A 48,190-nucleotide genomic window follows, 5' to 3' on the forward strand; every position below is an offset into this window, starting at 1 on the left:
CCCACGAGGTACGGCTCGGGGAGCTCGTACCGGCGGCCGGCAAGTTCAGGGTTCACAGACACGCCAGCCAGTGTACGCGCGGGGAGACCCACGCCCCAGAGAGGCGGCCAGCGGAGGCGGTGCGTCGCGGGCCTAGACGGCGACGAGACGCGGGGGTGTGGGAGCGGCGACGCCAGCTGCACGGCCCGCTGCTCCGCGTGCTTCCGCGGCGCTCGAGAAGAGCGCGCGCTGCGTGAAGTCGAGCGACGCGAGGTCGATGCGGGAGATCGTGTCCTCGGGCACCGAGGTCCAGCCGGCCGTGTCGATGCCGGTCGACGAGAAGACGGTGGTTCCGTCGGCGGCGCGGAGCATGCTCAACCGGTAGTACTCGTCGGTGTGCCCGTTGGGGAGGGTGGATGCGTCGATGCCGTAGCGCGCGAACGTCGCTTCCGTGACGTGTGCCGTGCTCGAGGCGTGGACGACCACGAGCTCGTCTGCGGAGAGGATGGTCGCGTTGAGGCTCGACTCGGGGAACTCGTCGCGCAGCACGCGGACGGCGGCGGTGGCCGCCTCCTCGAGGGAGAGGCCGTCGCGCACGTTCTGCCGGACGAGGCCGAAGTACAGCTCGCTGTCGGTGTCGCCGGCCACCGTGGCGCGGATCTCGGGGCGGAGCAGGTCGTCGAAGCGCCAGGTGGGGACGATCGAGCCGTTGTGCGCGAAGGCGAGGCCCTCGGCGACGAACGGGTGCGTGTTCACCTTGGTCCGCTTGAAGTCGTCGGTCGCGAGGCGCAGGTGCACGATCCGGGCGTTGGAGGGGGCGTCCGAGAGGAGCGTCGACAGCAGCGGGTCGTTCTGGCCGGGCGTGGAGATGCGCAGGGATTCGATCTCGCGCTGCGTCTCGCCGAAGCCGGCGGCGAGCCAGGCGGTGCCCCAGCCGTCGTTGTGCACGCTGGTCATGCGCTGGAAGGCGTCGCTGTTCATGTCTCCGATCACCTTCGTGACGGTGGTGTCACGTGGGGCTGCGTAAGCGAGCAGACGGCACATGTGCGAACTCCTTCCAGGTTGTCGAGCTTGCTGTCGGGTGTTGTTCGGAGCCGAGCGGCTCACGAGCATCTGACTATCCTGTGACAGCCCTCACGTGCGGTCCACCTTCGCGACGCTGTGTGACGGACGGTTGCGCTGCCCGACGCGGGTGTATCGGCGGCGGCTGTCCGAAATGAGTGCGATCTGCGGCCAGATAGGGCCCGCGACGCCGAAACAGGCTGATCCTGCACTGATGCTGGTCAGCCCGACGCGCGCCGCCTCTCAGCGTGGCGTCGCATCCGCTCGCTACGTTTGGCCGCATGTCAGAACGCGGAATCCTCGTCGAGAACGTCAGGCGCTCCTTCGGCGCAGCGCACGCGGTCCGCGATGTGAGCTTCACGGCGCGCGCTGGAGCGGTCACGGGGCTCGTCGGCCCGAACGGCTCCGGCAAGACGACGCTGCTGCTGATGCTGGCCTCGCTGCTGCGACCGGATGCGGGGACGATCCGCATCAACGGCCTCGACCCGTCGACGGCGACAGCCGAGGTGCGGGCGCAGCTCGGCTGGATGCCGGACGCGCTCGGCGCCTGGCCGTCGCTGTCGGTGCACGACACGCTCGTGACGACGGCCCGCCTCTACGACCTGCCGCGCGCCGCGGCAGATGCCCGCGCCACCGAGCTCCTCGCCCGGGTCGGCCTCAGCGACCTCGCGAAGGTGCAGGCTCGCGTGCTGTCCCGCGGGCAGAAGCAGCTCCTCGGGCTTGCGCGCTCTCTGGTGCACGCCCCGAGCGTGCTGCTCCTCGACGAGCCCGCTTCCGGCCTGGATGCGCGAGCGAGGGTCGGCCTGCGCGAGCACCTGCGGGAGCTTGCGGCGGCCGGTTCCACGATCCTCATCTCGAGCCATGTGCTGTCCGAGCTCGACGAGATCGTCGACGATGCCGTCTTCATCGAGGCGGGCGTGACGGTGCGGGCCGACCGGCTCGCGCAGGCGTCGGCGCGGGAGCGACAGTGGCGGGTGCGCGTGCTGACGGAGGGCGTCGGGCCTGATCAGCTGGCGGCGGTGCTGGGGACCGGAGCTCCGGGCATCCGCGCCGAACGGACCGGGTTCCTCGTCCCGTTTTCCTCTGACGCCGCGGCCGCGGCCGGCCTGCGCGCGATCCTCACCGCCGGCATCGACGTCGCGGAGTTCGCCCCAGCATTGGGCGACATCGAGCACACCTACCTCGACCTCGGAGAGCAGTCATGAGCCCCGTCCGTGTCACGACGCTTGTCACCCTCGAACTGCGCCAGCGCCTCCGCAACGTCGCCTGGTACGTGCTGCTCGGCGTCTTCGCCGTGCTGCTCCTCGGCATGACCGCGCTCTCGCTGGTGGTCTTCGGCGACCTGCAGGAGTCGGGGTCGTGGATGTACTCGATCGTCGTGTACTTCGTGCTGCTGCTCGCTCTGCTGGTCTCGCCGACGCTCAGCGGCAACGCGATCAACGGCGACCGGGACGCGGCGACGCTCGCGCCCATCCAGGTGACGCTCGCGACGACAGCCGAGATCGTGGCGGCGAAGTTCCTGGCCGCCTGGGCGACCGGGCTCGCGTTCCTGGCGGTCGCGGCGCCGTTCCTGATCTTCGCCGGGCTCGTGGGGGCCGTCGCTCCCGTGCAGGTGGTCGTCTCGCTGCTGGTGCTGCTCGTCGAGGTGGGCGTCGTGGCCGCTATCGGCGTCGGCTTCAGCGGCATCCTGGCCAGGCCGCTCTTCTCTGTGGCGGCGAGCTATCTGACGATCGCCGCGCTCACGGTGGGCACGGGCATCGCGTTCGGCCTGGGTGGTGCTGCGGTGACGGCAGAGGTGACGAACACCTCCCGGTACCCCGTCTATGCGGAGTTCGGCGAGGAGCAGCCCTTCGACGAGAACAGCTTCACGTGCGGCGACTGGGAGACGTACACCTACGAGATTCCGCGATACGACCTCGTCTGGGGCGTGCTGGCCGCGAATCCGTTCGCGGTGCTGACGGACGCGACGCCGGTTTCCTTCGGCGCGAGCGATCAGCCAGACGATTTCTTCTCCGGCGCGAAGCTGCTGCTGCGTCAGTCGCAGATTCCCCCGGAGATGGGCGAGCAGCGCTACGACGGCTGCGCTGACCCGACTGGCTCGAACTTCGAGCCCGGCCCGACGTCGCAGGAGGTGCTCGATTCGACGGTCCCCACCTGGTTCGTCGGTCTGGCGCTCCAGCTGGTGCTCGCCGGGGGCCTGCTCTTCGGCGCCTGGGCGCGCACGCGGACACCCGCGAAGCGGCTGCCGCCGGGCACCCGCGTCGCCTGATCGCGCCCGCTCCGCCCGGACGCGTCAGCGCGAGACGGCGCGCGTGAACGCGCGTCGCAGGGCGCTCGCCTTGAGCTCGACCTCGAGGGTCTCGGATTCCGGGTCGCTCGCGAGCACGATCGCGCCTCCCGCGCCGATCGACCAGCCGCGCGCATCCCGGACGGCGGTGCGGATGACGATGCTCAGCTCGGTCGATCCGTCGGCGCCCAGCACGCCGAGCGCACCGGCGTAGACGCCACGGTCGCGGCCTTCGATGTCGCGCAGCAGCTCGACGCTGCGCAGCTTCGGCGCCCCGGTCATGGATCCGCCCGGGAACAGCGCCCGCACGACGTCGAGCGGCGGCACGCCGGGGGCCGAACCGCGAACGGTCGTGACCAGCTGGTGCACGGTCGTATACGACTCGACGGCCATGAGGCTCGGCACGTGCACCGAGCCGGGGGTGCAGACGCGGCCCAGGTCGTTGCGCAGCAAGTCGACGATCATGAGGTTCTCGGCGAAGACCTTCGGGTCGTTGGCCAGGTCTCTGGCCGCGGCGGCGTCGGCGAGGGGGTCTGAGGCGCGAGCCGCGGTGCCCTTGATGGGCTTCGTCTCGTACTCCCCGTCCGGGGTGCCGCGCAGGAGCCGCTCGGGGGACGCGGTCACGACCGCGCCGCCGTCGAACTCGAGCAGTGCGGCGTAGGGCGCCGGGTCGGCGGCGCGCACCTCCAGGAACAGGCTGAGCGGGTCGGGGTCGTCGTGCGGCCGGAACTCGTTGGTCAGGCACAGTTCGTACGAGTCCCCCGCGAGGAGATGCTCGCGGCAGCGTTCGATGTCGGCGGCGTACTGCTCTCTCGACGTATGCCAGGCGCCGGCGGCGAGGGCGTCGGGGCCCAGGGACATCGCCGGGGCGCGTCCCGCGCCGGGGAGAGCCTGCCGCCGCTCGCCGCCTGACGCCTCGAGGGCCTCGCCGACTTCGGCGCTGAAGCGCTCGGCGCCGGCCTCCGCGAGCGCGCCGCTCGACGCGGTCGCGACGACGGTGACTGCGCCAGTTGCGCGGTCGACGAGCACCGCGCGCCGCGGGTCGAGCCACCACGCGTCGGGGAGGGGGGACGCGGTCTCCTCCGCCTCCCGGGGCAGCACGCCGAGCATCCGCACCCCGAGCTCGTACCCGAAGTAGCCGAGCAGCCCGCCGCGAAACGCGAGCCCGTCGCCCCCGACGGCGCGCATGGCATCGAGCTCCCGCTGCACGGTCTCGAAGCTCCCGTCGCCGTCCAAGCGCAGCACCCGGGCGGGCTCGCACGTCTCGCAGCCCGGCTCGGTCTCGTGCGCTGCCTCATCTGAGCCGTCGAGGCGAGCGGCGTGCGCGGGGCAGGTCCCGGTACCGATTGGGGCGTCGTCGGCGAGGATACTGAACCGCGCCTGCCTGCCGGTGTCGTCGGGCACATCCACCCAGACGCTGGCAGAGCCTCGGCGGAGCACCTCGCGGTAGATCACCGCTGCGGCGGCCTCGGCTGCGGCCGTGCCCTCCGGCTGCGGGCCGCGCACCACACGGCTCGCGACGAACAGCTCGCGAGCTGCGGGCCGCGGGAACGCCCCGATCTCCTCGGGGCGACGGCTCGCCTCGCGCTGACCGCGAGCGCGACGAGCGCCGAGAGCCCAGCGAGCGGGCGCGACGAGCCCCGCCGCATCCACGGCGTCGACGAAGTTCGCGACCATCTGCCGGCCATGCTCGCTCGCGATCGACTCCGGGTGGAACTGCACACCCCAGACCGGCCGGCCCTCGACCTCGAGGCCCTGCACGACGCCGTCCTCGCTGCGCGCCGTGACGCGCAGCCCGGACGGCAGGGGCTCGCTGACGACCAGGGAGTGGTACCTCGTGACGAGGGAGCCCTGGGGCACGCCGGCGAACGGGCCAGACCCGTCGTGTGAGAGGGGGCTGCGCCACCCGTGCTTCGCCTCGGGGGCCGGCACGACCTCCCCGCCGTACCGCACGGCGATGCCCTCGTGGCCGAGGCACACCCCGAGAACGGGCAGTCGCTCCTCGGCGAGTGCGGCGTCGAGCACGACGGCCGAGCCCGCGAAGTCGGCCGGTTCGGCAGGATGCCCGGGGCCGGGCGAGATGACGACCCCGGCGACGAGCCCCTCGGAGACCCAGCCGCGGCACGCATCCACCGCCTGCATGTCACCGGCGTCGACGACCCGCACCTCCTGATCGCTGAGCTCCAGGAGCAGCTGGACGAGGTTGTAGGTGTACGAATCGCGGTTGTCGACGACGACGATCACGCCGAGCGCCCATCCTGCCGGGGCACGGCGCTCGTCTCGTGCAGGCGAGGCCGCCACCTGCGCACGCGGGCGACGTCGAGGCCGAGGCGTGTGCCGTCGAGCATGGACACGGGGCTGATGCCGTGGAGCGTGTTGAGGTACCAGAGCTCATCCCAGCCGCGCTCAGCGGATGAGGCGAGCGGGTCGGCGAGCAGCTCCCCCTCGACGCGCGTGACGCCCGCTGTGGCGAGGAGTCTCTCGAGCACGCCGAGGGTCGTCCCCGCCACTCGGCGGCTCGCGGCGGGGACCACGAGGGTCTCGCCGAGCCAGCCGACGACAGTGCCGTAGGCGGCCTCGGTGATCGCGCCGCGTTCGTCGACGAGCAGGGCATCGGCCGCACCCTCCTCGTGCACGCTCGCCCTGAGCTCTGCGAGGGACGGGAAGTCGGGGCCCTTGAGCGTCGGCCAGCGCCGCTCGTCGAGGCGGGTGCTGAGCTTCGTGAGGGGCCGCGCCTCCGGAGCCGGCCGCAGGGTGAGCTCGACGAGCAGGCGGCCGTCGTCGAGGCGGGCGGAGAGTCGCGGGAACCAGGCGTCGGTGAGGGGCGTGCTCTCGAAGACGTCGCCCCAGATTCGAGGCCAGTCAGCCTCGACCGGGGTGAGTCCAGCGGGGCTGCCAGCCCAGAGCGGGGGACGCTCTGCTGCCGCCTCCCCGAAGAGCTCGGCGACGGAGCGCTCGAAACGCTGCCGGTGCGCGGCGGCGGCGATGACGCGCCCCGACTCGACCCGCCACGACTCGACGACGCACACCGCCGCGCTCGTGTCTCCCGCGGGACCTTCGTCGCGTCCCGCTGCACCGTGATCCTGCATCGCCCCATTCTGCCTCAAGGGACGAGCGGGGTGAGCGGGGCGCCCGTGGCCCTCGGACGGCGTTCATCCGTATCGTCGACGATGAGCTGCATGGCCACCCTCGACGAACGGATCAGCATGAACCCCACTCCCACGAGCGTCGTCTTCGTCTGCAAGAAGAACGGCGGCAAGTCGCAGCTCGCGGCTGCCCTCCTGCGGGCGATCGCCGACGAGACGGTCGAGGTCTCCTCGGCCGGCACCTCCCCAGGCGGGGCGCTCAACGTCGAGTCGGTCGAGTCGCTTGCCGAGCTCGGGATCGACGTCGGCGACGAGCATCCGAAGCCGCTCACGCCGGTGATGCTCGCCGGCGCCGACCTCGTGGTGATCCTCGGCGACGAGGCGCAGCTGCCCGAGGACACGAGCGTGCCGGTCGAGCGGTGGATCACCGACGAGCCATCCACGCGCGGGATCGTCGGCATGGAGCGGATGCGCCTCGTGCGAGACGACATCCGCGCCCGCGTCGCGGAGCTGCACGAGCGGCTCCGCGACGCCTGAGGGGGCGCACCATCCCGGCCCGGAGACGGGACTACGCCGCCCAACATCGGGATTCCGGGTTCCTCAGCCCTGGCCCGCACCCTCGAGCTCGCCAACGGCCACGGTGACAAGCGCAGCTTGCCCTGTCGTGAGCGAGGCGCTCACCGGACCCCCTCCGAGGAGAACGAGGTGCGATGCCACGTGCTGCCCATCGTTCGCGAACACCTCGAGAAGCGGCCCGTCGAGACAGATGAGGAGGCGCAGAGGCGCCGAGGCATCAAGGGGCATGCAGATCGAGGACGGGAAGTCCGGATGCACAGCCTCTGACGATCGCCCACCTCGAGCGATGATGAGCTCACCCGAGTCGACATCGTGCGCCATCTCGACGAAGTCATCCTCTCCTTGCAGCACAAGCTTCGCGTTGCCGGTACGACACGGTTCCCAAGCGAGGTCGATCACTGAGTGGGCGCCCATAGTCCACGAAGTGCTCTTAGCGGGGGCAAGCCCACTGACCTGGTCCGACCGCAACAGCGCCTCATCAAGCCCCAGCGGGCGCTGGACCAGCTGCGCATGTCCGCGCAGTTCGCGAAGCGAAAGCTCTCGAGGCAACGACATGGCTCCTCGCCAAGGCGCTGACGGGAACTGATCGGCGTATCGCCAGTTGCTCATCCAACCGAGCATGATCGGCCCGTCGCTCGGCGCATCGGCGAAGGTGACGCCGGCATAGAAATCGCGCCCGTGGTCGAGGCGGCGGAGCCCTGGGGCCTCCGCCGTGAACGTGTGCCCGTCGAAGTCACCGACGACGTAGCTCATCGACGACCCATCCCTGTCGGGCTGGTCACCGACGGGGTTGGTGCTCAGGGTCAGCACCCAGCGAGCACGTTCCGGGTCGCCGTCGAGCGGAAGCTGAACAAGATCCGGACACTCCCACACCACGCCGGTCGGCCCGATAGGCCCGAACGAACTCAGGTAGTCCCAGGTCTCCAGGTCGTCGGAGCCGTAGAACAGCACCTGCCGGTCCTCTGCTTCGACGGCGAGGAGCACCCATCGTCTTCGACCTTCGGCATCGGCGTACCTGATGACCTTCGGATCCCGGAAGTTCGATGTGCCTCGATCGAGAATCGGGTTCTGCGGATTCTGCGTCCACGTCAACCCTCCGTCTGTGCTCGTGGCCTCGGACTGGGCTTGCTTGCCGTTGGAGTAGGCGCTCGTGTAGATCGCTCGCAGTCGGTTGCCATCGCTGGTGGGGTCGCGCACGATCGACCCTGAGTAGATCTGCTCGGTTGGGCTGTGACGAAGGGCAAGAGGATGCTCGGTCCAGGAGAGCAGATCGCTGCTGCTGGCGTGGCCCCAGCTCATGTTTCCCCAGTCGTTGCCTTCCGGGTTGCACTGGAAGTACACGTGCCAGAGGCCACCGTGGTGGATGAGTCCATTCGGGTCGTTCATCCAGTGACGCTCAGGGGCGAAGTGGACGATCGGGCGCGGCACGGTGGGGTCTGCTGCACGGCGAGAGCTGCCAGCCATCAGACGGAGCTCCGCGCGATCGGTGGGCAGTCGATGAGCTGCGGAGAATCCGGAGTGGAGCTCTCGAGTCCGAGCAGCAGCCGAACGCCTTGCGCTCCAAGCTCGTAGTGCGGGAGCGCAACCGTCGAGAGGGGCGGCCTGAGGTGGGCAGCGATCACGTCCTGATTGTCGAAGCCCATGACGGCGATGTCCTCGGGGATGCGCAGGCCACGTTCGCGGAGTCCGTCGTAGAGGCCCATCGCGACGCGGTCGTTGTGGCAGAACACTCCGGTGGCACCGGTTCTCAGCACGCCATCGGTACTCGCATAACCACCTTCCTGCTGCGGTGACGCGGGAAAGACCAGCGAGTCGTCGAATGGCACCCCGGAAGCCTCGAGCGCTGCCCGGTACCCCGCGAGGCGACCGGACTGGGCGGGCGATTCGGTCGTCGTGTTGATGAACGCGATGCGTTGATGCCCTGCTGCCAGCAGCGCTGCAGTTGCGGCTCGTCCGCCCTGGTACTCGTCGGGAACGACCGCGGGGTAGCCGCCATCGAGGGCGTAGCAGTTCACCAGCACGGTCTCGGTCTTCTCGAGGCCCTCCGGGGGCGTGATTCCTCGGTGATACCAGGTGGAGTAGAGGATGCCGTGCACCTGATGCTCCAGCATCATGGCGATCGCCTCACTCTCCGCCGCCGCGTTGCTCTCCGTGTTGGCGACGAGCAGGATGTAGCCGTGTTTCCATGCTTCGTCCTGGGCTCCGTGGATGATCTGGCCGGCGAACGGGGTCGTCGCGATGGCATCGGCGACCAGCCCGATGAAGCGAGATGTCCCCCGTGAGAGGGTTTTGGCCAGTGCATTCGGACGGTATCCGAGTTCAGCGACAACGTGCTGCACTCGGCGGCGCGCATCCTCGCCGATGCGCGCGCCCTTCTTGTTGTTGACGACATGGGAGACCGTGGCGACGGACACTCCCGCCGCCTTGGCTACCTCGCGCATGGTCACGGGGGGCCCGTTCTTTGGGTGCTCGGACGAGTTCATCCCTTGGTCGCTCCACTCTCGAGGCCGCTGATCATTGCCTTGTTCAGCACAAGGAAGACGAGAAGCAGTGGCGTCACGGTGACGCAGACGGCAGCGAACGTTGCCGTCCAGTCGGTGTTGCCCATCGCGCCAATATAGTTCTGCAGTCCGAGTGGGATCGTCTTGAGCCCATCCGACAGCACGAAGGTGTTCGCGAAGATGAAGTCGTTCCAGATGAAGATGCTGTTCACGAGGACAACCGTGATGATCGTGTTCACGGAAAGCGGGAACGTGATCTGGGTGAAGATACGGTACGGTCCAGCCCCGTCGAGGGATGCGGCCTCGTACATCTCGCGTGGAATGTACTCGTAGAACGAGGAGAACAGGTAGACCGCCATCGGCATCGCGAAAGCGGCGAGAGGGATGATCATCGACAGGTGCGTGTCGAGCAGCCCGATCTGCGAGTAGTCGATGAACAGCGGCACAAGCGCAATCTGCACGGGCACGATGATGCCCAGCAGGAAGAGCCCTCGAACAAGTCCGCTGAGTCGGAACCCGAGCACCTGGAGAGCGAACGCAGCCATCATTCCCGCGATCACGATGAGCGCACTCGAACCGAGCGTGACGATGAAGCTATTCGCGATGTTGAGCCAGAGGTTGCCGGTGGCGAACGCTCGCGAGTAGTTCTCGAGCGTGAACTCCGCCGGAAGCGCGAAGGGATTTCCGCCGGCGAAATCCGCAGCCGTGCGGAAGCTCGTGACGAAGAGCCACGCCAGGGGATACACCTGCGCCAGCACGATAAGCACGACGGTCACGGTGAGGAGCGTTCGCTGGACCCGCACTCGCGGCGGTCGGGGTGAACGCGAGCGACGCGGCCCTGGTATTGGCGCTGGCTGGGGTTCCACTGGCGACGTGGCGGGGGTGAGAACACGTGTCGCGGTCATGAGGCGTCCCTTCTACGGAGAAGCAGGAAGATGAGACCAACAGCGACGAGGCACTCGACAACGATGAACACGGAGATCGCGCTGGCGTAGCCGTAGTCGGTGTGCACGAAAGCTGTCTTGTACATGTAGGTGGTCAGGAGCTCCGACGACTGTCCTGGCCCACCGTTGGTCAGGAGGTACGGGATATCGAAACCACGCAGCGCGAAGGTGGTCGCCATGATCGTGGTTGTGATCCAGACGGGCCGAATGTAGGGGAATCGGATTCGCCAGAAGACCTGCCACCAGGACGCCCCATCGAGACGAGCAGCCTCTTCGAGCTCTTTCGGAACCGCGATGAGGGCTGCATAGATGATGAGCATGTACAGGCCCGTGAACCTCCACCCCTCTGGAATCGAGACCGCAAGAAGCACTGTCTGCACGTTGGAAAGCCAGGCAGTCTGCCATGCCCCGAGACCAAACCATTCGAGGAGCTGGTTGATCAGACCGATTGGCTCCAGCGAGTAGATGCGCTGGAAGAGGAACGCGATCGCCACCGTTGAGATGACGGCAGGCAGGAGGTAGAGCGTCTTCACGAGCTCCCGTGCTCTCGGCATCGCAGTGAGAAGCCCCGCGACCGCGAGTGCGCCGCCGAGCTGCAGCACAAGACAGATGACCAGATACCCGAGGGCGTTCACGAACGACGTCCAGAAGACATCATCGCGCGTGAACATCTTCACGTAGTTGTCGAGACCCACGAAGACCATGTTCGTGATGCCGTCCCAGCGGTAGAAGCTCAGGATCAGTGACTGCACGATCGGCAGCAGGACCGCAGCGCTGTAGAGGAGCAGCGGCGGGAGGAGGAAGACCAGCACCGAGAGACGAGATCGGAGTGGGAGCATCGAGGCGAACGGCTTCTTCTGACGACGCGGGCGAGGACCGTGATTCTCTGCGGGGGCTGCGTTACTCAACGCGGTTCTCCGAGATCGCGGCGTCCATGGTCTCCACGAACTGGTCCGGAGTGATGTCCCCCTGCACCAGCAAGGTCAACTCCTGCTGAAGCCGCGTGTTGGTGGCTGGGTCGAGCTGGGTGTCCCACGGCATGGCGATCGCGCCTCCGGTGTCGTCGGCCTGGGAGACTGCCTGCTCATAGAGCGGGGTGGCGCCTCCCGGGATAACCGTCTCTGCGGAGACCGTCGGGGAGATCGCACCTGTCGCGGCGTAGAGCGTCGGGTATCGCTCGAGTGCGAACGCGAGGAAGTCGCGAACCAGTGGGTCATAGGTTTTGGTGTTCACGGCCATCCCGATTCCCGATGGCGTGACGTACTCGTTGTCGGCGGTGACGGCTCCGTCGATGGTGGGGAGAGTGAAGTAGTCGACGTCGTCCCGCACGCCTGAATCCAGCGATTCGGTGGCCAGGTTGCCGAGCTCCCAGGTGCCGGTGTTGTAGATGGCCGCTTTACCCGAGGTGAACAATGCTTGCGCATCCGCGTACCCCGTGGACGAGAAGCCTTCCTGGAAGCAGCCGGCCTGCCCAAGCGAGGAGAGCCATTCTGCAGCTGCGCGTCCCGCCGGGTCAGAGAAGTTCGCGTCTCCGTTCTTCAGGTCCTGGACGTATTCGGGACCAACCATGCGGAACGGGTAGTAGGCCATGTAGCGTTCAAGCGGCCATTGGTCCTGTCCGTTGAGGGCGATCGGGGTGATCCCTGCCGCCCGCAGACCCTCGCACACCTTTGGGAAGTCATCGAGCGTCGCGGGCAGCTGCACGCCTGCTTGGTCGAGAAGAGCCTGGTTGTACCAGAAGAACTCGAGCTGGAACTCGAACGGCACCATGCGGAGCGTCCCGTCATCGAACCGTTGGTAGTTGAGCGCCGTCTCGCGGTAGTCGTCGGCAAGCCCGAGATCTTCCAGGAGCGCATCGATATCGAGCATCCGCCCCTGACCGGCGAGCTTCTGGGCGAACGGAGTCGCGTCCGTGTCGAAGAGCTCAGGAAGCTGGTTGGCCGCGGCCAGCGTCTCGTACTTTTGAATGTAGGAAGGACGATCGGGGGTCGTGATGAGGTTGAGCGCAAAGCCGGGATGTTCAGCGGCGTACTCTTCGGCGATCTGCTGCATTGCCGTGATGACACCCCCGTCAGCCGGCCTGGACAGGAGCCACGAGATCTCCCTGGGGACGATCTCACCCTCCGGATTTACGTTGCTCGGGTCGACGCTCTGAGCGCCACCGGCGCAGGCCGTGAGTGCAAGCGCCGCGGCCGCGACGGTCGCGACGATGGCGGTCTTCCTGGATGTTCTGAACATGATCGAGATCTCCGTTGATTGATCGGGACAGTGGGTGAAGGTCAGCTCGCCGTAGTGACGAGGTGCTGATGGCGCGGGGAAGGCGAATGGGGCGCTGAGTCGCGGCTCTGGATGATGAAGCTGTCGACGGTGACGGTGCCCTCAGCGACGAAGACGCCCAGACGGCCGGCGGGCAGGTCGTAGAGCCGAGTGCTCAGGACCACGGCATTGTCGACGGTCGCGACGCAGAGTTCACCGTCGAGGATGACCTCGATCTCGTGCACGCCCGCGTCGAGGGAGCAGGGTCGTTCGAGTTCCACGATGTGGGGAACATCCCCGGAGATGTGCCACTGCTCGGTGCCGGTCGATGCCCGCGGCCAGCGATCGAAGACGAGGCGATTCCTCTTCGGTTCGAGGCGCAGTCGGTATCCCGTGTCGCCGTCTGCGCTTGCCCGCAGCAGGACGCCGCATTCAGTGGTGTCCTGCGTGATGTCGAATCGCGCGCGCACGCGGGCAGAGCTCGGCGCGTCTCGGTCGGTCAGCACCTCGGCGTAGCCGTCCGACGCAGCAAGCACCGTCCCTGGTGTGATGCCCCCTGAACCGGCAAGCGTGTCGAACGTCTCTCGGAGCTCGGCCGCCGGATGGAACGCGAGTGTCCCATCGGACGCTTGTTCCGCTTCGAGCACGGACAGGGTGCCCGCCCACTGCCAGGGGCCGTCGTCGCGTGACCCCTCCCGCGTTGCGATCCAACCGAAGAAGAAGCGTCGGCCTTCTCGTTCTGCAGATTTCGCCGCGTAGTAGGCCCGCCCGTCAAGGGTGTCATGTTCCGGGACCTGCCAGGGACCTTCGAGGCTGCGCGACATCCGGTAGCGGGTGGCGAAAGCATCGCTGAACTCCGAGTACACGAGGTACCACCAGTCGCCCCACTGAAACACCTCTGGGCACTCGTGCGCGACGTACTGCCGCGGGTCCCAGAACGGCGCAGCAGCATGCCAAGTCGTGAGGTCCTTCGAGGTGCACTGCGCGATGACACCGCGGCGTCGATCGGGACCGTGCTCGTGGCGAGCAGTGATGAGCATCCGCCAGAGCTGCTGATCGGCATCCCACAACACGAACGGATCGCGCCAGTCACCGGTTTCGTAGCCGGGTGTAGCGCCGAATGTGTGTGCGGGGTGACGCTCCCAGGTGCGCATACCGTCCGAGCTTGTTGCGTGCATGACCACCTGAAGCGCCCGACCATCCTGGCCGGTGATGGCTGGGTTCTGCCCCGTGTAGAACAGGTGGTGGTGGCCGTTCTGGTCGAGCACGACGCTGCCCGTGTAGACGTTGAAGTCGGCGGCCTCTGGACCACCCGATGCGAGCGCGACCCGGGTCTCGGAGAAGTCGACGACGTTGTCCGACTCGATGCGGTGCCAGGGCATGCCAGCCTTCGGGGCTTCACGGGTCTCGTGGAGGTAGAAGAGGTGGAAGCGTCCACCTTCCTGCCACGGGATCACGTCGCCTACCCAAGCTCCGTCTGGCTTGTAGAACCCTCGTTGGTCCATGTCACCTCATTGTTCGTGGTTAATCGGTTACGCAGACTATAACCACACGTCGCGGCCTTGATCAAGCGGTTAATCAAGATCGAGGTGGTCCGCTGAGATTCGCTGAGCTGCATGGTGCCGGTTTCCCGCCGAGCAGACGGAGCGAAGAGCTCGCCCCGCCTGCCCCTCGCTCACGCCTGGTGACTCGCGAGCCGCGCCACGTGGCGTGCGAGGATGTCGGTCTCGACGTTCACCCGGTCCCCGACGCCAAGGTCGCCGAGGGTCGTCGCGGCGAGCGTCTCGGGGATGAGCGACACCTCGAACCAGGGCGAGCCATCTGCGCCGGCTCGCCCGACGCCGTTGACGGCACTGACCGCGCTGACCGCGCTGACCGTCAGCGAGACACCCGACACAGCGACCGATCCCTTGTCGACGAGCAGCCTCGCGTGCGCTGGGTCGATGGCGAAGCGGATGCGCCGCCACGCGTCGAAGCGCTCCACCTCCAGCACCTCGCTGGTCGTGTCGATGTGCCCCTGCACGATGTGGCCACCGAGGCGATCCCCGAGGCGCATGGCGCGTTCGAGGTTCACCGGATCGCCCTCGGCCCGGTCGCCGAGCGCGGAGGCGCGCAGCGTCTCCCCCATGACGTCCGCGGTGAAGCCGTCGTCGAGCAGCTCGGCGACGGTGAGGCAGACGCCGTCCACCGAGATGGAGTCGCCGATCCTCGCGTCGCTGACGCTGAGCGGGGCGCGCAGCGTGAGGCGCGCGTCCGTGTCATGCCGTTCGATGCTCGAGATCCGACCGAGCTCTTCGATGATGCCCGTGAACACGGTCAGCCCCGTCCGCTCGTGGGCAGGCTTGCCGGCTGGCTCGCGGGCCATTCCCGGAGCGCGCTCGCGGTGGCGATGGCGGCGAGTGCCGCATCCGCCCCCTTGTCCTCGAAGCTCCCCGGCAGGCCGATGCGGGCCTGCACCTGGGCTTCGTCGTCGCACGTGAGCACCCCGAAGCCGACCGGGATGCCCGTGCGCACGGCCACGTCGGTGAGGCCGTTGGTCGCGGCCGTGCACACGTAGTCGAAGTGCGGGGTGCCGCCACGGATGACCACGCCGAGCGCGACGATCGCGTCCGGCCTGCTCATGGCGATGCGGCTCGCCGCGACGGGCAGCTCGAACGAGCCGGGAACCCGCACGACCTGGACGTCGGTGACGCCGGCATCGGCGAGTGCGCGCTGGGCGCCGTCGAGCAGCGCGTCCATCGCCGTCTCGTGCCACTCGGCCGCGACGACGACGACTCGCATGCCGCGCCCGTCTGCCTGCACTGTCGGTGCTCCGTGTCCGCTCATCGTCGCGCTCCTCTCACGTGCGCCTGGGCGGCGCGCTGCTGGCTGTGGTCCTGCGGTTCTTCCTGCGTGGGCACTGCGGGGAAGCCTGGGTGCTCCCTGCGGTGGCGCACGAGGTCGTCGACGTGCAGCAGCACCAGGTCGGTGGCTGCCGCGAGCTCGAGCGCCTCGCCGAACGACAGCATCTCGCCGTCGTCCCGCACGAGCTCGGCGATGACGCCCACCTCGCCGGTTCCAGCGAGGCGCACGAGGTCGACGGCCGCCTCGGTGTGCCCCGGGCGCTCGAGCACTCCGCCATCCACGGCGCGCAGCGGCAGCACGTGGCCCGGCCGGATGAGATCGCTCGCGCGCGCATCCGCTGCGGCGAGGGCGCGGACGGTCGTTGCCCGGTCGGTTGCCGAGATGCCCGTCGTCACTCCCTCGGCCGCGTCGACCGTGACCGTGTAGGCGGTGCCGCGCGCGTCCTCGCTGCGCTCCACCATGATGGGCAGGCTGAGCCGGTCGGCGAGCGCCGCCGGGAGGGGCGCGCAGAGGAGCCCGGAGGAATGGCGGATGATCCAGCCCATCCACTCGGGGGTGGCGGTGTTCGCCGCGAGGATCGCGTCGACCTCGTTCTCGCGTGAAGAGGCGTCGGCGACGAGCACGGGGCGTCCCGCGCGCAGTGCCTCGAGGGCCCGGAGCAGTTCAGCGTTCATGCTGCGACTCCCACGGGTGCAGCGCCGGGGACGTGAACGGCGGGTGATTCGGGGCCCCGGACGAGCCGGATGAGCGTGTCGACGCCCAGCGGATGCACGGAGTCGGTGGTCCACCTGTTCGCGTCCCGCAGGCTCCCGATGTCGAGCGACGCGACGGAGCTCGCCCCATCGCCCAGCAGGATGGGCGCGACGTAGGCGTCGATCTCGTCGACGAGTCCGGCGCGGAGGAAGGCCGCCGCGATGGTCGGGCCGCCTTCGACGATGACGTGGCGGACGCCCCTCGCGTGCAGGACCTCCAGGGCGTCGACCGGGTCGTGCGTCCGGAGGTGCACGAACAGCGCCGGCTCCGCGCGCACGGCGGCGCCCTCCTCGACCTCGCGCAGCCCCATCACGACGCGCAGGGGCTGCGACGCGTCAGTCGCGGCGATTCCCCGCACCGACAGCGATGGGTCGTCGGCGCGCTGCGTTCCGGTGCCGACGAGGATCGCGCAGGCCTCGGCCCGCCGACCGTGCGCGTGCGCCCTGGCGGCCTCGGAGGTGATCCACTGGCTCGACCCGTCGGCGGCGGCGACCCTCCCGTCGAGCGTGGATGCGAGCTTGAGCGTCACGAACGGCCGCCGCTCGGTGACATTGACGAGCCAGACCCGCAGGAGTGACTCGGCCTCGACCTGCCGGGTGCCCATCGACACGCTCACCCCGTGCGCGCGAAGGCGCGCCGCTCCCCCGGATGCGATCGGGTTCGGGTCCGCGACCGCGTAGACGACCTCCGCGACACCTGCGTGCAGGAGGGCGTCGGCGCACGACGGCGTCCTGCCGCTGTGGGCGCAGGGCTCGAGGGTCACGACGGCGGTCGCACCCCGCACGTCCGCCCCGGCTGCGCGCGCGGCGTCGAGCGCGGCGGCCTCCGCGTGCGGCGTGCCCGCTCCGCGGTGGTGGCCGCTTCCCAGGATGCGGCGCGGGCCGCCCGCGCCGGAGGGCGGCGCGAGCAGGACGCACCCGACCTGTGGGTTCGGATCTCGGGCTGGCCCTCGGGCCGCCAGGGAGAGCGCCAATTGCATGGCGGCGTCGACAGTGTCGACGCGTGTGGGTTCTTGGATCGGCATGGCCGGACCTCCGCGTTTCGCGTACCACGGGGCCATGTCCCGGTGCCGGCGCAGCCGGAGAGTCCGGCAGCCGACGCCTCGGAGGCCCTCGCCGAGACGAGCGCCTCCCATGCACCTACCATCCGGACTTTAACCGTCGGTCCCGGAATTCCACCAGGTCAACCGCTCGCGGACGAGCGGGTCGCGGACTCTCACCGCCGGTTCGGACTTTCACCGACCCCGGAGCATGTTGCACGGCGAGCATAAGCCCGCAAGCTTGGCGTGTGACGTCGTGGGACAGCTCGCACCCAGGTGGGTGCCCGCGCGGACGGCCGCGCTACGCCACCACTTCGCGCAGACCGATCGCGAGGTGCACGTCCTGCCGCTGCCCGCCCGAGTGCACGAGCGACGCGCCGTCGTCGTCGACCGTGAGCTGGGTGCGGTGGCTGCGGAGGGCGGCGACGACCGCGGCCCGGTGCTGTTCGAGGTCGAACCACTCGAGGTCGCCGATCTCGGCCGCGAGGGCACGCTCGCTCTGCTCGACGAGCTCCGCGAATCGCACACCGGCTGCCCGCGATGCCGCGAGGCTCGCTTCCCGCGCCCGAACATGGTCGGGGTGCCCGTACCCGCCGGTCGCGTCGTAGCTGATGACGAGGTCCGGCCCGTCATGGGCGATCGCGGCGGCGAGATCAGCGGTGACCTCCTCGAGCGGGGCGACGCTCAGCGACCGCAGGTCGGTCTCGTCGGCGGGGCCAGCGAGGCCCGGCCGCAGCCAGCGCATCCCCGAATCACGGTAGTCGCGGGGTGCGAGGCCCTCGGCGCGTGCGGGGGCGGTGCCGAGCCAGCGGTGCTCGTCGATGCCGAGGGCGTCGAGCGAGCCGCGCAGCTCCCGCTCCCGCACGGCCGCGAGCTCCCCGACGGAGGTGGCATCTGGCAGCGCGCCGTCGACGATCTCGCCGAGCTCGCCGCGCGTGCACGTCACGAGCGTGACTCGTGCGCCACGTTCGTGGAGCTCGCGGAGCAGGGCGCCGCCGGCAAGCACCTCGTCGTCGGGATGCGCGTGCACGACCAGCGCGTGGCGCACCGAGTCGAGCAGGCTGTGGCCGCCCTCAGGCACGCGCGGAACCCGGCCGGGCCTGTGCGACGAGGTCGCGGAACACCGAGAGGAGGCCTTCCGCGCTGAGGTCCCACGAGTGGGTGAGCGCGTGCTCGCGTGCGGCGCGGCTCATGCGCTCGGCGACCTCGGGCTGCCGGAGGATGCCCGCGATGGCGGCCGCCCAGTCGGCGGGGTCGCGCGTCTCGAGCAGGATGCCGGTGACGCCGTCGACGACAGCCTCGCGGAGTCCGCCGGCTGCGGAGGCGACGACGGGCACGCCGGATGCCGCGGCCTCGAGCGCGACGAGACCGTACGTCTCGGAGTGGGAGGGGATCAGCACGAGGTCCACGAAGCGCAGCTGGGCTGCGAGCGCGTGCCGGCTGAGCGAGCCGATGTACTGCACATGGTCGGCGAGCCCGTGCTGCTCGACGGCGTCATGCAGGCGAGCCTCGTATTCGCGGCCGTCGGCATCCGGCGGTGCGGCGCCCACGAGCACGTAGTCGGGGCGGACGTCGGCGTCGACCTCGGCGATCGCGTCGAGGGCCAGGTCGAAGCCCTTGAGCGGATGCAGGCGCCCGGCAGACAGGGCACGCCTGGGTCGCTGCTCGTGCGCAGCCGGCTCGGCCCGCGCATCCCACGCGGGGAGGAAGAGGTCGGCGTCGACGCCAGGCGGCACGATGTGCGTGATCGCGGGGTCGCCGCCGAGCCTCGAGAGGACGGTGTCGCGTTCGGCCCTGCTGACGACGACGATCGCGTCGACGGACTTCGCGAGCATCGCCTCGCCGGCGAGCCGTCCAGGCGATTCGGCGCGTTCCCCGTCGGCGAGCGGCGTGGAGCTGTCTGCGGCGATGGAGTGGAAGCTCTGCGCGATCGGGATCCCGAGCTCGCGGGCGACGGGCAGGGCGGCGACGCCGGAGAACCAGTGCTGGGCGTGCAGCACGTCGACGGGCAGTTCTCCGAGGAGCGCGGCGAGGGCATCCTGGAATTCGCGGATGACGTGCTCGTGCTCCCCCTTCGCGATGAGGCGGGCCGGCCCGGCGTCAAGGTTGTGGAGGCGCAGGTTCTCACCGAGCTGCACGGTGGGTGCGGAGTCTGGGTCGCTGCGTCGCGTGATGAGCTCGACCTGGTGGCCGCGGGCGGCGAGCGCCTCGGCCTGGGCGAGCACGACGACGTTCATGCCACCTGCATCCTTGGTGCCCGGCTCGTCGAGCGGGGAGGTGTGGAGCACGACAAACGCGATACGAAGTGGGCGCTCATCGGAGAGGACGTCAGGCATGCCTCCGACCGTAGGCCCCGCGGCCCCACTTTTCCATTCGGGATGCCCTCGGTTACGCACCGGGGTGGCGTCCGGCCGTTCCGATGGGCCGCCGTCATCCGTCAGCCCGTCGCCGAGATCGGCGGTCGTGCAGGGCCAACGGTGCGCAGATGAGGATCAGCGTGCCGATTGCGGAGATCGCGAGGGCGGGGCCCGGGCCGACGCGGTCGGTGAGCGCCCCGAATGCTGCTGCGCCGAGCGCTGCGCCGAGGTTGACGGCGGTGTTGATCCAGCTGCTCGCCTCGGTTCGCGCTCGCGGGTCGGTGCGAGCGTCCGCGGCGAGGTAGCCGACGATGAGGGTCGGCGCCAGGAAGAGGCCGCTGAGGGCGAAGCCGACGATCGCGACGCCGACGCCCCCGAGGAGCCCGGTCGCAGTGATGATCGCAAGAAGGGCCAGGGTGAGCGCGAGCAGCTGACGCTCCGGCCTCGCGCGGAGGTCCCATCGGCCGTAGAGCAAGCCGCCGATCGCGCTGGCGCCCGCGAACACCGCGAGCAGCGCACCTGCCAGCACCGTGCTGGATGCGGCGGCGGCCACTGCGGGGGCTGCGACTTCGACGCAGCCGAGCATCACTCCCGGGGCCGTCATCGCCAGCACGATGGGCAGGAAGCCCTTGGAGCGCATTGGGCCAAGCGCCGGCCGGGCGCCGGGGACCTCCACCTGACGTGAGCCGCGCTGCGCTCGTGACCGTGGGCTCGTCACGAAGAGTGCCGTCCCGAGGGCGACGCAGCCTGCCGAGACGAAGAGCGACGAGAGCGGATCCGCGACGACGGCGAGGACGGCAGCCGCCAAGGGGCCGACGGCGAACGTCGCCTCCTCTGCGACGGCGTCGAGACTGAATCCGCGAGTGCGCTGGGGGCCAGCCGGGAGCGCTGCGGCCCAGAGCACGCGCATGACCGCGCCGAATGGCGGGGCGCTCACCCCCGCGAGCGCGCTGAGGAGCAGGAGTGTCGGCAGGCCTGCGCTCGACAACACCCCGAAGGCGAGCAGGGACGCGGCGTGGACGAGCCCGAGGGACGTCACCACGAGACGCTGTCCGTGTCGATCGATGAGTCGCGCACGCCATGGTGTCGCGACGACGTTGGCGACGCCGAGCGTCGCGGTTGCGATGCCGGCCACCGCGAACGAGCCCGTCGACTGTTCCAGGAGGAGGATCAGCGCGAGCCCGGAGGTTGCCAGCGAGAGGCGGCCGATGATGCTGGCGAGGAAGGAGCGTGTGAGGTGCGGCGTTCGCAGCACGGAAGCGTATGAGGGTCGTTCAGGGGACAACGGAGACTCCGATGAGATCTCGCTCAGCACTCATCCCCAGAGATGAGCGAAGCGGCCTGCGTCAGGGAAGCACGCGGAAGAAGGCGCGCTGAAACCCACCCGGGTCGGTGCTGGGAACTGCGAGGGGCGGGTCGCAGGACCGTCAGGCGAAGGCGACGATGAAGCCGATCATCCACGCAGACTACCCACCCTGTCGACGCGGCGCAGAGTTCGCTCGACGGCGTCACGTCGCGGTACCGACCCCATCGCTGCAGCGTCGCCCCGCTCGAGGGCACGGCGACGCGCGGTCAGAGTCGCTTGATCGGAACGGTGAGGCCGTGCAGGGCAGGCGGGTGCGTTCCGCCCGCGACCTCCGGCAGTTCTTGTCCGCCTGGCTGGGCGGGGCCGTCGGTGCGCTTCCGGGAGCTGCCGCCGTCGTCGACTCGGGACGCTCGTCGCCGGCTGACCGAGTCCAGGACTCGCTCACGCGTGAGCTCCGACTCCATCCGCTCGAGCCCCGCCATGACCGTGAACATCATCGACCCCGTGGGCGTCGACGTGTCCACCTCTGCCCCGTCGAGGTCGAGCACCCGCAGCGAGACGCCCTCCGCGCGCAGCTCGGCGGCCAGCCGCAGCAGGTCGCCGGTGGACCGCCCGAGCCGGTCGAGCGTCGGCACGACCAAGGTGTCTCCGCCGCTCAGCGCGCGCAGGGCGGCGTCGAGGGCCGAGGAGGTGTCGCGAGCGGTGGCCTCTGCACGGTCGACGTAGAGGTCGTCCATTCGGACGCCGGCGGCTCGAAGGTCCGCCTCCTGCCGGTCGGCGCCCTGTTGTCGGGTCGAGACTCGGGCGTAGCCGATGAGTTTGGGCACGCTTCTCCTGTCGCGGAACCAACGTCGAAGACGCGACTTTACCGATCGACCCGAGACGCCGGGGCATGACGACGGCGAGCCACGAACTTCTACCGCCCTGGGGACTCGCCTGCGGCTCCACTCCCGAGCCCGTGACCGTCGTCTTCAGCCGCGGAAGCGAGAAGCGGCAGCCGCCCCGAAGGGACGGCTGCCGCTTCTCGCGCTGGTGAGCTCTACTTCTTGAAGGCGTCCTTGACGTCTTCGCCCGCCTGCTTCACGTTGGCCTTGGCCTGGTCGGCCTGGCCCTCTGCGACGAGCTTGTCGTTGTCGGTGGCCTTGCCGAGGGCTTCCTTGGCCTTGCCGCCGAACTCTTCTGCTGCGTTCTTGATCTTGTCTCCTGCGCTCATGGCAGTTCCTTTCTGTTGGGGGTGCGGTTCCTCGGAATCGGGGTGCCGCGGTGGGGAGTCGTGGTTACTGGAGGCGCGTCGACTGCTGCACCTTGGCGCGGAATCCGCCGCTCAGCTGCAGCAGGACCGGCACCTCCTGGCCCAGGAGCGCATCGAGCGCCTCGAGGTTCTGCTCGACGATCGCGGTCGCGTCCCTGGGCGAGACGCCGCGTCGGCAGGTCGCCGAGACCTTGAGCATGGGGGCCCGCTTCACCGAGTACGCCGAGACGCTGGTCGAGAGGAACTCGTCACGTTCGCCGAGTGCGTCAGCGAGGGCGTCGCGTGCGACGGACACGTCGACGACGGTGCGTCCCGTGTCCGAGCTGCGGTCGTGGATGAGTGTTCCCGTCCGACCCTGCCCCTGTCGGAGGCTGAAGGCGAGGAGCAGGATGATGCCCACCACGAGGACGGCGACGACGGCGATCATCAGCCAGCTGAAGTCGGCGCCCGGGAACGGCGTCTGCTGGAGCCAGCTCCCGACCTGCGTGGTGACCGTTTCAGAGATCGGGGTCCAGGTGTCCTTGGCTCCGGGCAGCCACGCGCCGATCGCGGCGGCTGCGCCCACGATGAGCAGAAGGAGCCCCGTGGCGACGATGAGGAGGCGGTTCAGGCCTCGGTTCGTGCTGTTCATGCGCCGACCTTCCCGTTCTCTGCGACGCGCACCTTGGCGGTGACACGTGGGGTGAGCTCGTACTGCTCGAGCTGCCGAGTGACGGCGGCTTCGATGGAGGCGGCGTCGACGGGCACCCCGGAGGCGGGCACGAGGCGGACGTCGGCGCGACGGTGAGAGACCGAGACGGTGACGTTGTCGGGGCTGACGTGGCCAGCTCGAGCCGCGTGGCGGGCGAGCGCCGAGGCGATGACCGCGTTGTCCGCGACGGTCGCGGTCCGCGAGGAGCGCAACGCGTGGCGCGCTCGCCGTCCGGGGGCAAGCCCGGCAATGAGCAGGACCAGACCCAGGATGGCAACCACGACGCCCGCGATCCCGACGTACTGGGCGGGCTGCTCGAGGACGCCGAGGGTCGACGTGAACATGTCGACCGGCGCGACGAGCAGCGCGGGGAGCGCCAGGAGCGCCAGGACGATCTCCGTGCCGACCCAGGCCGCGACGACGATGAGCAGCACGGCGAGGACGATCGCGAGCGCCGACCGTGGCGAGTGCGTCTCGCGTCGAGTGACGCGGGAGTAGAGCGACGTGTGGCTGCTCATCTGACTCGCTCCTCTGGTTTGATCTCGAGTCCGGTCAGGCGGATGGTGACCGCGCTGATGCTCGAACCGCTGAGGCTCTGCACGCGGTCACGGATGGTGGTCTTCGCCGTCTCGACTCGCTCGAGGAGCGGGCCGCCGCTGCGGGAGATGGAGCTCGGCTGTTCGCGGATGCGACCCAGCGAGGGCACGCGGATGGGGGTGCTGAGTCGCAGTGCGAGCTTGCCGTTGTGGTCGTCGAGGTCGACGCTGACGCTGCCAGCGTCGACCCCGAGGGCGTCACCGGCGACAGCTGACACGAGCCTGTTCAGCGCCTTCGCGGTGAGCCGTGTCGTGCCTCGCTGCGCCGCGCCGCCCGGAGCCGTCGCGGCGATGCTCATGAGGACGTGTTCCGTCCGCGAAGAACGTCGACAAGTGCACTGGCGTTGAGCTTGCCGTCGAGGATCCGACCGATCAGTCCGCCGATCAGCATCGCGATGACGACGAAGAAGAACGCCCAGAAGCCGAGGATGATCCAGGTGAGCGCGAGGACTGCGCCGATGAGGATGCCGGTTCGGGTGAGGGATGCGGTGCTCACTGGACTCGCGCCTCTTCCTTCTCATCCTTCTCCTCGTTCTTGTCGTCGGAGGGGAGGTGGACGTCGTTGACGGTCACGTTGACTTCGGTGACCTCGAGGCCGACGATCGTCTCGATCGCGCGGATCACGTCGGCGCGCACACCGTCTGCGACGTCCTGCAGCGCGACGGGGTAGTCGGCGACGATGGTCACGTCGACGGCGACCTGCTTCTCGCCGACCTCGACGCTGATGCCCTGGCCCTGGTCGGTGGCGTTCAGGGCGTTGCGGATGGCGCCGAGTGCGCGGGCGGCGCCGCCGCCGAGGTCGTAGACGCCGTGTGCTTCACGGGCCGCGATACCGGCGACCTTCGCGACGACGCCGTCATCGATCGTGGTCTTGCCGTGTCCGTCGACCTGTGCGGACTGGAGGTCCTTGCGGCTGGTGGCCGGGGTTCCGGTGGCGGGGGTGGTGTTCGACATGAGGTTCTCCTTGTGATCTCTGGCCGGTTCTGGTGCATCGGCCTGGCTGTATGGGTATGACGCATCAGGTGCGTGATTCGTCACGAAATTGTTCGAACTCGTCTCGGCAGGAAGTGAAGCGGTCGACGCGAGCAGGATCATAGGAAGCCCCGCTGGGCGCGCAACTGAACAAGGCACCCCCGCCGCGGCGCGAGCCACGCGTGAAAGAATGACGTGATCGGGCATTTTCATCTGATTGAGCTTGCTCGCATCCTCGTTGGACCAGTTTGATTCCGGCTGTCGACGGAAATGTCTCCGAAGCCGCAGATCCGATATTCAGAACCACGATTCCCCGGTTCTCGATATGGGTCACCCGGGGAATTCTCAAGCGGCCAGCGCCCGGAGGTCGACCGCGGACTCCCGCCAGCAGGCCCGTACACATGCCGTTCGCATTGGCGGCGCATCATGGCGCCGCATCCGCTCCCCTGCACGCCGGCGGACGCGCCGCACCTGACCCCGGAGGAACGCATGGCTATCGACCAACCCCAGGACCTGCGCGAGTACATCGAGCACCTGCGCTCGCTCGGCTACTCGGTGCGCGACGGCCACACCAACGACCCCGACCTGATCGACCCGCAGGGCAACCCCGTCTACACGTGGCAGGAGGGGTACCCCTACGAGGAGCGCCTCAGCCGCGACGAGTACGAGAGCGAGAAGTACCGCCTCCAGGTGGAGCTGCTGAAGTGCCAGTACTGGATGGAGGACAACGACAAGCGCGCCGTGATCCTCTTCGAGGGGCGCGACGCGGCCGGCAAGGGCGGCACCATCAAGCGCTTCACGGAGCACCTCAACCCGCGCAAGGCGCGCGTCGTCGCCCTTGCGAAGCCCAGCGACCGCGAGCGCGGGCAGTGGTTCTTCCAGCGCTACATCCAGCACCTCCCCACGGACGGCGAGCTCGTCATGTTCGACCGCTCCTGGTACAACCGCTCCGGTGTGGAACGGGTCATGGGGTTCTGCAGCGATGACGAGCACACGCAGTTCATGCAGCAGGCGCCGGCGTTCGAGAAGATGCTCGTCGACTCCGGCATCCACGTGACGAAGTTCTGGTTCTCGGTGTCGCGCACCGAGCAGCGCACGCGCTTCGCCATCCGCCAGCTCGACCCCGTGCGTCGGTGGAAGCTCTCCCCCATGGACCTCGCCTCGCTCGACCGCTGGGAGGACTACACGGCGGCGAAGGAGGAGACGTTCCGCCTCACCGACAAGAAGCACGCGCCGTGGACGATCATCCGCTCCAACGACAAGAAGCGTGCGCGCCTGAATGCGATGCGCTTCTGGCTCGGCCAGTTCGACTACGAGGGCAAGGACCACGACGTGGTCACGAAGCCGGACCCGCTGCTCGTGATGCGCGGCAAGCAGGAGACAGCCGACGAGTAGGGCCGGCGTCGCGCGGCTTGGCCGGGCCTGATCAGTTCGAGAGCTGGCCTCGCATGAGCTCGCGAAACACGGGCACGAGCGGGTTGTCGCTCGAGCGCAGCGTGCACATCATCACGGTGACGGGCTCGATGTCGTCGATCGGCACGAACACGACGTCGTCGCGCTGGTAGTGGCGGGCGGCGGAGCTCCCGGCGATATTCACGCCAGCCCCCGCGGCGACGAGCTCGAGCAGGCCCTCCATGCTGTCGGCGGATGCGCCCGGCACGATCCTCGTCCCGTCGGCCCGCGGGCTCACCACCCACCAGTCGAGGATCTCCTGCGGTCCGGCAGAGGCCGCGACGAACACCTCATCGTTCGTCTCCAGGATCGAGACCGACGAGCGGGCCGCCAGACGGTGCCCCGCCGGAACCACGAGCATGCGCCCCTCGGACCAGAGGGGCTCACAGGTGACCTCGTCGGACGCGCTGACGGGCGACGGCGCCAGCACGACGTCGACACGGTCGCTGACGAGGTCATCGACGACCTCGAAGAAGCCGGTGCGGCGCATCTCGAGCCGCGCATCCGGAACCCGCTGCAGCATCGAGGCGATCGCCGACGCCGCAAGGGAGCCTGTTGCGGAGGCTACGACGCCGAGCCGAAGCTGCGGCACCGCCTGCTCGCTCGCGAGGCGCTGGGCCCACTCGAGGATCTCCCGGTGGTCGTCGCGGAGCCGCCTGGCGAGCGGCAGGAACTCGACCCCGAACGAGGTGAGCGTCAGCGGGCGCGATTCGCGGTCGAACAGCCTGACCCCCAACTGCCGCTCGAGGCGGCCGATCTGCTGGCTCAGGGAGGGGGTGGCGATGCGGATCCGCTCGGCGGCTCGACCGAAATGCAGCTCCTCGGCGAGCACGCAGAAGTACTGCACGGCGTGGATCGGGATGTCCATGTTCAGAGACTAGACGGGCGTGCGTCACCGGATGCGGCGGCAGCAGCGGGCCCCCTGGGAGGCACTGTCAGCTCGCGCTCTCCGGCGGCCCCGCGTGCAGTGCAAGGAACCGCAAGGCCGGAGCCACGACGGTCTCGAGGTCGTCGAGTCCACGCCACATGTGGTCGGCTCCTGCCACGAGCTGCAGTTCGACGTGCGCGCCCACCGAGTGGAGTGCATCCCGCAGCAGCAGGCTCTGCTCGCTCGGCACCATGCTGTCGTCGGTTCCGTGCGCCAGGAGGAAGGGCGGCACCCCGGCGTGCACGGCGCGCACCGGGCTCGCCACTTCAGTGAGCTCGCGGTGCTCCGCGAGGGGTCCGCCGATGAGCAGCTCCTCGCGGCTCGGCTGGACTGGCGCACCGGGCGCGCCGATGGGCTTCGGGACCGCCGCGAGCTCGCTCGGTCCGTACCAGTCGACAACCGCCCGCACGGGTGTGCCGGGCACAGCGGCCGCGAGCGCTGCGAGGTGCCCGCCAGCGGATTCGCCCCAGAGGGCGACGCGCGTGGCATCCAGGCCGAACGTCGCGGCGCCCTCGTCGAGCACCCAGCCGATCGCTGCTTCGACATCGGCGAGCTGCGCCGGGAACCTCGCCTCGCCGCTCAGCCGGTAGTCGACCGACGCGACGGCCCACCCCGCACGGGTCAGGCGCCCGAACGTCTCCGCCTCGGCGCGCCCCGGGCAGAACACGCGGCGACTCCCCCGGAACCACCCGCCGCCATGCACGAACACGATGACGGGTGGGCGTTCCGCCCCCGGCAGGTGCAGGTCGAGGGTGAGCGGCCGGAATCCGGGAGGCTCGGAGAAGATGATGTCGCGCACGACGCGAGCGCGCGCCGGTGTCCGCTGCTCGCCGGACTCTGCCGCCGTGATCAATCGAACAGCTCGTATCCCTGCACGAAGTGCACGTCGTGCTTCGCACCCTGCGCGCCGAACACGGCGGGCTCCGGGATGTGGAATTCCGCTTCCTCCGGAATGCCGGGCTTCGACGTGGGCCGCGCCACGGCCCGGAAGAAGTCCGTGAATCCCGCGCTCGTGACGCCGAAGATCTTCCCCGTCCGCTCGATGCGGTACGAGTGGATGGTGTCCTTCGGCACGAATCCGAAGCCCCCGGCCTCGAGGACGCGCGTCTCGCGGTTGCCCTGCCGGTCGTCGATCCACAGCCGGATGGCCCCCTCGAGCACGAAGAACGTCTCGTGCGTCTCAGCGTGGAAGTGCGGCGGGACGGGCCTGCCTGGGCGCCCCTCCGTGACGAACGCGTCGAACTGGCCCGTGGTCTGCGGCGAGGTCGTGAGCAGCGTGAAGAGCTGGTCGAAGAGCACGAGCTTGTCGCCTTCGGCGGCGTCCATCAGATACGGCAGCGGAGCCGCGGGGAGCTGGCTCTCGATCGGGGTGAATGCTGACATCGGCAACCTCCTTGTTGCGGGCCGGTCGGCCCTCGTCGTCAACCCTCGCAAGTCCTGGCGCCTTGCGCGACGGGGTCCTGCCTAACGGACGTGAGCCAGCTCCTAACGGGCACGTGCCCCTCTGGAGCGGAACGCGCCGGCGTAGGCAACTACCATCGGCTTCCATGAGTCGCGAAGCAGCAGCATGACGGGGCCGACCGCACCTGCCCCAGGCGTCGGCGACCCCGACGGGCAGGGGCCGAACGGGTCGCCCGCCTCGCCGCCGCCCTCCATTCACGTGCGCGCCGTGCTCACGTGGCTGGCGATCTTCCCGCTCGTCGCCATCACGTCGATGCTCGCGGAGCCCCTCGTCGGGTCCTGGCACCCCATCGCCCGGGCCTGCGTCGTGACGCTCGTCGTCGTCCCGCTGGCGGTATACCTCGTCGTGCCGTCCTTCGTGAAGCTCTACGGGCGCATCCGCCGCCGGTGACCGGTCGAGCCACCGGCGCGGGAGGTCGACTCTCTAGGATCTGAGCATGCACCACGCACAGTTCATCGACGTGACCGCCGATGCGGCAAGCGCGTTCGCGACGCTCCTCGGCTCGGCAGACCTCGCGACACCCGTCCCCTCCTGCCCCGGCTGGTCGCTCGCCGAGCTGACCGAGCACCTCGGTGGCGTGCACCGGTGGGCGCGCGCGCAGCTGCTCGGCGGTGGCCAGCAGGTCGAACGGCTGACCCCAAAGGCGCCGATGGATGACCGGGGCGCGCTGGTCGCCTGGTTCCGCGAGGGCGCCGCGGAGCTCGTGGCAACGCTGCGCGAGCTGCCGGAGGACGCGCCCTGCTGGGCCCTCTACCCGCCGGCCCGCGCATCCACCTGGGCGAGGCGGCAGGCCCTCGAGACGACCCTGCACCTCTGGGACGCGACCGACAGCCTCGACATCGCGGCACCCATTCCGGTCACGATCGCGGCGGCCGGCGTCGCCGAGGTCGCGCACGACATGTACCCGAGGCAGGTGTCGCTCGGGCGGATGCCGTCGCTCGTCGAGCGCGTCGAGCTCGTGCTGCGGGGCCTCGGCGCGAGCGCACCTTTGCGGGTCCGGCTCGGCCCGATCGGCGAGGTGGTGGCCGATGGGTCCCGGCCGGCCGAGAGCACCGCCCCAGCCGACGCGACGCTCGAGCTGAGCGCGGAGGACGCGCTGCTGCTCCTCTGGAAGCGACGCGAGCTCACGACGGTGGACGCCCGGCTCACGGGCTCGGCCGCGGCACTCGAGCGGGTGCTCGCGCACCCGCTCGCCCCGTGAGACCCGCGAGCGCCGCGACAGCGTCAGGCGCTCGCTAGCTGCTGAGCGTCGCCGCGAACGGGTCTCGCTGGTGATCGACGAGCGGAACCCGCTCGAGCGTGCTCTCGACGACGACCACCTCGCCGGCCGCCGCCGACTCCTCGATGGCGAGCATGGTGTCGAGCACGTGCAGGGCGAGCTCGCCGGTCGCGACGTGCGGAAGCCCCTCGCGGATGCCGCGGGCCATGTCGAGCGTGCCGTACCCGCGCCCAGTGACCGTGCCCTCATCCGGGTACTCCTCCCAGCTCGGCTCGAGCGTCTCCGAGTACTCCTGCGGATGGCGAGCCACTCGTGTGCCCCCATCGGCGTGGTTCGGGTCGGGGGTGATGAGCATGCCGCCCGGGCCGATGATCTCGACGGTGCCCGTCTCGGCGAGCGGGGAGTCGTTGCTGAAGGTGAGCTGCGCGCTGGCGCCGCTTTCGAAGGTGACGAGCGCATCCACGTGCGTGAGCACCTCGACGGGGAACGACTGGCCCGCGTTCGGGCCGAGCTTCACGGTGCGGGCCTCCTTGGCCGTCGAGCCCGTCGCGTACACCTTCCTGACGGGGCCGAACGCGCTCACGAGCGTCGTCACGTAGTACGGCCCCATGTCGAGCAGTGGGCCGCCGCCGCGGGCGAACAGGAACGCCGGGTTGGGGTGGAACAGGTCGGGCCCCGAGTAGCGCATCATGGTGCGGGCCGTGAGCGGGGTGCCGATGATGCCGCTCGCGAGGTGTCGGAGGGCGGTCTGGATGCCCGGGTTCAGCACCGTGTCGGGTGCGACTCCCACGCGCAGGCCGGCCGCGTCGGCCGCCTCGAGCAGGGCCTTGGCCTCCTGGCGGTCGATGCCGATGGGCTTCTCGATCCACACGTGCTTGCCCGCCGCGATGGCGTCGAGCGCGACCGGGACGTGGGCGGCCGGGATGGTCAGGTTGATGACGATCTCGACGTCGTCGTTCGCCAGCACCGAGGCGGGCGAGCCGGAGAACGGCACGCCGTAGCTCGCGGCCTTCTCCGCGGCGAGGGCCTCGTTGAGGTCGCCAAGCGCCACGACTCGCACGTCGGGGAAGCGCGTCAGGTTGTCGAGGTAGGCGTTGCTGATCATGCCGGTGCCGACGATGCCGACGCCGACGGGGCCTCGCCTGGCCGACTCGCGGCGCACGTGCTCGCTGCCGAGCTGCTCGCTGCTCATACGCGGTTCTCCAGGTAGTCGAAGCTGGCGGCGATCGCGGCGAAGATGTCGCCGTCGAAGTGGTCGAACTCGATGACGGCGAACTCCGCCGACGGGGTGGCCGCGAGGGCAGCCTCGAGCGGGATGGCACCTTGGCCGGCCGGGACCTGGCCGAGCCCCGACGGGTCGAAGGGAGCATCCGCGACGAACGGGTTCTCGACCTGCGGACCGTCCTTGATGTGGAGGGCCCTCACGCGGTCGCCGAGGCGTTCGAGCAGGGCTGGCGCGTCCACTCCCCCGATGTGCGCCCAGTACACGTCGACCTCGAGCACCACCTCGTCGTCGAGGAGCCCCGCGAAGTACTCGAGTGCGGGGACGCCCTCGATGAGGGTGCTGAGCTCCCACGCGTGATTGTGGTACCCGACGCGGAGGCCGTGCTCGGCGGCTGACCTGGCTGCCTCGTTGAGGGCGGACGCCGTCGCCTCGACGGCTTCGCGGGTCGACCAGTCGAAGACTGCAGGGTCGATGACGAGCTCGATGCCGAGCTTCTTCGCCGCCTCGAAGGTGGCGGCGTGGCTCGGCACCGGCGTCGTCACGCCCTCGCGAGTGACCTCCTTGGCGACGAGCATCGCGTGCCCCGTCGGGGCCGCGATGCCGTGCCTGGCGAAGGCCGCCGCGAGCTCGTCGGCGCGGTCGACGAAGGCGAAGGCTTCGACGTTGCGCAGGCCGATCTCGCCGAGGCGCGCGAGCGTGCCGTCGAGGTCGGCTTCGAGGTGCGAGTTGACGCTGTACAGCTGCAGCGAGGTCGCTGGCCGCTGCGCTCCCGTTCGAGTGGGGGACGCTTCTGGTCGAGTGGTGGGCACGGTGACTCCTGTGTCGGTGGGCGTCCGCCCCGTCGCGGTTCGCTCTCCTGGAGACGCTACTAGAAAATTGCCAGTTGGCAACTTTGAGTCTGCCTGGCCAGTCTCAGCGGTCCTGACCGAGACGCTCGAGCAGCCCGAGCGTGGCCGCGACGTCGACGTCGGGCTCGAGGAGCCACCGCACCTGGAGCCCGTCGGAGGCCGCCATGATCAGGTCGACGAGCATGGACGCCTCTGCGCGGCGCCCCTCGGGAAGGGCAGCGAGCTGCCCGTCGATCTCGCCCGCCAAGCGGGTCCTCGCCCGCGCGAACCGCTCCGTGAAGAAGACCTTCGCAGGCCCATCCCCCGGTTCGACCGACTTGGCGAGCATCTCCGTGAAGAGCGAGACCATTCCGGGGAACTGCACGTTGAACTCGGCGCTGAGCCGCATCCGCTGCACGAGCGACACCGAGGCGGGCATGCGCCCCTCGTTGACGTGGTCATGCTCGCGGATCACCGCGACCAGCAGCCCCTCACGAGAACCGAAGTAGTGGGTCAGCATGCCGTGAGAGACGCCGATGGACTCGCCGATCGCGCGCAGGGAAGCACCGCTCGCTCCGGTCACGCGGAGGGTCTCGTAGGCCTGCGCCAGGATCTCGCGCTTCCGCTCGACACCCTTCGCGTACTGCCCCCGCGCTCCATCTGCTGCCACGCCAAGCATCGTAGCCGGGGCCGGGGCCGTCGCGGACCCTCTGCGAACCCCTTCGCTAGGCTCCGCCGCTTGGCCTCGCCTCGTGGTGGCGCGCCCCGTGCGTCCGGCGGTCCTCCTTCATCGCCGCTTCCGCCAGGTGCCGCCTGCCAGCCACGAGCTGCTCGCGGGTGGCCCGCTCGGCTGCTCGGAACGGCTCCCAGTAGGTGTCGTCGTAATCCTCGACGATCTGGAACGTCCATCGCCCCTCGATCACATTCCGGCCCACCAGCTCGGCTTCGAGGCGATCCGCGACCTCCGCGTGTCCGGCGTCGCGCAACGCGTCGGACGCCTCACCGAGGGCGAGGTCGGCGGCGCCGGTCAGCCGGTGGAACCCGTAGAGAAGCCCACGCGCCTGGTCGACCATCTCGAGGGCCTCGGTGAGCTTCCCGACGGCCGCGATCGTCGCCTCATCGACGCCCTCGGGCGGAAGGTGCTCAGCACCTCGACGCCCCCTCGGGTCAGCATCGGTTCCTGGAACGCTCTGGTCATCGCTCATGCCGTGATTCTGTCGACCGCGCCTGGACGGCACGTGGGTTCCCTCGGGGCTCGTGGATCGCAAGTCCAGCGGGGCCGGATTGGCACGAGCGCTCCGAGTGGACCCGTCGTACGGTTGCGGCACACGCACCTTCCTCGCTCCTCCCTCACCCGTCGTGGCACCTCTTCCGTGCCACCTCAACCCCGAAAGGCCCACCTCGTGCCCACCTCGCGCCCCTTCGCCCAAGTCGACGTCTTCTCGGAGTCCCCGTACCTCGGCAACCCGGTCGCCGTCATCCTCGATGGCGCAGGCCTCACGGACGACGAGATGCGGCACATCGCACGGTGGACGAACCTCTCCGAGACCACGTTCGTGCTGCCGACGACCGACCCAGGAGCCGACTACCGACTACGCATCTTCACCCCTGGCGGGGAGCTCCCCTTCGCCGGCCATCCGACCCTCGGTTCGGCACACGCATGGCTCGAGCGGGGCGGCACTCCGAAGAACGCGGGGCGTGTGGTCCAGGAGTGCGGCGCCGGCCTCGTCGAGGTGCGCATCGACGAGGGACGCCTGGCGTTCGCCGCTCCGCCCACGCTGCGGAGCGGCCCGTTGGAGCCCGAGCTCCTGGCTCGCATCGTCACGGCGTACGGCATCAGCGCAGACCAGGTCACCGCCCACCAGTGGATCGACAACGGACCGGGGTGGGCCGTCGTGCAGCTCGCATCCGCGCAGGAGGTGCTCGACCTCGACCCCGACCTCTCCCTCCTGCCTGATGCCATGGTCGGAGCCGTCGGCGCCTACCCTCCAGGGGCGCCGCACGCCTTCGAGCTGCGCAGCTTCGCGCCCGCCATCGGCGTGGAGGAGGATCCGGTCTGCGGCAGCATGAACGCGTCGACGGCCCAGTGGATGCACCGCACGGGCACCGCTCCGGGTTCGAGCTGGCGAGTCTCCCAGGGCACGCGCCTCGGCCGTGCCGGTGACATCACCGTGACCGTCGACGACTCCGGGGCCGTCTGGGTCGGTGGCGCCACGACGACGCTCTTCTCGGGCACGGCACTCGCCTAGCAGCGGCTCGCGCCGACCAAGCCGGCAGACGCTGCCCCTACCCCCAGTGGCGGGGTCGCGTGAGCGATTCGGGCAGCTGCGTGGCGTCGTCGCCGAAGGCGGCCGCGAGCTGCGGCTGCGTCAGGTGCAGCACGTGGCGCAGGTCGGCCCCGTGCAGCTCGGCGTCCCTCAGGTCGGCGCCGAGGAGGTCAGCCCAGCGGAGGTCGGCACCGCGAAGCTTCGCGGCGATGAGCAGGGCACCCCGCAGCTCGACCGCCCGCAGGTCGCTGCCAGAGAAGTCCGTGCCGAGGTACACGCCGCGAGGTTCGATCCGTGACCAGGCACCGGATGCACGGCGCCGCGGGACGTGCATCCGTCGCACCTCGTGGCTCACCGCGCCGAGCAGCTCGCCGGCGGCCGGCCGGCTCGTCTCGACGGCGGCGCGCAGCGAGGCCAGGTCGGGCGAGGCGGCCTGCGCGTCGACCTGATCGAAGAGCGTGTCGATGCGTCGGAGCAGCGCGCGATCGGCAGTGCGACGCCTCGCCTCGGCCAGCAGCCACAGCACTTCGTGCAGCTGGCGCACGAGGGGGAACACGGCGAACATGGCTTCCCGCAGGCCCTCGCCCTCCCGCCAGTCGCCGCCGCCGAACGTCTCCTGCGTGACCCGTTGCCCGGCGCCGTGGCACTCGAAGACGGTGCAGCCGCGGTACCCGCGCTCGAGGAGCGCCGAGTGGATGCCGCAGCCGAGGTTCTCGTCGAGGTTCCGGCACGGCTTTCCGGCGGGCTTCTCGTGCGCGAAGTCGTCACCGCGCGAGAAGGCGAGCGCCGAGCAGCAGAGGGCGACGCAGTTGGCGCAGTCGCTCCGGAATCGCGCGGTGTCGGCGCTCGCACCGCGCCCGTTGCGCGCGGCTCCACCGGGCATCGGCACCGTGGGCCGGTGCCGCAGCGGTTCGCTGAATTCACCTGGAGACATCGTGGCGTCAGCCTACGTTTCCGCGCACGCGTGCAGCTGTGCACGGCCGGGTCACGACTCCCCGATCGCCGAGCGTCGCTGGTTCGAGCAGCGGATCGTCCACGAGCAGCGGCCAAATGTTCGGCGCACCAAACATTGATCTTCTGGCCACCGTAGCGCTATGCTCTGGTCATGCTGACCCCCGCGCTGCGCGCAGCCCGACGGAAGGCCAGCCGCATCGTCGCGGCGGGTCTCGCCCTCGTCACGCTCGCGTCCCTCACCGCCTGCGGCCCCTCCGCTGAGGGCGAGGACAACCGGCCCGTCGTCCTCACGACCTTCACTGTGCTCGCCGACATCGCGAGGCAGGTCGCCGGCGACGAGCTCCGCGTCGAGTCGATCACGAAGGTCGGTGCCGAGATCCACGGCTACGAGCCGACCCCCCTCGACATCGCGAAGGCGTCGGAAGCCGACCTGATCCTCGACAACGGCATGAACCTCGAGGCATGGTTCGAGCAGTTCGTCTCCGGCATGGAGGTCCCCCACGCCGTGGTCAGCGAGGGTGTCGAGGAAGTGCCCATCGCGGGCGACGCCTACGCCGGCCTCCCGAACCCCCACGCGTGGATGTCGCCCCTCAACGTGCAGCTGTACGTCGACAACATGGTCACCGCCTTCTCCGACCTCGCCCCCGCGAGCGCGAGCGTCTTCGAAGAGAACGGCGCCGCCTACAAGGCAGAGCTGCAGGCCGTGCACGACGAGCTCGTCGCGGCGATCGAGCCTCTCCCCGCATCGCAACGGGCCCTCGTCACCTGCGAGGGGGCCTTCTCGTACCTCACGAGAGACGCCGGGCTCGAGGAGGTCTACATCTGGCCCGTCAACGCCGAGCAGCAGGCCACCCCGCAGCAGATCGCCGGGGTCATCGATCATGTGCGAGACAACGACGTTCCAGCCGTGTTCTGCGAGTCGACCGTGTCGGATGCGCCGATGCGGCAGGTCGTCGACGCCACGGATGCGGAGTTCGGCGGCACCCTCTACGTCGACTCGCTGAGCGAGGAAGACGGCCCCGTGCCGAGCTATCTCGACCTCATCCGGCACGACGTCGACACCATCGTGGCCGGACTGACCGGCAAGACGGGAAGCGAATCGTGAGCGCAGCATCCAGCCCAGCATCCACTCCTCGGGCCGACGCGGGGCCATCGGCGGGCGGGGCCGCGCCCGCCATCGAGGTCGATGCCCTCACCGTGCACTACGGGGAGGTGCTCGCCCTCGACCGGGCGAGCCTCTCCATCGCCCCAGGCAGGGTCTGCGGGCTCATCGGCATGAACGGCTCTGGCAAGTCCACGCTGTTCAAGTCGATCATGGGCGTCGTGCGCCCCGATGCGGGCACCGTCCGTATCCTCGGGGGCTCCTCGGCGGATGCGCGCAAGCGGGGCAGCGTCAGCTACGTTCCCCAGAGCGAGCAGGTCGACTGGGACTTCCCCCTCTCGGTGCGCGATGTCGTGATGACGGGGCGCTACGGGCACCTCGGCATCACCCGGAGGCCGCGGGCGCGCGACCATTCGGCGGTCGATGCCGCCCTCGAGCGCGTCGAGCTCTCCGAGCTGGCGGGTCGGCAGATCGGCCAGCTCTCGGGCGGTCAGCGCAAGCGCGCCTTCGTGGCCCGCGGCATCGCCCAGGAGGCCGAGGTGCTGCTCCTCGACGAGCCCTTCGCGGGCGTCGACACCCGCTCCCAGGCCACCATGACGAGTCTCCTTCGGGAGCTGGCGGCGCAGGGGGTGTGCATCCTCATCGCCACCCACGACCTGGGCTCCCTCCCAGAGCTGGCCGACGAGGCCGTGCTCTTCAACCGGCGGGTGCTGCTGCACGCGAGCCCCGAGGAGATCATCCGTCCCGAGCACCTCGCCCTCGCGTTCGGCATCGAGACCGGAACGGGGGCGGCAGCATGAGCCTCGTCGATCTCCTCCTCGAACCCCTCGGCTACGAGTTCATGGTGCGGGCCCTCATCACGACCGTCATCACGGCCGTCGTCTGCGCCCTCCTCAGCTGCTGGCTCGTGCTCATCGGGTGGTCGCTCATGGGAGATGCCGTCTCACACGCCGTCCTTCCCGGGGTGGTGCTCGCCTACATCGTCGGGGCTCCCTTCGCGCTCGGGGCGCTCGCCTTCGGGCTGCTCGCCGTCGGCCTCATCGGCGTGATCCGCGACACCAGCAGGGTGAAAGAGGACGCGGCGATCGGCATCGTCTTCACTACCCTCTTCGCGTTCGGTCTCGTACTCATCTCGGTGACGCCGAGCCAGACCGACCTCAGCCACATCCTCTTCGGCAACCTCCTCGGCGTCAGCCCCACCGACCTCGTGCAGATCGGCATCCTCGCCGCAATCGTCGCCGTCGTGCTCCTCGTGAAGCGGCGAGACTTCACCCTCGTCGCGTTCGACGCCACCCACGCCCACGCGATCGGCCTCAACCCGCGTGTCCTCCGCGGCGCCCTCCTCGGGCTGCTCGCCCTCACCGCCGTGGTCGCCCTGCAGACGGTCGGCGTGATCCTCGTCGTGGCGATGCTCATCATCCCCGGGGCAACCGCGACGGTGCTCACGCGCAGCTTCACGCGGATGCTCGTCATCGCCCCCATCGTCTCCGTCGTCTGCTCGGCGGCGGGCCTCTACGCCAGCTACTACCTCGACGCCGCCTCCGGCGGGATGATCGTGCTCGCGCAGGGCCTCGCCTTCCTGCTCGCCTACCTGCTCTCCCCCACGCAGGGCCTCGTCACGTCGCGGATCCTCGCGAGGCGTCGCTCGAGGGGCAAGAGCGCCGAGGCGAGGGGTGCCACAGGGACGGATATCGAAGGGGCGGCTGCCGAGATGAGGACCGCCTGGCGTCCCGACGCTCTAGCTTCCCGACGTTCCAGATCTCCGAAGCTCTAGATCTCCGAAGCTCTAGGCCTCCGTCACCCAGACGGCTCGAGCGGCGACGGGCCCGAGGGCGAACGGAGTCGCGACGGGACCCGCTGAATCGGCCGTGCCGGCAGCACCTGCGGCGGTGTCGCCTTCGCCGTGATCAGCGACCGAGTCCACGTCCGCCACCGTGAGCAGCATCGACTCGGAGTACGGGTCGCTCTCGCCGATCTCGAGGCGCGCCCCGACCGTGAGGCCCTTCGCCGCGAAGTACTTGAGGAGTTCGGCGTCCGAGTCCGAGATGCGCTCGACGACAACCTGCTTCCCTGCCTCGAGGCTGCTGAGCAGGACGGCCTGCGGGATGCTCACCTCGCCAGCGGCGGACGGGATCGGGTCGCCGTGCGGGTCGCGTTCGGGATGCCCGAGCATCGCGTCGATGCGCTCGACCATGAGGTCGGAGACGGAGTGCTCGAGGTTCTCCGCCTCGTCGTGCACCTCATCCCAGCCGTACTGGAGCACCTCCACGAGGAACGTCTCGAGGAGCCGGTGCCTGCGGATCATGGTCAGCGCGTGGGCGCGACCCTCGGTCGTGAGGGAGATGCTGCCGTAGCGGGCATGCTTGAGGAGCCCCTGATCGGCGAGCTTGCGGATGCCCTCCGACACCGTCGAGAGCCGCAGCTGCAGGCGCTCGGCGACGATCGTCGCCGTGACGGGCGCATCCGACCACTCCTGGAGGCTCCAGACCACCTTGAGGTAGTTCTGCGCGCTCACCGAGAGTTCTGACACCGACATGCCCACAAGCCTACGGGCAGGGGAAGCTCCGGAGCCGCCGACCGAGCCTGCCGCAACGGGCAGAGCCTCGGCGCACGGCATCCAGGCCCAGCGCCCAGCGCCCAGGCCCAGGCCCAGCAGCCTCAGACGGTTCGGGCGTTCCAGCGGTCGCCGAAGCGGCTCCTTCCGGCGAGCATGGTCCACACGGTGGGCCCGAGCGGCGGGTACTCGGTCGCGATGCGACGCATGAGCTGCGCGTCATGCTCACCGCTGGAGGGGGCTTCGTCTCCGCCCCGCTCGAGGGCTTCCGCGCGCATGAGCAGCACGACGAGCTCGTCGACCGTCGGCAGCTCCTGCATGAAGCGCCACGGGTCCTCGCCGCGGCGAGCGCGAGCGTAGATCATGGTCTCGCGCTCGTCCTGCGCTTCGGCGCGCAGGACCTCGAGGCTTGCTCGCCTGGTCAGTTCGTAGCGCTCGGTTTCCACTCGACGAGCCTACGCGCCATGCCACCTTCCCGCTGGGGCTTGTGGAGCGGGACCGGGCGGACGAGTGGGGGCGGCACGGGGGCACGGCTGCGTGAGAGTCTTCTCACCTGCCAGGCTCTGGACTCGTGCGCCCCAGATAATCAGTGGATGCAGGTGACAGCGGCGGGCCAGGGACAGCAGGAGGTGCGGCCCCGCGCTTCAGTGCGGGTTCGCATCCTCGCGTCGATCCTGCTCGTCACGATGCTCGGCATGATCGTCGCCGGCGCGACGAGCTACTTCGCGGCCCGCGAACGCGACCTGAGCGGAGTCGATGAACGCCTCGTCGCCCTCGCGGAGAACGTCAGCGGCCTCGTGAGCGGCACGGACGCCGCCGCGCCCACGACGTCGGACCCGGCGGCCCCGGCCGCCCCTGCCCCCGATCCGGCCCGTTCCTTCTCGAGCAGCACCGAAGCCCTCGAGCTGGTCATGCAGCGCTTCGTCCCGGAACGCAACGAGGGCGCCCTCGGGCTGGTCGACGGCGTGCCGACGTTCATCCCGGCGACGCCGACGCCGTTCTCCCTCGCCGAGGTGCCCGGCCTCGTCAAACGAGCCGTGGCGGAGACCGCCGACGGTTCGGTGCGCATGGGCACCTTCGTCGACGGCGCTCTCGCCCTCCGCTACATCGCCGTCCCCTTCACGGTCGGCGACGGCTCGAGCGACGCACTGTACCTCGCGGCGTACGACCTCCGGGCCGAGCTCGCCGACACCAACAGCACCTTCCAGACGTATGCAATGGTCACCGTCGCTGCCCTCGCCGCCGTCGGTCTCGTGGGCTGGTCCGTCGCCGGCCGCCTCCTCAGGCCACTCAGGGAGCTGCGAGAGACGGCGGCGTCGATCACGGGCAGCAACAGGTCTGCGCGCATCCCGGTCGTCGGCAACGACGACGTCTCCGCCCTGACCGCGACGATCAACGGCATGCTCGACCGCCTCGACGGCTCCCTCACCTCCCAGCGGCAGCTGCTCGACGACGTGCGTCACGAGCTGAAGACCCCCATCACGATCGTGCGTGGGCACTTCGAGCTCCTCGACCCGAACGACCCTGCCGACACCAGGGAGACGGTCGCCCTGGCCCTCGACGAGCTCGACCGCATGAGCGAGCTCATCGACGACATCGAAGCGCTCGCCGTCAGCGAGCAGCAGGGGCTCCTGAGCATCGCCCCCTGCGACGTGCTCGAGCTGACCGAGCAGGTCCAGGCGAAGGCCAGCGCCCTCTCGAACCACGAGTGGGTACTCGGCCAGACGGCGCCGGTGGTCGTCGACGTCGACGCGCGCCGCATCACGCAGGCCTGGCTGCAGCTCGCCGACAACGCCGCCAAATACTCGCCGGCAGGCTCCAGGATCGAGCTCGGCAGTCTCGTGGATGCGCGCGGCGAGCTCCGACTCTGGGTCCGGGACGAGGGGGTCGGTATCCCCGTCTCCGCGCAGGAGCGCATCTTCGATCGCTTCGGGCGTGCCGAGACGGGCCGCAGCCAGACCGGCTCAGGCCTCGGACTCGCCATCGTGGCGTCGATCGCCCGCGGCCACGGTGGAAGAGTCGAGCTCTCGAGCCGGCCGGGTCTCGGGTCGACCTTCACGATCGTCGTGCCTGCGGACGGCTCACCTGGCTACGACAGCCCCGACAGCCCCGGGGCCAGCGGCTCCGCCGCGTCAGGCGGCGACGCACGGCCCCATCACCCCGAGGAAGAGGACACCGCATGAGCAGAATCCTGGTCGTCGAAGACGAGGCGCGCATCGCCTCGTTCGTCGAGAAGGGCCTGAAATCGGCCGGGTACGCGGTGGCGGTCGCGGCCTCGGGCACCGATGGGTTCGAGCTCGCCCGCGGCGGGGACTTCGACCTCGTGCTCCTCGATGTCGGCCTCCCTGGAATGGACGGCTTCGAGGTCCTTGACCGGCTGCGCGCCGAAGGGCACACGATCCCGGTCATCATGCTCACGGCCCGCACCTCGGTCGAGTCCACCGTGCGGGGCCTCGACGGGGGCGCCAACGACTACCTCGCGAAGCCGTTCAAGTTCGACGAGCTCCTCGCACGCATCCGGCTTCGGCTCCGGGATTCGGGGCAGGCCGCCAGCACGGAGCTCACCCACGAAGACCTGCTGCTCGACCTCCGCACGCGCCGCGTGCGGGTCGCGGGCACCGACATCGACCTGTCGGCACGCGAGTTCGGGCTCGCCGAGCAGTTCTTCGCCAACCCCGGGCAGGTCCTCAGCCGCGAGCAGCTGCTCAGCAGGGTCTGGGGGTTCGACTTCGACCCGGGCTCGAACGTCGTCGACGTGTACGTGCGCTACCTGCGCGGCAAGATCGGCTCCGAGCGCATCGAGACGGTGCGGGGCATGGGATACCGGCTGCGCTGAAGCGGGCCCCGGCGACCGTCACATCTCCGCGTCGGCGGCGTGCCCAAGCGCAAGGTCCTGCCGCCGTCAGTCCTCGACCTCGCCGTCAATCGTCAGCGTCGTCGTCAGCCCTCAGCCTCGTCGTCAATCCTCGCCGTCGTCGTCGTCATCATCGTCTTCATCGTCGTCGACTTGGGAGGGGGCCACCGGTTCCACGGGCACCGGCGCCTGGATGCCACCCGTCGGCAGCGACGGCTGGAGCGGGCCCGACGACGGGCTCGGTGTCGGCGAACCGGTCGGCGTCGGCCCCGAGGAGGAGGCCGGCGATGGAGTCACGCTGATCGTCGTCGCCGGCGACTGCTCGCCGACGATCGGTCCGAGGTTGACGACCTCGCCCGGCGAGGAGCGCAACGACGTGGCCTGCGCGAAGGTGACCCCCGCGAGCACGATGGCGAGCGCACCGGCCCCGGCGAGGGCCACGACGAGCCAGCGAGGTCGGGGCTTCTCGGCGCTCATCGTCTCGGTTCCTTCGAGAGGGCACTCGCGAAATCGAGGATGCGATCAGGCAGCGCATCGAGCCCGGTCCCTCCTCGCACGGCAGCCCCGAACGCGTGCGAGAGCAAATGCGTGAGGGCGACCGCGCTGGATCGGATACTCAGGTCGGGGTCGTCCGTGATGAGCCCGGATCCGCCCGGCTGGGTCCAGGTGCTGGCGAACTCGCCCCAGGCGAGCCTGACGAGTTCCGCGAGCTCGAACGTGGCCGTGCGCAGCTCCGCTCTCCCGCCGAGATCGTGGGTGAGGGCCGTCACGATGGCGTGCGCGTAGAGCCCGCCGAGGTCGTCGGCGAGGTCGCCCACGCCAGCCGTGTCGATGTCGACGACCCCCGTGATCGAAGTGCCGCCCCCGGGGCGGGCACTCGGCTCGACGAAGATCTGCCCAAGGTGCAGGTCGCCGTGCACCGTGCGCGCTGGCCCCGGCCGCGCTTCGGCGAGCGCTTGGCGGATGCTCACCGCGATCCCATCGATGTCGGCCCGTCGCGCGGGGAGCAGGTCGTGGAGCCGCAGCAGGTACCAGTCGAGCCCCGTCGTGAGGCTCGCACGGGCTCCTCGTGAGACGGGCGCCGCCCCGATCGACGCGACCAGCGACTGCAGTTCCCCCAGGAACTCGAGCCGAGCCTCAGGAGTGTGGGGCACGTGTGCGTCGGCAGGCAGCCCAGGCATTCGCTCCAGTGCGACGAGACCCGCCTCGCTCCATCCGCGGCTGCGTGGAACGGCGACCCCGCCACCCCCGAGCTCCTCGTGGATGCGGTGCAGCGGCTCTGCATGCCCCGGCCGGACCACCTTGAAGAACAGCGTGCCGTCCGGGCCGGCAAGACGCAGCACTGCTCGGCGCCCTGGCCGGTAGGCGAGCATCTCGAGCTGGCCTTCTCCGACGGCTCCGAAGCGGGCCGCGGTCTCGCGCGCGGAGTCGGGGAACGCCGTCGCGGGAAGGGCAGGCAGGGCCGGGTCGTGCGGGTATCGCCACACCCTCACCTGCTCGCGAGTCACGGGGTTCTGCACCGTGGTCCAGTTCTGCGCTTCGCCCACCGTCGACGCAGCCGCCGGGTTGGTGGCCGTGTCGATGAAGAGACGGATGCGCTCGTCTGGGCCCTGCTGCGAGGCGAGTTCCACGTCGTAACCGGCGAGCACGCCGTCGCCGCTCGGCTCAGCGCAGGCGAGCGTCACCGACGCCACCTCGCGGCCGGTGCCTGTGGCCACGGCCTCGATCACCTGCCTGGCTGCTGCGAACATGCGCTCCCCCTTGCGGGCCCTGTCGTCGGTCCTACCGCTGAACCTACCGGGGCCAGGCCTCCGCAGCCCGGGAACCGATCAGCTTGTGGACAAGGTGACCCGTTAGGCGCTTGGCACCGAGGGCGGCGTCTGCGCCGACACCGGGCTCTGCGCGCTCACTGGGCTCTGCACGGTCGGCGCGCTGAGCGGAGTCTGGGCCGAGACAGGGCTCGGGGAGCTGAAGACCGGTGTCGCGGTGGGCGACGCGCTGCTGTCCGTCGTCGGCGAGGCCGAAGCGGTCGGGGGCGTTGACGGCGTCGAGAGGGCGAGCTGCTCGCCCGGCACGTCGCGCAGCTCGAGGGCGTTGGCGACACCCGCGCCGCCGACCGCGAGGATGCCGAGCCCGAGTGCGCTTGCCGAGCCGACGATGATCCAGGTGTTCTTCTTCATGATGCTGCCTCCTGCTGACTGCCGAGCCGCGAGTTCGCCTCGGTAGACCCAAGCTTCGTGAGCGTTCATGAGACGCACAGTGCTCAGGAGATGAGAGCGCCCTCATCATCGGAGACTCTGGCCCCGGACCCCGACGCGGCCCTGCTGCTCAAACGGGCCGAGCGGCACGAGCACGGGTGAGGGGTGGGCGGATGCGCCTGCATCCGCCCACCCCTCACACCGAAGCCCTCAGTGGGTCATGCCGTCTGCCCGCGGTGCTTCCCCTCGGCGATCTCCTCGACGAGCTTCGCGTTGAACGCCGGCAGGTCGTCTGGAGTCCGGCTCGAGACGAGCCCCTGGTCGACGTGGACCTCCTCGTCGACCCAGGTCGCCCCGGCATTGACGAGGTCGGTCTTGAGGCTCGGGAAGCTCGTGAGCGTGCGCCCGTCGAGCACCTTCGCGTCGGTGAGGATCCACGCGCCGTGGCAGATCACCGCAACCGGCTTGTGCGCCTCGAAGAAGTCGCGGGCAAACGAGACGGACGCCTCGTCGAGACGCAGGAGGTCGGCATTGCCGACCCCTCCCGGGAGCACGAGTGCGTCGAAGTCCACTGCCTTCGCGTCGGCCGATGAAAGGTCGACGGACTGCTCGTGCCCGTTCTTGCCCGTCACGGTGCCGGACTCGGGCGCGACGAGGGACGCGTCTGCGCCCGCCTCGGTCACGGCGCCCCATGGGCTGGTCAGCTCGCTGTCCTCGAAGTCGTTCGTGAGGAGGAAGGCCACGCGCTTGGTGTCGAGAGTCGTCATTGCTGAGTGTCCTTTCGTCGGGAGAAGTGTGCAGCTCGATCCGGACCGGGGTCCCGGCTCGCAACCGAGCAGGCGTCCACGCTCTCGCACCGACCTCCCCGAACCTTGGACGTTTCGTGTGCGCGCCCTGGCCGTCAGCTGGACGAGCCCAGCAGCAGCTCCCGCAGCGCGACCTCGCCTGAGCCCCTGCCCACCGCGACGACCCGCCCCTCGTCGTAGGCCTCGATGACGCGCGGATCGATGTAGCTCGACCTCGCGACCGCCGGCGTGTTCCCGAGCAGCTCGGCGGTGTCCCGCACGGCCTGCGCCACCAGCGATTTCCGCTCCCGGACGGTGCCCCCGACCCCCAGCTCGGCGAGCCGGCCCGCAGCAAAGACCGTGCCGTGGAGCGTGCGGAAGTCCTTCGCAGTGAACTCGCCCTTCGTGCGTATCCTGATGTCGTCGTTCACCTCTCTGGCCGCGAGTCGCCGCCAAGCTCGCCCGTCCTTCCACGCCAGGATGCGGCGCCCAGGAGAGCCGGCGCCCTTGCGCTCCCCCAGGAACGACACGAGCTCGACATCCTCGATGAGGGCACTCCACGGCACCCCGCTCTTGCCTTTGAACTCGAGCAGCACCTGCTCGTCCTGCAGCAGGATGTGCCTGTTCAGCAAGGTCGTGAGCCCCCGGTGCCCGAACTGCTTCGCCGATCTCTCGCTGCCGACCCGCAGGAACGCCGTGTCGAGGAGCTTGAAGCTCGCGGCGAGCGAGGCATCCCTGCCGGAGCTCGCTGTACGAAGGGCCCTCGTCGCGGAGCGCCGCGCCGAGGGGAGCACCCGGGACAGCTCGAGCGCCCGGTCGAAGGTCACGATCTGCCGCTTCGCCGTCCAGTCGGGATGGTAGATGTACTGGGTTCGGCCGAGCGCATCCACGCCGAGGGCGAGGACATGCGCGTTCTCGTGCGGCGCGATGCGCACGTCCCTCCAGGCCGGTGGGATCGCGAGCGACGCGAGGCGCTCTCGGACTCGCGCGTCGACGATGCGCTCGCCACGCTCGTCGCGGTAGCTGAAGCCATTCCCGGCCGTGTGCCGGGTCCACGCCCCTCCCGAGGGAGTCCACCTTCGCAGTCGAACCATGCCCCTTGGGTAACACCCACCACCCCGTTGTGGCAAGGCTTCAACGCTGAGGATCAGATTGGCGTATTTCTAGGAGGTATCAGCTTCCCTGAGATGTCGTGAGAACTCTCCACAGAACTCAGGGAACATCCCTCAGCGCACATGTCAGTGCGCGAAGATGCGACTATCCGTCTGAGACGGTCGCCAACGACGGCAGGAGCCTCATGCCATTCCCCGTTCCACCTCTCACCGCGACGACGCCCGCCGAGGGCCGCGTCGACCGCCTCTCCGAGAACTCGTACCGGGTCGTCAAAGACGGACGAGTCCTCGGCTTCATCAACAAGATCGACGAGCTCTGCGTGGTCTCGGCGGGGTCCGACCCCGGTGCAGCCTTCGAAGTGCTGCAGACCCGCGACTTCGCCCGCGCCGTCAAGGAGCTCCAAGACCGAGCCTGACTCGTGGCAACCCAGCAGCGCGGCTCAAGGTTCCGCTGGAAGGCAGCGGGCCTCGGAGTCGCGTGCGCCGTCGCTGTCTTGGTCGTGGTGAGCGGATGCTCGCCGACCGGCAGTGCGCCGAGCTCAGAATCCAGCACTGGCACGTTCTCGCCGGTCGCAGCGCCACAGGCTACGGAAAGCCCCGAAGCCTCGGAGGCCTCAACGGCAGAGGACGGCGGGGAGCTCGTCTTCGCCGCCACGGCGGACGACCGCCATTCGTGGATCACCGCTGAGGCCCGCGTGACCGGCGTGACCCGGACGGGCACGTGCGAGTACACCGCGAGCGCCGAGGGCGTCGACACCATCACTCGCACGGCGAAGGCGCTCAGCAGCAACTACGACACGGTGTGCGGTGATATCTCGTTCGAACTCGGGACGCCCGGCACCTACACCGTGACCGTGACCGTCACCGGAGTTACCTCGGAGCCGCTGACGGGGAGCACCGAGGTCGAGTTCCTGGGTTCCACCGCCGACTGAACGCCCCGTGCGGCCCGCACCGCCCACGCCGCCCACGCCGCCCGAGGTGGCGCGCCCACGTCGCTGCCCCGCTCTGCTCCTCCGCACCCCGGTCGCGTCCCCGTCGCGCCCACGCTCGTGCCCCCGCCCGCAGGCCCGGGGCTAACGCACCGCGCTCCCGCTCCGCCCTGCGCTCCCGCTCGCAGACCTAGGGCTAACCCACTTCGCACGGGCCAAACGGATGCGCAACCCCCGGGTCTGTCCGCGCCCAGGGGCCGCGCTCCACTGTGTTGTCACAGGTGCGCCGATCCTGGAGTTCTCCACAGCCGGTTCGCGGGGTCGCGCGCGGGCGGCGCCGCGCACGTAGCGTCGCCGTGTGGCTCCTCCAGACAGATTTCCGCGTTTTCGCGACCAGCTCCCACCCGAGCTCCGGGGCAAGAGCTTCACGGTGGCGGATGCGCAAGACCTGGGTGTGGGCAGGGGCCGGCTGAGGAACCCGGGGCTGGCGAGACCCTTTCGTGGCGTTCGCGTCGATAGTGGCGCAACAGATCCGGCTGACGAACAAGAGTCGACCTCGGCAGCGATTCGCCGGCAGCTCCGAGCCCGTGATCTGCAGTACGCGCCGCTCCTCAAGGAAGCGCACGCCTACGGCGCAGTGTCCGCAGCGCGGATCCTTGGCCTGCCGCTGCCGCTGCAGCTCCTCCGGGATCCGCGCGTCCATCTCGTCGTCCCTGACGGCACGAACGTGCCGCGGCGCCCAGGAGTCACCACCAGAATCGTCCCAGCACGGCTCTGGCGCACGTTCACGTTCGCTGGCGTCGCGCTGCCCCATCCCGCGCTCCTCTACGGCCTGATGAGTCGCGACCTCCTGCGCTCGAACGCCGCCTCAGCGCGGCCAGACCTCCTCGGCTTCGGGGACGCGCTTGTCAGCGGGGCCGAGAACTACCCGAACCGCCGCTGGCACGGAACCCTCGAGACGCCCGATGTCCTGCAACGCTTCGTGGCCGAGTGGTCGCCCGGGTTCGGCGCTGCCCTGCTCCGCGAGATGACGCCGCAGATTCGCGAGAAAGTCGAGTCGCCGTACGAGAGTCTCCTGCGCTTCGTGCTCCACGACTCCGGATATCCGGAACTCACCGTTCAGCACTCTCTGCGTGTCCGAGGGAAGGAAGTCGCGCGCCCTGATTGCGCTGATCTCGAGGCGAAGATCGCCTACGACTTCGAGGGGCTCGGTCATCTGGTGAGTCCGACGCAGTGGAGACGCGACATCCAGCGCGTTCGCCAGGTCACCAATCTGGGCTGGCATTCCGAGCGGCTCACCATCTCAGACCTCTGGCCGGACCCCAGTGCATTCCTTGCGCACGCGCACGCCCTGCGAGAGCGCCGGCTGCGCATGCTCGGCAAGCTGTGACGCCGAGCAGCCCCTGCTGACTCGAGGGCCGAAAGCCGAGGGCCGCGGCACAGACCTGGGGCTCGCGCACGCTCCCAGCCCCGCGGAAGTGCCTCGCCCCCAGGTCTGCGCGCGCGCCAACCACAGACCTGAGGCTCGCGCACACTCTCGGCCCCAGGGAGGTGCCTCCTCCCCAGGTCTGCGCGCGCCAGGCACAAACCCGGGGCTCGCGCACGCTCCCGGCCCCGCGGGGATGCCTGCTCCCCAGGTCTGCGCGCGCCAGGCACAAACCTAGGGCTCGCGCACGCTCCCAGCCCCGCGGAGGTGCCTCCTCCCCAGGTCTGCGCGCGCCAGGCACAAACCTGGGGCTCGCGCACGTTCCCGGCCCCACGGAGGTGCCTCATCCCCAGGTCTGCGCGCGGGGACGGGCAGGAGGAGAGGGCGGGAGAGGG

At 69.7% G+C, this 48,190-nt stretch carries 54 protein-coding genes and 1 riboswitch (1 of these 55 only partly in view); of the genes, 15 read left to right on the forward strand and 39 right to left on the reverse strand.

What is annotated here, in order from left to right; translation table 11 throughout:
* Positions 1-62, reverse strand: partial view of a MaoC family dehydratase N-terminal domain-containing protein gene (locus tag C5E07_RS13230; protein WP_104243274.1) — the 5' end (the start) only. It extends 397 nt beyond the left edge of the window; 62 of the gene's 459 nt are visible here — the first part of the coding sequence; its start codon is at positions 60-62; the stop codon falls past the left edge of the window.
* A gap of 70 nt (positions 63-132) precedes the next feature.
* Positions 133-1,023 carry a class II glutamine amidotransferase gene (locus tag C5E07_RS13235; RefSeq protein WP_181058035.1) on the reverse strand — a complete coding sequence of 297 codons (891 nt, stop codon included), beginning with the start codon at positions 1,021-1,023 and terminating at the stop codon, positions 133-135.
* A gap of 299 nt (positions 1,024-1,322) precedes the next feature.
* Between C5E07_RS13235 and C5E07_RS13240 the strand changes: the two genes are divergently transcribed.
* Complete coding sequence (locus C5E07_RS13240) at positions 1,323-2,246, forward strand: ABC transporter ATP-binding protein (RefSeq protein WP_104243278.1); 924 nt, start codon at positions 1,323-1,325, stop codon at positions 2,244-2,246.
* Positions 2,243-3,310, forward strand: coding sequence for an ABC transporter permease (locus C5E07_RS13245; protein WP_104299782.1), 1,068 nt, complete (start codon positions 2,243-2,245; stop codon positions 3,308-3,310). Before C5E07_RS13240 ends, C5E07_RS13245 begins: the two co-directional genes overlap by 4 nt.
* A gap of 24 nt (positions 3,311-3,334) precedes the next feature.
* Here C5E07_RS13245 and C5E07_RS13250 read toward each other — a convergent pair whose 3' ends face one another.
* A complete protein-coding gene (locus tag C5E07_RS13250; protein WP_146080597.1) occupies positions 3,335-5,572 on the reverse strand; it encodes a chorismate-binding protein in 2,238 nt (745 codons plus the stop codon).
* Positions 5,569-6,417: an aminotransferase class IV gene (locus C5E07_RS13255; RefSeq protein ID WP_104299786.1), complete on the reverse strand. Its 849-nt coding sequence runs from the start codon at positions 6,415-6,417 to the stop codon at positions 5,569-5,571. Before C5E07_RS13255 ends, C5E07_RS13250 begins: the two co-directional genes overlap by 4 nt.
* Positions 6,418-6,507: 90 nt before the next feature.
* Between C5E07_RS13255 and C5E07_RS13260 the strand changes: the two genes are divergently transcribed.
* Positions 6,508-6,951, forward strand: coding sequence for a low molecular weight phosphatase family protein (locus C5E07_RS13260; protein WP_258063945.1), 444 nt, complete (start codon positions 6,508-6,510; stop codon positions 6,949-6,951).
* Between the two features lie 63 nt (positions 6,952-7,014).
* On the opposite strand, the gene C5E07_RS13265 is transcribed toward C5E07_RS13260, so the two are convergent.
* From C5E07_RS13265 to C5E07_RS13360, 20 genes are all read right to left on the reverse strand, one after another.
* Complete coding sequence (locus tag C5E07_RS13265) at positions 7,015-8,454, reverse strand: glycoside hydrolase family 32 protein (RefSeq protein WP_104299788.1); 1,440 nt, start codon at positions 8,452-8,454, stop codon at positions 7,015-7,017.
* Complete coding sequence (locus C5E07_RS13270) at positions 8,454-9,473, reverse strand: LacI family DNA-binding transcriptional regulator (protein WP_104299790.1); 1,020 nt, start codon at positions 9,471-9,473, stop codon at positions 8,454-8,456. Before C5E07_RS13270 ends, C5E07_RS13265 begins: the two co-directional genes overlap by 1 nt.
* The gene (locus C5E07_RS13275; protein ID WP_104299792.1) at positions 9,470-10,396 is read right to left on the reverse strand and encodes a carbohydrate ABC transporter permease; all 927 of its coding nucleotides are present in this window, start codon (positions 10,394-10,396) and stop codon (positions 9,470-9,472) included. The genes C5E07_RS13270 and C5E07_RS13275 overlap by 4 nt, the downstream gene beginning before the upstream one ends.
* Positions 10,393-11,274, reverse strand: coding sequence for a carbohydrate ABC transporter permease (locus tag C5E07_RS13280; protein WP_104243292.1), 882 nt, complete (start codon positions 11,272-11,274; stop codon positions 10,393-10,395). Before C5E07_RS13280 ends, C5E07_RS13275 begins: the two co-directional genes overlap by 4 nt.
* Positions 11,275-11,335: 61 nt before the next feature.
* Positions 11,336-12,673, reverse strand: coding sequence for an ABC transporter substrate-binding protein (locus C5E07_RS13285; RefSeq protein WP_104299794.1), 1,338 nt, complete (start codon positions 12,671-12,673; stop codon positions 11,336-11,338).
* 41 nt (positions 12,674-12,714) lie between these two features.
* Positions 12,715-14,196 (reverse strand): family 43 glycosylhydrolase, encoded by a 1,482-nt coding sequence (locus tag C5E07_RS13290; RefSeq protein WP_104299796.1) that lies wholly within the window; start codon positions 14,194-14,196, stop codon positions 12,715-12,717.
* Positions 14,197-14,366: 170 nt separating this feature from the next.
* Positions 14,367-15,005 carry a riboflavin synthase gene (locus C5E07_RS13295; RefSeq protein ID WP_104299880.1) on the reverse strand — a complete coding sequence of 213 codons (639 nt, stop codon included), beginning with the start codon at positions 15,003-15,005 and terminating at the stop codon, positions 14,367-14,369.
* A 2-nt stretch (positions 15,006-15,007) separates the two neighbouring features.
* The gene (gene ribH / locus C5E07_RS13300; RefSeq protein ID WP_104299798.1) at positions 15,008-15,517 is read right to left on the reverse strand and encodes a 6,7-dimethyl-8-ribityllumazine synthase; all 510 of its coding nucleotides are present in this window, start codon (positions 15,515-15,517) and stop codon (positions 15,008-15,010) included.
* On the reverse strand, positions 15,514-16,209 hold the full coding sequence (ribB, locus tag C5E07_RS13305; RefSeq protein ID WP_104299800.1) for a 3,4-dihydroxy-2-butanone-4-phosphate synthase: 696 nt from the start codon (positions 16,207-16,209) through the stop codon (positions 15,514-15,516). The genes ribH and ribB overlap by 4 nt, the downstream gene beginning before the upstream one ends.
* Positions 16,206-17,312, reverse strand: a complete 1,107-nt coding sequence (ribD, locus tag C5E07_RS13310) for a bifunctional diaminohydroxyphosphoribosylaminopyrimidine deaminase/5-amino-6-(5-phosphoribosylamino)uracil reductase RibD (RefSeq protein ID WP_104299802.1) — start codon at positions 17,310-17,312, stop codon at positions 16,206-16,208. Before ribD ends, ribB begins: the two co-directional genes overlap by 4 nt.
* A 106-nt stretch (positions 17,313-17,418) precedes the next feature.
* A riboswitch (FMN riboswitch) is annotated at positions 17,419-17,543 on the reverse strand.
* A gap of 85 nt (positions 17,544-17,628) precedes the next feature.
* On the reverse strand, positions 17,629-18,408 hold the full coding sequence (locus tag C5E07_RS13315; protein ID WP_104299804.1) for a PIG-L deacetylase family protein: 780 nt from the start codon (positions 18,406-18,408) through the stop codon (positions 17,629-17,631).
* Positions 18,401-19,663 (reverse strand): glycosyltransferase, encoded by a 1,263-nt coding sequence (locus tag C5E07_RS13320; RefSeq protein ID WP_104299806.1) that lies wholly within the window; start codon positions 19,661-19,663, stop codon positions 18,401-18,403. Before C5E07_RS13320 ends, C5E07_RS13315 begins: the two co-directional genes overlap by 8 nt.
* Before the next feature lie 94 nt (positions 19,664-19,757).
* Complete coding sequence (locus tag C5E07_RS13325) at positions 19,758-20,939, reverse strand: MFS transporter (protein ID WP_219820081.1); 1,182 nt, start codon at positions 20,937-20,939, stop codon at positions 19,758-19,760.
* A 317-nt stretch (positions 20,940-21,256) separates the two neighbouring features.
* Positions 21,257-21,817, reverse strand: a complete 561-nt coding sequence (locus tag C5E07_RS13330; RefSeq protein WP_104299810.1) for a recombinase family protein — start codon at positions 21,815-21,817, stop codon at positions 21,257-21,259.
* Positions 21,818-22,029: 212 nt separating this feature from the next.
* Positions 22,030-22,203, reverse strand: coding sequence for a CsbD family protein (locus tag C5E07_RS13335; protein WP_104243312.1), 174 nt, complete (start codon positions 22,201-22,203; stop codon positions 22,030-22,032).
* Positions 22,204-22,267: 64 nt separating this feature from the next.
* Positions 22,268-22,873 carry a hypothetical protein gene (locus C5E07_RS13340; protein ID WP_104299813.1) on the reverse strand — a complete coding sequence of 202 codons (606 nt, stop codon included), beginning with the start codon at positions 22,871-22,873 and terminating at the stop codon, positions 22,268-22,270.
* A complete protein-coding gene (locus C5E07_RS13345) occupies positions 22,870-23,451 on the reverse strand; it encodes a DUF6286 domain-containing protein (protein ID WP_104299816.1) in 582 nt (193 codons plus the stop codon). The genes C5E07_RS13340 and C5E07_RS13345 overlap by 4 nt, the downstream gene beginning before the upstream one ends.
* Positions 23,448-23,828, reverse strand: a complete 381-nt coding sequence (locus tag C5E07_RS13350; RefSeq protein WP_104299818.1) for a hypothetical protein — start codon at positions 23,826-23,828, stop codon at positions 23,448-23,450. The genes C5E07_RS13345 and C5E07_RS13350 overlap by 4 nt, the downstream gene beginning before the upstream one ends.
* Positions 23,825-24,025, reverse strand: a complete 201-nt coding sequence (locus C5E07_RS13355) for a DUF2273 domain-containing protein (RefSeq protein WP_181058039.1) — start codon at positions 24,023-24,025, stop codon at positions 23,825-23,827. Before C5E07_RS13355 ends, C5E07_RS13350 begins: the two co-directional genes overlap by 4 nt.
* The gene (locus C5E07_RS13360) at positions 24,022-24,483 is read right to left on the reverse strand and encodes an Asp23/Gls24 family envelope stress response protein (protein ID WP_104299820.1); all 462 of its coding nucleotides are present in this window, start codon (positions 24,481-24,483) and stop codon (positions 24,022-24,024) included. Before C5E07_RS13360 ends, C5E07_RS13355 begins: the two co-directional genes overlap by 4 nt.
* A gap of 507 nt (positions 24,484-24,990) precedes the next feature.
* On the opposite strand from C5E07_RS13360, the gene ppk2 reads away from it, so the two are divergent.
* A complete protein-coding gene (gene ppk2, locus C5E07_RS13365) occupies positions 24,991-25,896 on the forward strand; it encodes a polyphosphate kinase 2 (protein ID WP_104243321.1) in 906 nt (301 codons plus the stop codon).
* Between the two features lie 31 nt (positions 25,897-25,927).
* On the opposite strand, the gene C5E07_RS13370 is transcribed toward ppk2, so the two are convergent.
* The 3 genes from C5E07_RS13370 to C5E07_RS13380 all read right to left on the reverse strand — a co-directional run bounded on the left by C5E07_RS13370 (position 25,928) and on the right by C5E07_RS13380 (position 28,264).
* Positions 25,928-26,821: a LysR family transcriptional regulator gene (locus C5E07_RS13370; protein WP_104299822.1), complete on the reverse strand. Its 894-nt coding sequence runs from the start codon at positions 26,819-26,821 to the stop codon at positions 25,928-25,930.
* Between the two features lie 67 nt (positions 26,822-26,888).
* On the reverse strand, positions 26,889-27,734 hold the full coding sequence (locus C5E07_RS13375) for an alpha/beta hydrolase (RefSeq protein ID WP_219820082.1): 846 nt from the start codon (positions 27,732-27,734) through the stop codon (positions 26,889-26,891).
* Complete coding sequence (locus tag C5E07_RS13380; RefSeq protein ID WP_104299825.1) at positions 27,731-28,264, reverse strand: quercetin 2,3-dioxygenase; 534 nt, start codon at positions 28,262-28,264, stop codon at positions 27,731-27,733. Before C5E07_RS13380 ends, C5E07_RS13375 begins: the two co-directional genes overlap by 4 nt.
* A 184-nt stretch (positions 28,265-28,448) precedes the next feature.
* Between C5E07_RS13380 and C5E07_RS13385 the strand changes: the two genes are divergently transcribed.
* Together C5E07_RS13385 and C5E07_RS13390 are read left to right on the forward strand one after the other, a co-directional pair.
* On the forward strand, positions 28,449-28,733 hold the full coding sequence (locus tag C5E07_RS13385; RefSeq protein WP_219819656.1) for a hypothetical protein: 285 nt from the start codon (positions 28,449-28,451) through the stop codon (positions 28,731-28,733).
* A 46-nt stretch (positions 28,734-28,779) separates the two neighbouring features.
* The gene (locus C5E07_RS13390) at positions 28,780-29,544 is read left to right on the forward strand and encodes a maleylpyruvate isomerase family mycothiol-dependent enzyme (protein ID WP_104299827.1); all 765 of its coding nucleotides are present in this window, start codon (positions 28,780-28,782) and stop codon (positions 29,542-29,544) included.
* 34 nt (positions 29,545-29,578) lie between these two features.
* Here the strand turns inward: C5E07_RS13390 and C5E07_RS13395 are convergent, their stop codons facing one another.
* The 4 genes from C5E07_RS13395 to C5E07_RS13410 all read right to left on the reverse strand — a co-directional run bounded on the left by C5E07_RS13395 (position 29,579) and on the right by C5E07_RS13410 (position 32,819).
* Positions 29,579-30,754 (reverse strand): Gfo/Idh/MocA family protein, encoded by a 1,176-nt coding sequence (locus C5E07_RS13395; RefSeq protein ID WP_104299829.1) that lies wholly within the window; start codon positions 30,752-30,754, stop codon positions 29,579-29,581.
* Positions 30,751-31,596, reverse strand: a complete 846-nt coding sequence (locus C5E07_RS13400; RefSeq protein ID WP_104299831.1) for a sugar phosphate isomerase/epimerase — start codon at positions 31,594-31,596, stop codon at positions 30,751-30,753. The genes C5E07_RS13395 and C5E07_RS13400 overlap by 4 nt, the downstream gene beginning before the upstream one ends.
* A gap of 103 nt (positions 31,597-31,699) precedes the next feature.
* Positions 31,700-32,284: a TetR/AcrR family transcriptional regulator gene (locus C5E07_RS13405; RefSeq protein WP_181058041.1), complete on the reverse strand. Its 585-nt coding sequence runs from the start codon at positions 32,282-32,284 to the stop codon at positions 31,700-31,702.
* Positions 32,285-32,339: 55 nt separating this feature from the next.
* Positions 32,340-32,819: a hypothetical protein gene (locus tag C5E07_RS13410; protein ID WP_104299833.1), complete on the reverse strand. Its 480-nt coding sequence runs from the start codon at positions 32,817-32,819 to the stop codon at positions 32,340-32,342.
* A gap of 198 nt (positions 32,820-33,017) precedes the next feature.
* Here C5E07_RS13410 and C5E07_RS13415 point away from each other — a divergent pair, with 198 nt between their 5' ends.
* A complete protein-coding gene (locus C5E07_RS13415; protein ID WP_104299835.1) occupies positions 33,018-33,863 on the forward strand; it encodes a PhzF family phenazine biosynthesis protein in 846 nt (281 codons plus the stop codon).
* A gap of 37 nt (positions 33,864-33,900) precedes the next feature.
* On the opposite strand, the gene C5E07_RS13420 is transcribed toward C5E07_RS13415, so the two are convergent.
* The gene (locus tag C5E07_RS13420; protein WP_258063952.1) at positions 33,901-34,815 is read right to left on the reverse strand and encodes a pentapeptide repeat-containing protein; all 915 of its coding nucleotides are present in this window, start codon (positions 34,813-34,815) and stop codon (positions 33,901-33,903) included.
* Positions 34,816-34,986: 171 nt separating this feature from the next.
* Between C5E07_RS13420 and C5E07_RS13425 the strand changes: the two genes are divergently transcribed.
* From C5E07_RS13425 to C5E07_RS13435, 3 genes are all read left to right on the forward strand, one after another.
* Positions 34,987-35,940 carry a metal ABC transporter substrate-binding protein gene (locus C5E07_RS13425; RefSeq protein WP_104299839.1) on the forward strand — a complete coding sequence of 318 codons (954 nt, stop codon included), beginning with the start codon at positions 34,987-34,989 and terminating at the stop codon, positions 35,938-35,940.
* A gap of 71 nt (positions 35,941-36,011) precedes the next feature.
* Positions 36,012-36,737 (forward strand): metal ABC transporter ATP-binding protein, encoded by a 726-nt coding sequence (locus C5E07_RS13430; protein ID WP_258063953.1) that lies wholly within the window; start codon positions 36,012-36,014, stop codon positions 36,735-36,737.
* Positions 36,734-37,711, forward strand: a complete 978-nt coding sequence (locus C5E07_RS13435) for a metal ABC transporter permease (protein WP_104299844.1) — start codon at positions 36,734-36,736, stop codon at positions 37,709-37,711. Before C5E07_RS13430 ends, C5E07_RS13435 begins: the two co-directional genes overlap by 4 nt.
* 12 nt (positions 37,712-37,723) lie before the next feature.
* Here the strand turns inward: C5E07_RS13435 and C5E07_RS13440 are convergent, their stop codons facing one another.
* A complete protein-coding gene (locus tag C5E07_RS13440) occupies positions 37,724-38,473 on the reverse strand; it encodes a metal-dependent transcriptional regulator (protein ID WP_104299846.1) in 750 nt (249 codons plus the stop codon).
* A 122-nt stretch (positions 38,474-38,595) separates the two neighbouring features.
* Positions 38,596-38,937 (reverse strand): tryptophan synthase subunit alpha, encoded by a 342-nt coding sequence (locus C5E07_RS13445; RefSeq protein ID WP_181058043.1) that lies wholly within the window; start codon positions 38,935-38,937, stop codon positions 38,596-38,598.
* Between the two features lie 147 nt (positions 38,938-39,084).
* Here C5E07_RS13445 and C5E07_RS13450 point away from each other — a divergent pair, with 147 nt between their 5' ends.
* Both C5E07_RS13450 and C5E07_RS13455 read left to right on the forward strand, forming a co-directional pair.
* Positions 39,085-40,674 (forward strand): cell wall metabolism sensor histidine kinase WalK, encoded by a 1,590-nt coding sequence (locus C5E07_RS13450; RefSeq protein WP_181058045.1) that lies wholly within the window; start codon positions 39,085-39,087, stop codon positions 40,672-40,674.
* Positions 40,671-41,327 (forward strand): response regulator transcription factor, encoded by a 657-nt coding sequence (locus C5E07_RS13455; RefSeq protein ID WP_104299850.1) that lies wholly within the window; start codon positions 40,671-40,673, stop codon positions 41,325-41,327. Before C5E07_RS13450 ends, C5E07_RS13455 begins: the two co-directional genes overlap by 4 nt.
* A gap of 123 nt (positions 41,328-41,450) precedes the next feature.
* On the opposite strand, the gene C5E07_RS13460 is transcribed toward C5E07_RS13455, so the two are convergent.
* The 5 genes from C5E07_RS13460 to C5E07_RS13480 all read right to left on the reverse strand — a co-directional run bounded on the left by C5E07_RS13460 (position 41,451) and on the right by C5E07_RS13480 (position 45,422).
* Positions 41,451-41,822 carry a hypothetical protein gene (locus C5E07_RS13460; RefSeq protein WP_104299852.1) on the reverse strand — a complete coding sequence of 124 codons (372 nt, stop codon included), beginning with the start codon at positions 41,820-41,822 and terminating at the stop codon, positions 41,451-41,453.
* A complete protein-coding gene (locus tag C5E07_RS13465; protein WP_104299854.1) occupies positions 41,819-43,096 on the reverse strand; it encodes an aminoglycoside phosphotransferase family protein in 1,278 nt (425 codons plus the stop codon). Before C5E07_RS13465 ends, C5E07_RS13460 begins: the two co-directional genes overlap by 4 nt.
* Before the next feature lie 102 nt (positions 43,097-43,198).
* On the reverse strand, positions 43,199-43,525 hold the full coding sequence (locus C5E07_RS13470; protein ID WP_146080598.1) for a hypothetical protein: 327 nt from the start codon (positions 43,523-43,525) through the stop codon (positions 43,199-43,201).
* 236 nt (positions 43,526-43,761) lie between these two features.
* Complete coding sequence (locus tag C5E07_RS13475) at positions 43,762-44,310, reverse strand: type 1 glutamine amidotransferase domain-containing protein (protein WP_104299856.1); 549 nt, start codon at positions 44,308-44,310, stop codon at positions 43,762-43,764.
* Positions 44,311-44,444: 134 nt separating this feature from the next.
* A complete protein-coding gene (locus C5E07_RS13480) occupies positions 44,445-45,422 on the reverse strand; it encodes a DNA topoisomerase IB (protein ID WP_104299858.1) in 978 nt (325 codons plus the stop codon).
* 203 nt (positions 45,423-45,625) lie between these two features.
* On the opposite strand from C5E07_RS13480, the gene C5E07_RS13485 reads away from it, so the two are divergent.
* From C5E07_RS13485 to C5E07_RS13495, 3 genes are all read left to right on the forward strand, one after another.
* Positions 45,626-45,856: a hypothetical protein gene (locus C5E07_RS13485; protein ID WP_104243362.1), complete on the forward strand. Its 231-nt coding sequence runs from the start codon at positions 45,626-45,628 to the stop codon at positions 45,854-45,856.
* Between the two features lie 3 nt (positions 45,857-45,859).
* On the forward strand, positions 45,860-46,372 hold the full coding sequence (locus C5E07_RS13490) for a hypothetical protein (RefSeq protein ID WP_104299860.1): 513 nt from the start codon (positions 45,860-45,862) through the stop codon (positions 46,370-46,372).
* 634 nt (positions 46,373-47,006) lie between these two features.
* Positions 47,007-47,759 carry a hypothetical protein gene (locus C5E07_RS13495; protein WP_104243366.1) on the forward strand — a complete coding sequence of 251 codons (753 nt, stop codon included), beginning with the start codon at positions 47,007-47,009 and terminating at the stop codon, positions 47,757-47,759.
* The last annotated feature ends 431 nt before the right edge of the window (positions 47,760-48,190 follow it).

The organism is Pseudoclavibacter sp. RFBJ3 (assembly GCF_002931375.1).
Classification (GTDB): domain Bacteria; phylum Actinomycetota; class Actinomycetes; order Actinomycetales; family Microbacteriaceae; genus Pseudoclavibacter.

Excerpts from the sequence above, each read along its gene's own strand:
- C5E07_RS13235 (WP_181058035.1), bottom strand. The coding sequence starts at position 1,023 with ATGTGCCGTCTGCTCGCTTACGCAGCCCCACGTGACACCACCGTCACG.
- C5E07_RS13240 (WP_104243278.1), top strand. The coding sequence starts at position 1,323 with ATGTCAGAACGCGGAATCCTCGTCGAGAACGTCAGGCGCTCCTTCGGC.
- C5E07_RS13245 (WP_104299782.1), top strand. The coding sequence starts at position 2,243 with ATGAGCCCCGTCCGTGTCACGACGCTTGTCACCCTCGAACTGCGCCAG.
- C5E07_RS13255 (WP_104299786.1), bottom strand. The coding sequence starts at position 6,417 with ATGCAGGATCACGGTGCAGCGGGACGCGACGAAGGTCCCGCGGGAGAC.
- C5E07_RS13260 (WP_258063945.1), top strand. The coding sequence starts at position 6,508 with ATGGCCACCCTCGACGAACGGATCAGCATGAACCCCACTCCCACGAGC.
- C5E07_RS13265 (WP_104299788.1), bottom strand. The coding sequence starts at position 8,454 with ATGGCTGGCAGCTCTCGCCGTGCAGCAGACCCCACCGTGCCGCGCCCG.
- C5E07_RS13270 (WP_104299790.1), bottom strand. The coding sequence starts at position 9,473 with ATGAACTCGTCCGAGCACCCAAAGAACGGGCCCCCCGTGACCATGCGC.
- C5E07_RS13275 (WP_104299792.1), bottom strand. The coding sequence starts at position 10,396 with ATGACCGCGACACGTGTTCTCACCCCCGCCACGTCGCCAGTGGAACCC.
- C5E07_RS13280 (WP_104243292.1), bottom strand. The coding sequence starts at position 11,274 with ATGCTCCCACTCCGATCTCGTCTCTCGGTGCTGGTCTTCCTCCTCCCG.
- C5E07_RS13285 (WP_104299794.1), bottom strand. The coding sequence starts at position 12,673 with ATGTTCAGAACATCCAGGAAGACCGCCATCGTCGCGACCGTCGCGGCC.
- C5E07_RS13290 (WP_104299796.1), bottom strand. The coding sequence starts at position 14,196 with ATGGACCAACGAGGGTTCTACAAGCCAGACGGAGCTTGGGTAGGCGAC.
- ribH (WP_104299798.1), bottom strand. The coding sequence starts at position 15,517 with ATGAGCGGACACGGAGCACCGACAGTGCAGGCAGACGGGCGCGGCATG.
- ribB (WP_104299800.1), bottom strand. The coding sequence starts at position 16,209 with ATGAACGCTGAACTGCTCCGGGCCCTCGAGGCACTGCGCGCGGGACGC.
- ribD (WP_104299802.1), bottom strand. The coding sequence starts at position 17,312 with ATGCCGATCCAAGAACCCACACGCGTCGACACTGTCGACGCCGCCATG.
- C5E07_RS13320 (WP_104299806.1), bottom strand. The coding sequence starts at position 19,663 with ATGCCTGACGTCCTCTCCGATGAGCGCCCACTTCGTATCGCGTTTGTC.
- C5E07_RS13335 (WP_104243312.1), bottom strand. The coding sequence starts at position 22,203 with ATGAGCGCAGGAGACAAGATCAAGAACGCAGCAGAAGAGTTCGGCGGC.
- C5E07_RS13340 (WP_104299813.1), bottom strand. The coding sequence starts at position 22,873 with ATGAACAGCACGAACCGAGGCCTGAACCGCCTCCTCATCGTCGCCACG.
- C5E07_RS13345 (WP_104299816.1), bottom strand. The coding sequence starts at position 23,451 with ATGAGCAGCCACACGTCGCTCTACTCCCGCGTCACTCGACGCGAGACG.
- C5E07_RS13350 (WP_104299818.1), bottom strand. The coding sequence starts at position 23,828 with ATGAGCATCGCCGCGACGGCTCCGGGCGGCGCGGCGCAGCGAGGCACG.
- C5E07_RS13360 (WP_104299820.1), bottom strand. The coding sequence starts at position 24,483 with ATGTCGAACACCACCCCCGCCACCGGAACCCCGGCCACCAGCCGCAAG.
- ppk2 (WP_104243321.1), top strand. The coding sequence starts at position 24,991 with ATGGCTATCGACCAACCCCAGGACCTGCGCGAGTACATCGAGCACCTG.
- C5E07_RS13370 (WP_104299822.1), bottom strand. The coding sequence starts at position 26,821 with ATGGACATCCCGATCCACGCCGTGCAGTACTTCTGCGTGCTCGCCGAG.
- C5E07_RS13380 (WP_104299825.1), bottom strand. The coding sequence starts at position 28,264 with ATGTCAGCATTCACCCCGATCGAGAGCCAGCTCCCCGCGGCTCCGCTG.
- C5E07_RS13385 (WP_219819656.1), top strand. The coding sequence starts at position 28,449 with ATGACGGGGCCGACCGCACCTGCCCCAGGCGTCGGCGACCCCGACGGG.
- C5E07_RS13390 (WP_104299827.1), top strand. The coding sequence starts at position 28,780 with ATGCACCACGCACAGTTCATCGACGTGACCGCCGATGCGGCAAGCGCG.
- C5E07_RS13395 (WP_104299829.1), bottom strand. The coding sequence starts at position 30,754 with ATGAGCAGCGAGCAGCTCGGCAGCGAGCACGTGCGCCGCGAGTCGGCC.
- C5E07_RS13410 (WP_104299833.1), bottom strand. The coding sequence starts at position 32,819 with ATGAGCGATGACCAGAGCGTTCCAGGAACCGATGCTGACCCGAGGGGG.
- C5E07_RS13420 (WP_258063952.1), bottom strand. The coding sequence starts at position 34,815 with ATGTCTCCAGGTGAATTCAGCGAACCGCTGCGGCACCGGCCCACGGTG.
- C5E07_RS13425 (WP_104299839.1), top strand. The coding sequence starts at position 34,987 with ATGCTGACCCCCGCGCTGCGCGCAGCCCGACGGAAGGCCAGCCGCATC.
- C5E07_RS13435 (WP_104299844.1), top strand. The coding sequence starts at position 36,734 with ATGAGCCTCGTCGATCTCCTCCTCGAACCCCTCGGCTACGAGTTCATG.
- C5E07_RS13440 (WP_104299846.1), bottom strand. The coding sequence starts at position 38,473 with ATGTCGGTGTCAGAACTCTCGGTGAGCGCGCAGAACTACCTCAAGGTG.
- C5E07_RS13450 (WP_181058045.1), top strand. The coding sequence starts at position 39,085 with ATGCAGGTGACAGCGGCGGGCCAGGGACAGCAGGAGGTGCGGCCCCGC.
- C5E07_RS13455 (WP_104299850.1), top strand. The coding sequence starts at position 40,671 with ATGAGCAGAATCCTGGTCGTCGAAGACGAGGCGCGCATCGCCTCGTTC.
- C5E07_RS13460 (WP_104299852.1), bottom strand. The coding sequence starts at position 41,822 with ATGAGCGCCGAGAAGCCCCGACCTCGCTGGCTCGTCGTGGCCCTCGCC.
- C5E07_RS13465 (WP_104299854.1), bottom strand. The coding sequence starts at position 43,096 with ATGTTCGCAGCAGCCAGGCAGGTGATCGAGGCCGTGGCCACAGGCACC.
- C5E07_RS13470 (WP_146080598.1), bottom strand. The coding sequence starts at position 43,525 with ATGAAGAAGAACACCTGGATCATCGTCGGCTCGGCAAGCGCACTCGGG.
- C5E07_RS13475 (WP_104299856.1), bottom strand. The coding sequence starts at position 44,310 with ATGACGACTCTCGACACCAAGCGCGTGGCCTTCCTCCTCACGAACGAC.
- C5E07_RS13480 (WP_104299858.1), bottom strand. The coding sequence starts at position 45,422 with ATGGTTCGACTGCGAAGGTGGACTCCCTCGGGAGGGGCGTGGACCCGG.
- C5E07_RS13485 (WP_104243362.1), top strand. The coding sequence starts at position 45,626 with ATGCCATTCCCCGTTCCACCTCTCACCGCGACGACGCCCGCCGAGGGC.